Origin of the sequence: Agarivorans sp. QJM3NY_33, from assembly GCF_050870865.2 — a bacterium.
Lineage (GTDB): Bacteria > Pseudomonadota > Gammaproteobacteria > Enterobacterales > Celerinatantimonadaceae > Agarivorans.
On the sequence record NZ_CP194039.2, the window covers coordinates 4,239,424 to 4,297,094 of the forward strand.

General features: G+C 46.7%; 46 protein-coding genes, 1 tRNA gene and 3 rRNA genes (2 of these 50 only partly in view). 9 read left to right on the forward strand and 41 right to left on the reverse strand.

The features are described from left to right. From tldD to ACRRSY_RS19170, 32 genes are all read right to left on the reverse strand, one after another. On the reverse strand, positions 1-758 hold the 5' portion of the coding sequence (tldD, locus tag ACRRSY_RS19015; protein WP_432455998.1) for a metalloprotease TldD. 688 nt of this gene lie to the left of the window's left edge; the window shows 758 of its 1,446 coding nt (coding positions 1-758); the start codon lies at positions 756-758; the stop codon falls past the left edge of the window. A 5-nt stretch (positions 759-763) separates the two neighbouring features. After that, entirely contained in the window at positions 764-1,588 is an 825-nt protein-coding gene (locus tag ACRRSY_RS19020; protein WP_432460145.1) for a carbon-nitrogen hydrolase family protein, read from the reverse strand. Next, the gene (locus ACRRSY_RS19025) at positions 1,588-5,451 is read right to left on the reverse strand and encodes a YhdP family protein (protein ID WP_432463810.1); all 3,864 of its coding nucleotides are present in this window, start codon (positions 5,449-5,451) and stop codon (positions 1,588-1,590) included. The genes ACRRSY_RS19020 and ACRRSY_RS19025 overlap by 1 nt, the downstream gene beginning before the upstream one ends. Positions 5,452-5,455: 4 nt before the next feature. Continuing rightward, positions 5,456-6,925, reverse strand: coding sequence for a ribonuclease G (rng, locus tag ACRRSY_RS19030; RefSeq protein ID WP_432455995.1), 1,470 nt, complete (start codon positions 6,923-6,925; stop codon positions 5,456-5,458). 6 nt (positions 6,926-6,931) lie between these two features. Next, complete coding sequence (locus ACRRSY_RS19035; RefSeq protein ID WP_432463811.1) at positions 6,932-7,522, reverse strand: Maf family protein; 591 nt, start codon at positions 7,520-7,522, stop codon at positions 6,932-6,934. Next, on the reverse strand, positions 7,507-7,992 hold the full coding sequence (gene mreD, locus ACRRSY_RS19040) for a rod shape-determining protein MreD (protein WP_432455993.1): 486 nt from the start codon (positions 7,990-7,992) through the stop codon (positions 7,507-7,509). The genes ACRRSY_RS19035 and mreD overlap by 16 nt, the downstream gene beginning before the upstream one ends. A 28-nt stretch (positions 7,993-8,020) precedes the next feature. After that, positions 8,021-8,836 (reverse strand): rod shape-determining protein MreC, encoded by an 816-nt coding sequence (gene mreC, locus ACRRSY_RS19045; RefSeq protein WP_432455992.1) that lies wholly within the window; start codon positions 8,834-8,836, stop codon positions 8,021-8,023. Between the two features lie 80 nt (positions 8,837-8,916). Continuing rightward, the gene (locus ACRRSY_RS19050; protein ID WP_432455991.1) at positions 8,917-9,960 is read right to left on the reverse strand and encodes a rod shape-determining protein; all 1,044 of its coding nucleotides are present in this window, start codon (positions 9,958-9,960) and stop codon (positions 8,917-8,919) included. Positions 9,961-10,556: 596 nt separating this feature from the next. Next, a complete protein-coding gene (locus ACRRSY_RS19055; protein ID WP_432463812.1) occupies positions 10,557-14,090 on the reverse strand; it encodes a DUF6701 domain-containing protein in 3,534 nt (1,177 codons plus the stop codon). Beyond that, positions 14,087-14,554, reverse strand: a complete 468-nt coding sequence (locus ACRRSY_RS19060; protein WP_432463813.1) for a hypothetical protein — start codon at positions 14,552-14,554, stop codon at positions 14,087-14,089. Before ACRRSY_RS19060 ends, ACRRSY_RS19055 begins: the two co-directional genes overlap by 4 nt. Continuing rightward, positions 14,526-15,338, reverse strand: a complete 813-nt coding sequence (locus ACRRSY_RS19065) for a PulJ/GspJ family protein (protein WP_432463814.1) — start codon at positions 15,336-15,338, stop codon at positions 14,526-14,528. Before ACRRSY_RS19065 ends, ACRRSY_RS19060 begins: the two co-directional genes overlap by 29 nt. Further along, entirely contained in the window at positions 15,338-15,886 is a 549-nt protein-coding gene (locus tag ACRRSY_RS19070; protein ID WP_432463815.1) for a type IV pilus modification PilV family protein, read from the reverse strand. The genes ACRRSY_RS19065 and ACRRSY_RS19070 overlap by 1 nt, the downstream gene beginning before the upstream one ends. After that, positions 15,876-16,376 (reverse strand): pilus assembly FimT family protein, encoded by a 501-nt coding sequence (locus tag ACRRSY_RS19075; RefSeq protein ID WP_432460152.1) that lies wholly within the window; start codon positions 16,374-16,376, stop codon positions 15,876-15,878. Before ACRRSY_RS19075 ends, ACRRSY_RS19070 begins: the two co-directional genes overlap by 11 nt. A 41-nt stretch (positions 16,377-16,417) precedes the next feature. Beyond that, positions 16,418-16,897 (reverse strand): prepilin-type N-terminal cleavage/methylation domain-containing protein, encoded by a 480-nt coding sequence (locus ACRRSY_RS19080; protein WP_432460153.1) that lies wholly within the window; start codon positions 16,895-16,897, stop codon positions 16,418-16,420. A gap of 35 nt (positions 16,898-16,932) precedes the next feature. After that, positions 16,933-17,610, reverse strand: a complete 678-nt coding sequence (locus tag ACRRSY_RS19085) for a pilus assembly FimT family protein (RefSeq protein WP_432460154.1) — start codon at positions 17,608-17,610, stop codon at positions 16,933-16,935. Then, positions 17,607-18,071, reverse strand: a complete 465-nt coding sequence (locus ACRRSY_RS19090; RefSeq protein WP_432455983.1) for a hypothetical protein — start codon at positions 18,069-18,071, stop codon at positions 17,607-17,609. Before ACRRSY_RS19090 ends, ACRRSY_RS19085 begins: the two co-directional genes overlap by 4 nt. A 19-nt stretch (positions 18,072-18,090) precedes the next feature. Beyond that, the gene (locus ACRRSY_RS19095; RefSeq protein WP_432463816.1) at positions 18,091-19,320 is read right to left on the reverse strand and encodes a type II secretion system F family protein; all 1,230 of its coding nucleotides are present in this window, start codon (positions 19,318-19,320) and stop codon (positions 18,091-18,093) included. Further along, positions 19,320-21,068: a GspE/PulE family protein gene (locus tag ACRRSY_RS19100; protein WP_432460156.1), complete on the reverse strand. Its 1,749-nt coding sequence runs from the start codon at positions 21,066-21,068 to the stop codon at positions 19,320-19,322. Before ACRRSY_RS19100 ends, ACRRSY_RS19095 begins: the two co-directional genes overlap by 1 nt. A 2-nt stretch (positions 21,069-21,070) precedes the next feature. Next, positions 21,071-22,270, reverse strand: a complete 1,200-nt coding sequence (locus ACRRSY_RS19105; RefSeq protein ID WP_432463817.1) for a tetratricopeptide repeat protein — start codon at positions 22,268-22,270, stop codon at positions 21,071-21,073. Continuing rightward, the gene (locus tag ACRRSY_RS19110; protein WP_432460159.1) at positions 22,267-23,172 is read right to left on the reverse strand and encodes an ExeA family protein; all 906 of its coding nucleotides are present in this window, start codon (positions 23,170-23,172) and stop codon (positions 22,267-22,269) included. Before ACRRSY_RS19110 ends, ACRRSY_RS19105 begins: the two co-directional genes overlap by 4 nt. A gap of 9 nt (positions 23,173-23,181) precedes the next feature. Next, the gene (gene mshL / locus ACRRSY_RS19115) at positions 23,182-24,876 is read right to left on the reverse strand and encodes a pilus (MSHA type) biogenesis protein MshL (RefSeq protein WP_432463818.1); all 1,695 of its coding nucleotides are present in this window, start codon (positions 24,874-24,876) and stop codon (positions 23,182-23,184) included. A 3-nt stretch (positions 24,877-24,879) separates the two neighbouring features. Further along, positions 24,880-25,218, reverse strand: a complete 339-nt coding sequence (locus ACRRSY_RS19120; RefSeq protein ID WP_432463819.1) for a hypothetical protein — start codon at positions 25,216-25,218, stop codon at positions 24,880-24,882. Further along, complete coding sequence (locus ACRRSY_RS19125; protein WP_432463820.1) at positions 25,211-25,864, reverse strand: hypothetical protein; 654 nt, start codon at positions 25,862-25,864, stop codon at positions 25,211-25,213. Before ACRRSY_RS19125 ends, ACRRSY_RS19120 begins: the two co-directional genes overlap by 8 nt. After that, positions 25,857-26,468 (reverse strand): PilN domain-containing protein, encoded by a 612-nt coding sequence (locus tag ACRRSY_RS19130; RefSeq protein WP_432463821.1) that lies wholly within the window; start codon positions 26,466-26,468, stop codon positions 25,857-25,859. Before ACRRSY_RS19130 ends, ACRRSY_RS19125 begins: the two co-directional genes overlap by 8 nt. After that, complete coding sequence (locus ACRRSY_RS19135) at positions 26,465-27,292, reverse strand: hypothetical protein (protein WP_432460162.1); 828 nt, start codon at positions 27,290-27,292, stop codon at positions 26,465-26,467. The genes ACRRSY_RS19130 and ACRRSY_RS19135 overlap by 4 nt, the downstream gene beginning before the upstream one ends. 404 nt (positions 27,293-27,696) lie before the next feature. Further along, on the reverse strand, positions 27,697-29,589 hold the full coding sequence (locus ACRRSY_RS19140) for an EAL domain-containing protein (RefSeq protein WP_432460163.1): 1,893 nt from the start codon (positions 29,587-29,589) through the stop codon (positions 27,697-27,699). A gap of 343 nt (positions 29,590-29,932) precedes the next feature. After that, a complete protein-coding gene (gene ilvN, locus ACRRSY_RS19145; protein ID WP_432455972.1) occupies positions 29,933-30,427 on the reverse strand; it encodes an acetolactate synthase small subunit in 495 nt (164 codons plus the stop codon). After that, a complete protein-coding gene (locus ACRRSY_RS19150) occupies positions 30,427-32,145 on the reverse strand; it encodes an acetolactate synthase 3 large subunit (protein ID WP_432455971.1) in 1,719 nt (572 codons plus the stop codon). The genes ilvN and ACRRSY_RS19150 overlap by 1 nt, the downstream gene beginning before the upstream one ends. 281 nt (positions 32,146-32,426) lie before the next feature. Beyond that, positions 32,427-32,582: a hypothetical protein gene (locus ACRRSY_RS19155; protein WP_432455970.1), complete on the reverse strand. Its 156-nt coding sequence runs from the start codon at positions 32,580-32,582 to the stop codon at positions 32,427-32,429. Between the two features lie 18 nt (positions 32,583-32,600). Next, positions 32,601-33,707: an MJ1255/VC2487 family glycosyltransferase gene (locus ACRRSY_RS19160; RefSeq protein WP_432463822.1), complete on the reverse strand. Its 1,107-nt coding sequence runs from the start codon at positions 33,705-33,707 to the stop codon at positions 32,601-32,603. Between the two features lie 18 nt (positions 33,708-33,725). After that, complete coding sequence (locus ACRRSY_RS19165) at positions 33,726-34,214, reverse strand: phosphatase PAP2 family protein (RefSeq protein ID WP_432455968.1); 489 nt, start codon at positions 34,212-34,214, stop codon at positions 33,726-33,728. A 264-nt stretch (positions 34,215-34,478) separates the two neighbouring features. Continuing rightward, on the reverse strand, positions 34,479-35,126 hold the full coding sequence (locus tag ACRRSY_RS19170) for a short chain dehydrogenase (protein ID WP_432455967.1): 648 nt from the start codon (positions 35,124-35,126) through the stop codon (positions 34,479-34,481). A 184-nt stretch (positions 35,127-35,310) separates the two neighbouring features. On the opposite strand from ACRRSY_RS19170, the gene leuA reads away from it, so the two are divergent. Continuing rightward, a complete protein-coding gene (leuA, locus tag ACRRSY_RS19175; protein ID WP_432463823.1) occupies positions 35,311-36,885 on the forward strand; it encodes a 2-isopropylmalate synthase in 1,575 nt (524 codons plus the stop codon). 22 nt (positions 36,886-36,907) lie between these two features. Beyond that, on the forward strand, positions 36,908-37,873 hold the full coding sequence (locus ACRRSY_RS19180; RefSeq protein ID WP_432460166.1) for a hypothetical protein: 966 nt from the start codon (positions 36,908-36,910) through the stop codon (positions 37,871-37,873). On the opposite strand, the gene ACRRSY_RS19185 is transcribed toward ACRRSY_RS19180, so the two are convergent. From ACRRSY_RS19185 to ACRRSY_RS19210, 6 genes are all read right to left on the reverse strand, one after another. Further along, entirely contained in the window at positions 37,857-38,129 is a 273-nt protein-coding gene (locus tag ACRRSY_RS19185) for a PilZ domain-containing protein (protein ID WP_432455964.1), read from the reverse strand. The two genes, ACRRSY_RS19180 and ACRRSY_RS19185, sit on opposite strands and share 17 nt — an antisense overlap. An 11-nt stretch (positions 38,130-38,140) precedes the next feature. Then, positions 38,141-39,526 carry a PhoH family protein gene (locus tag ACRRSY_RS19190; RefSeq protein WP_432463824.1) on the reverse strand — a complete coding sequence of 462 codons (1,386 nt, stop codon included), beginning with the start codon at positions 39,524-39,526 and terminating at the stop codon, positions 38,141-38,143. A gap of 335 nt (positions 39,527-39,861) precedes the next feature. After that, a 5S ribosomal RNA gene (gene rrf, locus ACRRSY_RS19195) occupies positions 39,862-39,977 on the reverse strand. Positions 39,978-40,088: 111 nt separating this feature from the next. Then, positions 40,089-42,976 (reverse strand): 23S ribosomal RNA (locus tag ACRRSY_RS19200). Positions 42,977-43,218: 242 nt separating this feature from the next. Further along, positions 43,219-43,294, reverse strand: a tRNA-Glu gene (locus ACRRSY_RS19205). Positions 43,295-43,399: 105 nt separating this feature from the next. Next, positions 43,400-44,942: ribosomal RNA gene (locus ACRRSY_RS19210) — 16S ribosomal RNA — on the reverse strand. Together the 16S, 23S and 5S rRNA genes with 1 tRNA gene alongside form the textbook arrangement of a ribosomal RNA operon. Positions 44,943-45,540: 598 nt before the next feature. Between ACRRSY_RS19210 and rapA the strand changes: the two genes are divergently transcribed. The 4 genes from rapA to ACRRSY_RS19230 all read left to right on the forward strand — a co-directional run bounded on the left by rapA (position 45,541) and on the right by ACRRSY_RS19230 (position 51,026). Further along, entirely contained in the window at positions 45,541-48,459 is a 2,919-nt protein-coding gene (rapA, locus tag ACRRSY_RS19215; protein ID WP_432455961.1) for an RNA polymerase-associated protein RapA, read from the forward strand. Positions 48,460-48,530: 71 nt separating this feature from the next. Beyond that, the gene (locus ACRRSY_RS19220) at positions 48,531-49,181 is read left to right on the forward strand and encodes a pseudouridine synthase (protein WP_432455960.1); all 651 of its coding nucleotides are present in this window, start codon (positions 48,531-48,533) and stop codon (positions 49,179-49,181) included. Between the two features lie 64 nt (positions 49,182-49,245). Next, complete coding sequence (locus ACRRSY_RS19225) at positions 49,246-50,013, forward strand: DUF3530 family protein (RefSeq protein ID WP_432460173.1); 768 nt, start codon at positions 49,246-49,248, stop codon at positions 50,011-50,013. A gap of 65 nt (positions 50,014-50,078) precedes the next feature. After that, positions 50,079-51,026, forward strand: a complete 948-nt coding sequence (locus ACRRSY_RS19230) for a D-2-hydroxyacid dehydrogenase (protein WP_432463825.1) — start codon at positions 50,079-50,081, stop codon at positions 51,024-51,026. Between the two features lie 6 nt (positions 51,027-51,032). On the opposite strand, the gene djlA is transcribed toward ACRRSY_RS19230, so the two are convergent. Genes djlA through ACRRSY_RS19245 form a run of 3 tightly spaced genes read right to left on the reverse strand, consistent with a single transcriptional unit; the run spans position 51,033 to position 53,509 of the window. Continuing rightward, positions 51,033-51,839 carry a co-chaperone DjlA gene (djlA, locus tag ACRRSY_RS19235; RefSeq protein WP_432460174.1) on the reverse strand — a complete coding sequence of 269 codons (807 nt, stop codon included), beginning with the start codon at positions 51,837-51,839 and terminating at the stop codon, positions 51,033-51,035. A gap of 9 nt (positions 51,840-51,848) precedes the next feature. Further along, on the reverse strand, positions 51,849-52,523 hold the full coding sequence (gene murU / locus ACRRSY_RS19240; protein ID WP_432463826.1) for an N-acetylmuramate alpha-1-phosphate uridylyltransferase MurU: 675 nt from the start codon (positions 52,521-52,523) through the stop codon (positions 51,849-51,851). Beyond that, positions 52,520-53,509, reverse strand: coding sequence for an aminoglycoside phosphotransferase family protein (locus ACRRSY_RS19245; RefSeq protein WP_432455955.1), 990 nt, complete (start codon positions 53,507-53,509; stop codon positions 52,520-52,522). Before ACRRSY_RS19245 ends, murU begins: the two co-directional genes overlap by 4 nt. 148 nt (positions 53,510-53,657) lie before the next feature. Here ACRRSY_RS19245 and lptD point away from each other — a divergent pair, with 148 nt between their 5' ends. The 3 genes from lptD to pdxA all read left to right on the forward strand — a co-directional run. Continuing rightward, positions 53,658-55,931: an LPS assembly protein LptD gene (gene lptD, locus ACRRSY_RS19250; RefSeq protein ID WP_432460177.1), complete on the forward strand. Its 2,274-nt coding sequence runs from the start codon at positions 53,658-53,660 to the stop codon at positions 55,929-55,931. A gap of 61 nt (positions 55,932-55,992) precedes the next feature. Then, positions 55,993-57,270, forward strand: coding sequence for a peptidylprolyl isomerase SurA (surA, locus tag ACRRSY_RS19255; RefSeq protein WP_432455953.1), 1,278 nt, complete (start codon positions 55,993-55,995; stop codon positions 57,268-57,270). Further along, positions 57,267-57,671, forward strand: partial view of a 4-hydroxythreonine-4-phosphate dehydrogenase PdxA gene (pdxA, locus tag ACRRSY_RS19260; RefSeq protein ID WP_432455952.1) — the 5' portion only. Its footprint extends 594 nt past the window's final position; 405 of the gene's 999 nt are visible here — the first part of the coding sequence; its start codon is at positions 57,267-57,269; its stop codon lies off the right edge, out of view. The genes surA and pdxA overlap by 4 nt, the downstream gene beginning before the upstream one ends.

Genomic DNA, 57,671 nt, shown 5'->3' on the forward strand with positions numbered 1-57,671 from the left:
CCGAGAACTACTGGCATCAGTCCGGCTGGGGCATCCACCGCTTCTAAATTCACTAAAGCTTGGCGTACCGCTTCTTTCACATAAACCATCGCCCGTTCACAGCCATCAACTTCTTCAAGGAAATAACTATAATTCTGACGTCCACCACCGCCCGCAGATCCGCGTTCACGGCGCTGTTTACGTTCGACTAAGACACTACAATTGAAACGAATTAATGGCCGAATATCCGCAGCTAAGGTACCGTCACTAGCTGCGATTAATACTTCTTCGTAGACCCCACTCAAGCTCACGATCACTTGGTTAACCGCAGGATCTAAGCTACGAGCATACTTGTCGGCGCGTTCTAATAAGGCAATCTTCTGTTGATTAGATAAACTAACCAAGGGGTTATTGGCTTGATAATACTGTTCCGCTGCGACCCGTTTAAAAGGCTTTAAGTTGCCCCTTGAGGCTGGCGAGCTGATCCCTCTGGCCGCCTGACAAGTCTGCATTAAAGCATTGGGATTAATCACATCCGAGTAGGCGAAACCGGTCTGCTCTCCACTGATCGCACGAACCCCAACCCCTTGTTCAATGTTATAGCTGCCTTCTTTCACGATGCCATCTTCTAAAACCCAAGACTCATGTCGACTATGTTGAAAGTACAAATCGGCATAATCTATTTGGTTCTTCGCCACTTCAGCCAGCGCTAAGCTCAACTCTTGTTCGCCAATGCCACTTGGCAAGAGTAAGGATTGACTGACTTTTTCAAACGACATAGTGATTATTTTCTCCACCCTAAATGTAATTGCCCGTGCAACGACACTGGCATACTGCTTCTCACTTGTTGAATTAACTGCGGATTAAATTCGGCTCGCGCCATAGACTCTCCGCTCGCTTGTATATCTAAACAACGTCCCCAAGGGTCAACTACCATCGAATGGCCCCACGTTTGACGCTGGTTATGGTGGGTGCCAGCTTGATTAGCCGCCACCAAATAAAATTGATTTTCGATCGCTCGGGCCTGTAATAAAGGTCCCCAATGCGCCTCTCCCGTCACTGCGGTGAATGCAGCTGGTAGTAATACAATATCACAGCCCTGTTCGCGCAACAGCTGAAATAAATAAGGGAAACGCAAATCAAAACAAATCGCCATCCCAACTCGATATTCACCAATATCAAACCACGCCAAATTCTGACCCGCGATAAAATAATCTGACTCTCGATAAGCCCCCACATTGTCGGCGACATCAACATCAAATAAATGCAACTTGTGGTAATGCTGAAGTAATTTGCCGTGAGGGGAAAAAGCCAAAGATGAGGTATAGCAACGGGTGTCATCTTCGGCCAGCGTTGGCATACTGCCTGCCACCAAATATATTCCATAGCGCTTAGCTTGCTCGGCGAGCCATTGTTGGATCGGTCCATCGCCTAAAGCTTCCGCCAGCTGCATATATCCCTGCTCCCCTGCCCCATAAGCCGCAAAATTTTCCGGCAAAAGCACCAAATCTCCGCTTTGTGGTTTAGCCTGAGCGAGCAAGCGCTCTGCCTGTTGTAGGTTGTCAGCTAAGTTGGCACTCGAATTCATTTGTAAGGCAAGTAAATTCATTAACGTGCGTTCTCCTTTCTAAACTCATCGGGGACTTCAATTTTTTGTTTCACGCGTTCTAATTCAATTAATTCAGGCTGGCGAATATTACCTTTAAGAGCAAAATCAATTTGAGTCACCACTTCCACCACCGGCTCAAGTAACTTCGATAGCGCAAGTACTGCAACCCCCGTCACAGGGGTAACCAAAAAAGCGGCTAAAACGGGTAAGCTAGAAGTCACTTTAGGTGAATAACTTACTAAATAATCAACTTTACCATCCCCAAAATCAACTTTTCCTTTACCACGCATGGTACCGGCGACCCCGTCTAAATAAAAATCTTGGTTATCAGCTACCCCATGTTTTAAATTGATCGAGCCACTCATTGAATCAAAGTGCAGGCCCTTCTCAAACACGTCACTAAAATCAAGTTTCAAACGTCGTCGAATCGTATCGAGACTAGCTAAAGTCAATAAGCGAGTACCTTTATCGCTCATTTCGGTGAGGGCACCACTACCTGTTTTCATCGATAGTTTGCCATCTAGAGACCCTTTTTGAGGCCGATAAAGTGCATCTTGCCAGCTAAGGTCAAAGCTAAAGTTTGCCGGCGTTCTTTTGAGTGGGCTGGTTATGCCCATCGTTTCAATCATCTGCTCCATGCTGTCACTATTCAAAGTTCCAGCCACTCCCGCTTGTTCTCCGTGTTCGCTTTCGGTCCAAAACAACGCAGAAGTGAGCTGACTATGTCCCCAATCAATCCATAAGCGACCATTTTCCAGACGATGATCCACTATTGGCATATCCAGCTTAAGCTTACCCAGACGATAATCTGCAAATTGGCAAGCATCACATTCAAGCACAAAAGGCGGTAATCGTTGCAATAACGAAACCGGCTCAGGGGCGAACAATGATTCCGAATCCGCCGACTCAGAGGCGCGGTTGTCAGGCTCAAGACTAAACTTCAAATTCGGTAATATGGCTTTTTCAATCTTGACCTGTACTGGCATTTCGAGACTGGGCTGAGAGGGCGCAGCAATACTTGCCAACAATTGATCCGAACTAATTTGCAACTGAGTTTTACTCAAAGGAAGATAGGCAAAATCAAAATTATCGAGATCTTGTTCCAATAAATGAGCTTGCTGAACCTTGCCGCGAATAAACATGAGGGGCGGGCGCTCAAAACTCACGTTGCGAAAGTCACTCAGTTTTTCTTGCGGAACAAAATTAGCTTGTTGTTTCATCCACTTCAACCAAGGTTGCAGTTCAAGTTCAGCAAAATCAAAAGACATCGCTAAACCATTGCCCTGCCAAAGCAGATCATTATTGGCGCCCAGATTCAGTAGACCATGAGTGATTTTTTTCTGCTCATTTTGATAACTTAATGTCAGCTCTGCGGAGACCAACTGATTGCTTTCCAAACGAATATCACTGGCTTGATTATTACCACTCACACTTAAGGCTGTTGGCCAGAGCTGCGTTTTAGTTTTCCCCAAGGGCGCGGGAAGCCGTGATGCTAAACCCAGTAATTCAGAGCGAAAATCACCACGATAGTCAAATAAGCCTTGCGGCTTCAACTGAATATTTAGATCACCCTGCCAGGCTAAGTCACCTGTCGCATACTCGCTTAAAGGTAAACCAAAAGCGCGCTCTGCTGCGTTGATTTTCCAACGCCCAGCGAGATCGAAATCAAGCTGATAATGAGCCGCTTGTGCCTCAGTCTTTAATTTTACATCCAGCGGCATGCCACGCCAAATCGCACTGAGTTTATTACTATGCAACTTCTCATTTTGAAAAGACAGCCGTCCTTTGAGTTGGTTAAGCTTCATCCCAGTCGGAATAATGGCCAAATTATTACCCAAAAAGTCAACATGACCATTCACTTCTACTTCGCCGCCAGATAAGGGGATATGAAGATACACCTGCCCCGCAACATCACCATTGCTTAACGGCAATTGCTGCAAGCTACTACTTAAGGCTGTGACCGGAGATTGCATCAAATAGTCAGCCACGGCCTTTGCGGGCGCCTTGATATCACCAGTGATAAATAACTCTGAATCATGGTGAAATTCAGGAATACTCGCAGTAATCCGTTGTGCTGGTACCGCTCCCAAGAGCGCTTGGTTGCTTTCCATAAACAAGCCATCATTTTGAAACAGTAGATCAAGCTGCAGCTTCTCTAGGTTTGGCCAATGAGGGTCAAATTTAAAACGGGCATCTTTCAGTGGAACAAAAGCTTGAAAGATACCATCGTGTTGCTGATAGGGGTAATGATTGAGTTGTCCGTACCACAACACCTGACTATGCTTGGCTTGGCCCGCTAATAAGGCTGGTTTAAGGTAATCGAACACCTTACCCGGCATAATTTTGGGATAATAACGATAGGCTTTTGCCGCATCTTTAACTTCTGCGTTGGCGATTAGGCTGAGTAATGGCCATTGACCCTGCTTTGGCCATTGCAAAGACCACTGGGCGAGCAGATCTAATTCAGGGGTTCGTAACTGAGTATAGGCACTACTTAAGCGAAGCGCTGAATCAGCAAAATCGATATTTACCACTGAATCAAAAGCCTCGATTTCAAAGGTTTCAGCAAATTGAACCGCCAGGCCAAACTTCCCCTGTTGCTTAAAATGCACTTGAGCCCTTTGTTCATCACCCGCTAAGTGAACATTTAACTGCTCAAAACTTGGAATAAAAGACTGCCCTTGAGCGCTTAAATCCGATAGTTGCGCCTGATATTGCCACTGCTTGCTAAGCGGTAAGTATTCAAGCTTCAATTGCTCCAGAGTACCCGCTTGTAGCAATTTCGACCATGCAATATCTTGCTTACCGGCAGCCAACCAATCTATCGCGCCAGACCAGGCTGCAAGATCCAAATGTTGGATCTGCCAAAGTTGCCGCTGTTGACTCACCACAGCCTGTAAGTCAAAGTCACTGTTGGGCTGACCATTCATGTTCAGTACCCACGGCAGTTTATCCACCCGCCATTGTTGACCCACTTGCAGCGCCTGTAACAAACCACCGTTAATGTGCAGCTGCTGTAATTCTTCTGCTCCCCAGAATACACTACTCGGCTGCCATTGCATGACCCAACGTTGCTGCTGTTTCGCACCAAAATCGCCCCATAACGAAAGATTTAAGTCACTGCTCAATTGGCTGGAAACTTTCCCTGAAAGTAGCGGGATGGTATTTACATTAAGATGTTCCGCTTCCGCGAAAAAATGCCCGCTCAACTGCTTTATTTGACTGGCATCACCGCTTAAGTCCACTCGAAATTTAACCCGTCCACTCTCCAAACCTTGACCGATCCGCACTTCTCCATCGCCCTGATGGAGGCCATTACTATTCAGCCAATCCAAATTCGCAATATCGAGTTTAAGTTGATGCTCAGGGAAGTTCAGTAGGATGATACTATTGGTGAGGCTAAAACGAGTTAACTGCTCCAAAAAGGTATCAGCAATCGCTTGATAAGAATGTGAGTAATCGATCGTTTCTTCTGATTCAGAAGGTGCTACATCCAGCTGAAAACTCAAGCCATCTAGCACCAAATCTTTAAACACCACCTTTCTCTGTTCCAGTGTTTGCCAAAGATCTAGTTCTAGCATTAAGGCATCAACGTGAAACTGAGTATCACGATCTTTACCGATGGCAATTTGGCTATTTTCAAATACCAACATCGGACGGAAATTATGTAAACGAGCATTAAGCTGACCAATACTCAGGCTAGCGTCCTGCCCTTTAATCAACCAAGCGGCAATGTCATCTTTATAATGGCTGGCAAATGCTAAAATGCCGCGAGCTAAACTTAAGCACACGGCAACAATAACTAATAATAGCGCTAAACCATGCCAACATTGACGAGCACTTCGGGAGAAAGCCTTCAACATAGATCTACATTAAGACCACATCGAATTGTTCTTGGCTATACATCGGTTCAGTTTGGATCTTCACTTGCTTGCCAATAAACACCTCTAGCTCCGCCAAACTATGGGACTCTTCACCCACTAACATCTCCGCAACTTGAGTCGACGCATACACGATGAAATTATCAGCATCATAAGCTCTGTTCACCCGTATCACCTCCCGTAAAACCTCATAACAAACCGTTTCTACTGTTTTCACAGTTCCACGACCACGACAGGTTGGACACTCGCCGCAAAGAATATGTTCAATACTTTCTCGAGTACGCTTACGCGTCATCTCCACCAAACCAAGCTGTGAAAAACCACTGATATTGGTTTTCGCACGATCTTTTGCTAAGGCGAGCTCTAGACTATGCAACACTCGGCGCTGGTGTTCCGTCTCAGACATATCGATGAAGTCGATGATCACAATACCACCTAAATTACGTAAACGTAATTGACGAGCAATTGATTGTGTCGCTTCGATATTGGTATTAAAAATTGTTTCTTCAAGATTTCGGTGGCCGACAAAAGCGCCGGTATTAATATCAATGGTGGTCATCGCTTCAGTTTGATCGATGATCAAATACCCACCCGACTTTAAATCAACTCGGCGTTTTAAGGCACGTTGGATTTCGTTTTCAATATCAAACAAATCAAAAATAGGTTGCTCACCGGCATAGTACTCTAGGATCTCGGTAAACTCGGGCACAAATTCAGCACAAAAAGAAATCAATTGTTCATAGGTTTCCCGAGAATCTACTCGGATCCGATCCAAGTGAGTGCCGACAAAATCACGAATAATACGCAGAGCTAAATTTAGCTCTGCGTACAACTGGCTTTTGCAGGCGGAGCTTTCTTTTCGTTGTAAAACTTTACGCCATACCCGCTTTAAGAAAGCAGCATCTCGCTCTAGCTCTTCTGCGCCAACCCCTTCGGCTGCAGTACGAATGATAAAACCACCCAGTTCGTCCACAAAATCGGCACAAATATCTTTCAGCCGTTCCCGTTCTTCCTCGCTCTCAATACGTTGTGAGACACCAACATGGCTGCTGCCCGGCATAAAAACTAAATAGCGTGAAGGCAGCGTAATATCGGTGGTTAAACGAGCCCCTTTAGTGCCTAAGGGATCTTTCACCACCTGCACCATAATATCTTGACCTTGGCGAACCAATTCGGCGATATTACCCACTTGGAAGTGTTCTTGCTCGGTAACATCCACACATTCGGTATGGGGCACAATATCCGATGCATGCAAGAAAGCCGCTTTATCTAAACCGATATCAACAAATGCAGCTTGCATTCCAGGTAGCACTCGGCTCACTCGCCCTTTATACATGTTGCCAACAATTCCACGACGCGCATCACGCTCAACATGCGTTTCTTGCAAGATCCCGCTATCGACTAAAGCAACACGGGTTTCAGTTGGAGTGACGTTAATCAATAATTCTGCTGACATAGTAACCTAGCAAGTTAAATAACAATGAAGTAAACGATCGGTTTCAACTAAGGGAAGCCCGACCACCGAGCTATAGCTGCCCTCAATCGCTTCAACAAATTTACCACCGATCCCTTGGATCGCATAACTCCCTGCTTTATCGCAGGGTTCGCCGCTAGCCCAATAGTCGCTCATTTGCTGCATAGAAATAGCACAGCACTTCACCTGAGTGGTGACCAATTCGGTATGGGGCTGATCTTGATAATACAAACACACAGCAGTCATCACTCGATGCTGCTTGGCACTTAACAACTGAAGCATTCGTTGACTATCGGCCTGATCTTTTGGTTTCCCTAAAATCTGCCCCTGACAAACTACGATTGTATCCGACCCCAGCACTGCGCTGTTCGCATCCGTTTGCTGACGATATATAACCGCCGCCTTTTGCTCCGCCAAACGCCTCACTAATTGCTCTGGCGTTTCATTTGCTAACACCGCTTCATCAATATCGGCCGCTTGCACACTAAAGGCCCAGCCCAACTGAGTGAGTAACTCGATTCTTCGGGGGGAGGCCGAAGCCAAAATCAGCGGGTAAGCTTGCTTCACGTTATTTTCCATTGGCGACGCAATTTACGTAACAATAAGAATATCCATGGCCAAGCAACCGCAGAAGTAATCACAGGATAGAAATACCCCTCAGGCAGATGTATATCCAGCACTAAATATTCGGCCCAAAATACCACCAACTTCGCAAGGGCAACCATCACAGCAACAACCAAGGCTTGTTGCCACACCGAAAAATTGCGTAAACGGGTAAAATTGGTCGCCGCAAGATAGGCGACGATCGACATCGCAAGCGCCCTAACACCCAAAGTTGAACCCAGCAGAATATCAAGGATAAATCCGACTAAAAACGCACTCCCCACATTACTGCGATGCGGTAAGGCAATGGTCCAATAAAACACCCCCAGCAATACCCAGTCGGGACGAAAAGCATCGGCGACCAAAGGCAAGGGAATAATCGCCAATATTAAGGCAATTAAATGACAACAGAGAATGGTCCCGCGACCATTAATTTTTTCTAACATGCAAAAGCCTTTGTTGCCGAACCCACTATCACGGCCAAATCAATAATAAATAACGTAAACGATCTAACTGAACCAAGGGCGTCGCAACCACATCAGCATAGGGCTTGCCCTCTTGATAAGCAAAACGACTAATCAGCGCAACCGGATAACCTTCAGGAAATACCCCCCCCAAACCAGATGTGACTAATACATCGCCTTCAACAATATCAGTACTACGCGGAATATGCGGTAACTGTAACCGACCCAGCTCTCCGGTGCCATTCGCCACCGCCCGGATGTCATTACGGGCAATCCGCACTGGAATGCCATGACTGGCATCGGTGATCAATAGTACTCGACTGGTGGTGGTGCCCACATGTAGTACCTGGCCAATCACTCCCACATCGTTAATCACCGGCTGACCTTCGAACACACCATCAAGTTGACCTTTGTCGATCACCACTTGATGAGAAAATGGATCCGAATCCACCGCCATAATTTCGGCCACCAGCTTGCGACTATCGTGACGCACAGGCGAGCCCAGCAAGGCGCGTAAACGAGCATTTTCCTTGGCTAAACTTTCCAACAATAACTGATCCGCCCGATTCAGCAACAGCTGTTCTTTTAAGATGTTATTCTGCTGTTTTAGCTGTTGACGAGTCTCCAACTGATCAGACATTGAATCCATCAACTGACCCGGCATATTGGCAATATATTGCAAAGGACTGACCAATGAATGCAAATAGATCCGCCAAGGCTGAAAGGCCAATAGTTTACTGTCGGCGAAGATAAGAAATAAAGACAAGGCAATCGCCAATAAAAGGCGAAGTTCTATAGATGGACCTGAGCCGAAGATGGGTTTCATCGGTCTTTACCTGAATAATTTTCTGAGTGATTTAGAAGAGAAATGGCGAGGCTAATCAAGCACTCGCCATTGCAGCGGATTTATTCGTAATGAAATAAATCGCCGCCATGCATATCGATCATTTCAATGGCCTTACCACCACCACGAGCAACACACGTGAGCGGATCATCAGCAACAACAACCGGAATACCGGTTTCTTCCATGAGTAAACGATCTAAATCACGCACCAAAGCACCGCCACCGGTCAATACCATGCCACGTTCAGAAATATCTGAAGCTAACTCCGGCGGGCTTTGCTCTAAGGCAACCATCACCGCACTCACAATGCCAGATAAAGGCTCTTGCAGGGCTTCTAAAATTTCATTGCTATTCAAGGTGAAACTTCTTGGCACACCTTCCGCTAAATTACGCCCGCGAACTTCTATTTCGCGCACCTCATCGCCAGGATAGGCAGAACCAATCACGTGTTTAATGCGTTCTGCAGTTGCTTCGCCAATCAAGCTGCCATAATTGCGGCGCACGTAATTAATAATCGCATCGTCGAACTTATCACCGCCGATCCGTACCGAAGATGAATAAACCACTCCATTCAATGAGATAATAGCCACTTCGGTGGTCCCGCCACCAATATCCACGACCATCGATCCGGTCGCTTCCGATACCGGTAAACCTGCACCAATCGCAGCGGCCATTGGCTCATCAATTAAATACACCTCTCGGGCACCTGCACCCATCGCCGATTCACGAATGGCGCGGCGCTCAACCTGAGTAGAACCACAAGGCACACACACCAAGACCCGTGGGCTTGGGCGTAAAAAGTTATTATCGTGAACCTGTTTGATGAAATGCTGCAACATTTTTTCGGTCACATAGAAATCGGCAATCACACCGTCTTTCATAGGACGGATCGCTAAAATATTACCGGGAGTACGCCCCAACATTTGCTTGGCGGCATGTCCTACAGCCGCTACACTTTTAGGGCTACCACCACGTTCTTGACGAATCGCGACAACTGAAGGCTCGTTAAGCACGATCCCCTGATCTTTAACATAAATAAGTGTATTAGCTGTTCCTAAGTCAATAGACAAATCGTTAGAAAACAAGCCTCGAAGCTTTTTAAACATAGCTAGGCAAATCCTGAGAAGAAATAGTATCGATGATAAGCGATTAAAACTTGGCTCACTTTACCAATGCAGGCCAAGATGAGCAAGCATACTCTGGTTTCAAACAAAGTATAGTGAGGACTATCACCGAAGATCAGACTTCACCACAGCGGTGTTGCACATTTTATAAACAAAACAGCAGGATCGATAAACTTTCAAGCAGATGAGTAAGGCCGTATATCAATTGAGCCCGATAGCTGCGACTCATCTGGTGATACTGATCGCTCGTTTGGCTAAGCCAAGCCAGTAAAGTGCAACCGCGAATCTGAATTGGCTGATGCCGTATCAATCCACTGAAGCCTCAAGCTTGAGCTCCAATCGCTCTACTTTTGTTATAAAACATGGCTTAAGTCTCGCCTCTTAACAGCCCTTACAACAAGCGACCACTCACTTTGAAACAAAAAAAACCGCAAAAAAATTAAGCGAAGCCTAGCAAATAAAAATAAGCCAAATCATAAGCTTGCACTAAGAAAATCCCAACAACTGCATCAAGCTGATTGACCAACGCGAGACACAAACCTTAAGTTCTGATGCTCACTGAACACGAAACGCTTTGTTTAATAGATCATCCGCCGCTCAATCACGCGCTCACTCTGGCGGAAGATCCCAAAACTCACTTCTCCTGCGCCGGCTTGATCATCATTATCATCGAAACGGCCGTCTCCATTCCAGTCATCGCGCAACCAAAGGTTAGCAGGATGATGATCAGGATTGAAGTCTAACCAATACTGCACGCTGCCGGTGTTATTTTGCCCCGGAGAAGCAAAGTCAAACCACAAAATGCCCTGATTTATCGCAGACGACCTGACCTTCACACGGCTGGCTCCTTCCCCCACAGCTGCAATTGTTTCTAAGTTCGGGGGCAGTGCCGCCGCTTCGGGCGCAACCTGTAGTATATTCTGACTCACATCGGTACAAGTATCCTCAGTATTGGCTTGATAACGGCCATTTAAGAAATATTGCACCTCACCAGTTGCCGCGATCGGCTGCAACTCAGAGCCATAAGCATTGTTCAAACGCAAACGCCCGTGGCGAAACTCCGGCGCTTGACCTAAGGAACAACTACCATCGTCATTACAGTTAAACTGCGCGCCATCTTGATCGATTAAAACCAGTCCAATCTCCATGTCGCGAATCGGCTCTTCGCCAACCACGCCTTCGCGCTTAGTTAAACCGGAACTTACGGGGGAAGAGAGCTCAAACCAGCCTTGCGACCAGCCTTGCGGCACCGGGTCGATGAGCCAGCGTTGATTCACCTGCTCATCACTCAAACCACCTAACTGCCAATGATCCTTGGGCTCCCCGCCCTGAGCCACCACCTGCACCCGATAATCGGTAGCTGAATCATAATTCTTAACCAAGTCTCCACCAGTATTATAGGCGCCAATCTTCCAGCTTAACTGTTGTTGCGGTTGACCCAAATAAGTAAAACTGCCACAGCCCGCGCGAATATCTGAGGAGTCAAGGCCATAATATGCCGGATAAAAGCGGCCTACATCAACGCTGCCTTGCGGCGTAAATACCTCGCCATTGGCCGCGGTCAGTGGAAAAGTATAATCGAGATAAGAGACAAGCTGCGCCTTTAAGGCGATACTCCCCACCTCATTCCAGGCTAAACCCTCATAAGTCGCCCGCCCATTTTCCCAAGTCACATCAGCTACCGTTAGCTCACCATCAAACACCTCTATAGGGCCACTCCCATCGGGATCGAGTGGAGTATTTAATTGATGACTGACTTTCACCGCCTGACTCGACTCGGGCTTAAAATTAGCCGTGGTACAATCTGTAAGCGGGCCATCGCAATTGCCCTTCAGCGCCACCAGTTCAGCCTCAAAGGGCGCGCCGGCGGCAACAAAGCCATCCCCGCTTGAGGCCGTCCCCTGCGGGTTCTCCTTCCCGCTTGGGGAGCGAACATCGCTCCAAACAAAACGCTCTGGCAGCCAATCCAGGTTGACACTGGCACGTAAGGTCTGCAGACCCTCATCATCTATACTGTCATTTTTATCCCGAAAATTTACCGCAATCTTGCCAGCATCGGGATAAACCAAGGCGATGTTCTCGCTTTGACCAGCGGTAAACTGAACCTTCACATCGCTCGCCTCACCCTCTGCTGCGCCCACTAAAGTCCCCTTCACACTCAAGCCCTGCGAGCCCTGACTGGGGTTTAGGTAGTCACTCCAAAAAGATAGCGATTTCTCGCCCGCATAATTGACGATCTGCGCACAGCCCGGGCCATCTTGATTTTTACCCACGGCGGTTAAGCGCAAACGCGCATCAGTATTCGCAATATGCGGGTTCTCCCCATAGCTGCCGCTTAGTTCAGTTTTGAAACCGTAGGCTTTAAAATCAACATTCTGACTATCAAAAATACTGCCATCCTGAGCTTTCAGACTGGTCTGCCCCTCAAGGGCGTGAAAGATACTCAACTGCACTTGACCTTGATCATCGGCTGCAAAAGTATACTGAGCCGCACCATTCATACTCGGGCTTAAGCTGCCATAACCGTTGTTGGCCTGATTGAGGATTGCCCATTCGCCATTACCGCTACTGCTGCTTAAATCCACCGAGCCGAGAAAGCTTTGATCAACCGCACCATCCAGCAGCGCGGTTAAAGTAACGGTATGCGCTTCACAACTTAAGCCGATAGAGGCCACTTCCAGTTTTAGCGCCGCCTCCCCCACCGGCGGGTCACCAATACAGGTTTGAAATTGACTCGCAGGAATAATAGTTAAGCGATGCTCACTAGGTTTTTGCCAATACAGATAATAATACTCATTACCTGTATGTTCATGATATCGAAACTCAACTTTATGCCAACCTTTTGCCAAGTTCAGAGAGACTCGATTTTGCGGTTGTTCAGATTTACTATGTAGACCATAGTAGCCAGTGACCACTTGCTCATCAATCAGCAGCTCAACTGCATCATCCCCATCCACCGCAAACTGGTAAGTCCCTGATTCTGGGGCATTCAAATAACCGCTGATAATTCCCAGGTAGTAATCTTGTTGTGAACTGTGAGGATTCACATCTCGGCCGCCACCATTAATCCGAGTTAAAATAGAGCTGCCTAAATAGTGTTTCTCTACCGCTTGTTGCTTAACAAGCTTCTGGTACTGCTTAGCATTTTCGGGCGAACGCTGTTTTCGCTCACTATTCCAAGGGCGACTATCATAAGTAGAAAAATTCAATCCCGCAGGACAAACTGGCGGTGGGGTATATGTGCCTTCACACATCGGCGAAAAATCGACTTCGCCAGCATTTGCAGCACCGTAAACTTTGCTGCCTTGGGCGAAGTCTATACTTTTGTGTCGAGAGAATAAGGCTCCGCTGACTTCGGCTTGGTAACCTAGGCGAATATTTTTTCGAGCATAAGCAACAAATGCAGCTTTGGTCTCCTGAGCTAATTCAATTCTGTCTCGCGTATAAATCGCCAATCGTAGTGGATTGCCATTGAAATTAAGTTGCGATTGATAGCCAGTAATAAAGTGTTCTTTAACAAAGATTTTAACGGTACCGCTGTTGCCCAGCACTTCGAGCTTTGCATTACCCCCGAGATCAAAATTTCCATCGATCCAATAGCTTCCTGGTGAAAGGCGCAAAATACTCTGGTAATCCAGAGCAATATTTTTGATGAAATACTCATCGCGTTGGCTTGAAAAAGTAATGACACTTCGCGTGCCGCCTCGAATATCGCCAAAATTATCGGTGTTGTAGGCCCCGCCACCAAGCGTGATGCTCTCTTGATAACCAACATTGACTGACTGGCCTTGATTCTTTTTCTTAACGGCAACATTAGTCCCGTCATTAGCTAACTCACCGCTTACCCGGCAATCTCGGTTGGCGTCAGGACAGGTATATGTGAAAGAACCCTCGTTATCTATATCCGCAACATCCAACTGACCTTGATTGGAACCAAATATTTGCGCTTCATAACCGATGGAAAGTACCGAATTTGGCGCTGAAGACGCGATTGGCCCTGAGAACACTTCACCACATTCCACCGCCCAAACACTGTATGACACCAATAAGCTTAAGGCCAAACCAGAAGCACCATCAAACAACAAACGAACAACCTGCTTTAAATAGTTCATAAGGAACTCCGGGTCTGTACCCTTTGGCTGCGTTGTACCGCCACCCCACCTGCGCCACAGCTGGCGGTGGCGCTCAAATCAAAAAAGCGCGTATCAGATAACCCCACCGCCGAGACCGCCAGGCGATTACAGCGAAGCTGCACACGACAGTTGGCAAAACCTTCACCGGTCAACGTGGGATTTGAGTTCACGTCGGCACAATCAGCAGGATTAGGCAGATTAAGCGGAAATAACTCGGACAAGGCCTGCTCCAAGCCCGATGCCGCGGCCAGGTTGGCCCGGGTGCCCAAGACCTCCCAGGCGGCATTGCGCGAAGTATCTTGGATCATGCTGCTTAAGCCCGCCCCCAGCAGCGCCATCACCACAATCACAAACAAAGCCACCAGCAAAGCGCTACCGCGCTGGCGGTCGCACCGACTGGGTAAGCGATACAAACTACGGTTGGTTGAGCACCACAATGTCATGATTAAATTCCACTACTTCATTATTTTCAACAAAGGCCAGCCGCAGATTCACTAAACCGTTTCGGGTTAAGCTGGGCTCAACAACCCGAAACGGCTGAACCGAGCTTGGCATCTGTAGTTTACTCGCCATCAACACCCCATTGGTAGCACTCGCTGGCTGGTAACGGATTAAATTGCTGCCTTCGACACAGTAGCGCACCGGCTCACTAAGAATAAACAAACGCTGCGCTGGAGAACCACTGGCAAAACTCACCGGATTGGCAAAATTGAGCGTACTCAGCCCTGACCCCGCATCTGCGCTCATGCTATTTAGACAAAACACTTTGCCGGTCTCTAAATCACAGCTAACATCGAGCAACTGACCCGCGCCATTTAAAACTTCATTGCTACTTAATACATAAACACTAGCCCAAGCATTGCCCTGCGCCGTGACCACCGGCTGGCTTGGGGAAGTGACCACACTGGCAGAAACTGCACTATTCGGGGCAATGGGCAGGTCAATATAGGTATGACTGGAAAGCGTTGGCACAAAACTCAGGCAATAATCAGCTTGATTATTCTTATTGGGATCCAAGCGAGCACTATTGGGCAAGCTATTATGTAACTCCCGACTCAAGCGCTGCAGGGCAAAACGAGCCTCGCCGAGCAATACCTGGCGGTCGGCCCCTTGGCGATAAATTAAGCTACCGGTACGAATAAAATCACTGCTGGCGATGGCTAAAATCGCCAGCAGTACCATGGTGAGCACTAATTCGATGAGGGTGAAACCGCTCGGGCGCTTCATCAGTAATTCCACCGATAGGCACTAAAAGCATAGTCTACCGAATTAGGTGCTCTCACCCACAGGTCAATCCGTTTCGCCTGATTTTGCCCATGCTCCGAACTATCAATCGCCACTCGATAACTATAATGACGATACACATCGGCTAAATCGACGCCCAGACTATCGTCGATGGTGATATACCGACCATCGGTCACATAATCATCCACATCGTTATACTGCGCACGGCTCTCGCCATCGGGACCATAATTTGCGCTAGTCGTACAAATTTGAGAAGCGGTTGGTGCAGACGCTTCGCCGCAACGCCAGAGGCCTCCGCCAGTATGATCAGAGCGCTGATCAAAGGATTTGGTCAAGATCTCATTCATCAGACTGGATCCCAACTCAGCGGCGCGGATCTGATAAACCGGATCGATGCTACGCCGCGCCAAGGGCGCCATAAAAGAGCTAATCACCACCAGTGCTATCGCCATGACCACCATGCCAACCACCAGCTCAATCAGGGTAAACCCGCGCACCACCGCACGGCTCACAACATGCTTATTCGGCATGAATGTAACCCTCCGCCTCAATCACAATGGCTTGGCTTTGCTCTCCCTGAATAGTAATGCGGCAAGGCAGGCGACGACACAGGCTGGAGTCGGCGAGAATAACTCGCCCCATGCCATTAAATACCAGCTTTCCCTGACTCACCGTGAGTCGCTCGGAGAATTCGACCGTGGTCGGACCGATGGGCTGGTCACGGCAACGACCACTCGTATCAATTTCACCAGAATAATAGGAGTGGGCATCAATTTGCAGGAAGAAGCAGCGCTGATGGTTATTATTCTCATCCGGATAGCTATTCATCGCCTGAGTTTGCACCAACTGCAAACGACTCACCAGTTGCTCGCGTAAACTCAGTTCATCAACACCACTACGTAAAAACTTTGGGGCCACCGTCACCGCCAAAATAGCGATTAAGATGAGAGTAATCACCAGTTCAACCAGAGTGAAACCGGTATAACGGCAATGAGGTCTTAGCGGGATATGCAAGTGCACCCAAAATTAATAAAGGCTAGCCGAAGCTAGCCCTTAACTCATTAACAGCCATCTGTTGTCGATGTTACATCTGGAGCATCACCAGAGTTTACGGCAGGCGTATAAATCACTTGGCAAGACTTGCCCGTTGGCGGAGTATAATCTGCGGGGACAAAGGTTACTGCGGTATTCACTGCTGGTGTTGAAGGCGTAACAGTCCAATCAGCCAAGGTAACATCTAACCATAAATTTATTTGAGTACTACCAAATGCAGTGCCATCAGGGTAGCCAAAACGGACGGCTACCGCAGGATCTGTCAAGGTTACCGCTGATGATTTCTCTTGTCCTGCAATAGCAGCCTTACTGTATACCAGATTTGCCCCTCCCTTGAGTGCAGCTTCCAAACCTTTGACTGTAGAGGTTCTCGCATCATCAGTGAGATTCAGAAATTTTGGTGCGGCGGTCACCGCCAAGATCCCCAAAATAATAATCACAATCACCAATTCGATGAGCGTAAAGCCTTGTTGTTTCATTGTTTTCATTTCTATATCCTTAGAAAATTATTGATTTAAAATCGTTAGTTAGGAATATTGGTAAATACCCGCCCCGCGGCAGGCTGATAGCTAAAATTATTGGATGATGTTTCATCACTTCCTGGGTTTAAATAACTGCCATCGCTACTTTTTGCCAAGGAATTCACCTGATAAAAGATACAACGGCTGGCTTCTGCTGCACCGGTCACGGTGGCATAATACTTATAGTAATCGCCTTGGGTCGCCACTTCGCTAAAATTGGCGGTAGCTCTTGCTGGATTCTGTAAGATTGCCTCCCATACCTTAATACATTTGCTGCCCGAAATCGTCCCCGGGTCCACTGCCTCGTTGTCACTACTCATTGGATAGCCGGGAGCCACACTGCCATTACTAATTTGCGCCGCTGTTGGCGTGGTTAAATACAGTTGCTGGGCGTCATAAATCACTTTATTTTTACCGTTTTCACTGGGACGGCCTTCGGCTTCCCACTGCGCTCGAGCTAAGGAGACCCCTGTCGCAAAACCACCAGCAACGCCCTCTAAACTTGCGATTTTGGCCTCATCGGTAACATCTAAAAATCGGGGTAAAGCGGTCGCCGCCAAAATGCCGAGGATCACAATCACAATCACCAATTCAATAAGCGAGAAACCACTTTGCTGAGTCCGCAGCGCGCCTGCTGTTGAATATTTCGTCACCTGCCATCCACTCCCATCAATCATCATCGATTTGTCACCAAGCCCTGGCTTGCGTGGTAAATAATTTCACCTTGCGGCGCCAAATGGTAATAACAGCGCTGCTGCTGATACTTGGCCTTGGCTTGCGCTTCAAGACTGAATTCAAAACCAATCATATACCGCCACAATTGCAAACACTGTGCAGTTGAACTCACTTGTGGCCAACCAGCATCATTCATCTCCAGCCTAAAACTATCGACGTCAGCCGCTTGCGGATGCTCTAAAGCTTGCTGATATAAATTTAAGCTTAGCTGCTTGGGTCGCGACTGGGCCAACCACAAACCATGAAACACTCCTAACTGAGACTTCCAAGTTTGCGTATACTCTTCTACAAGCTGTTGTTCTGCATGGTTTATTGTCCTCATTAGGCTGGCTAAAAGCAACCATACAAGCAACAAAACAATGGATAGACTCACTAGCCAACGAAAACGAGCCGAGTGAGAAGACATTTTGCGGTTCTCCCGCTGTCTAGCCACCCCTGACAGCTCGCATCATATCCCACATTGGGGTAAAGATCCCCAGCGCTAAAATCAACACCATCACCGCAACAATACAGATTAAAATAGGTTCGATCCGCGCGGTCAAACTCTTCAAATCATAGTCCACTTCACGTTCGTAAAAATCAGCGGCTTCGGCGAGTAGTTCATCCACTTGACCAGTCTCTTCTCCCACCGAGATCATTTGCAGTACCAATGGCGTAAATAAACCACTCGCGGTGGCGTTACGCAGTAAGCTTTCGCCCCGTTCAATCCCACGCCGCATGTCAACAATCCGCTCAGCCATGAAGGCATTATCAACCGCCGCCGCCACCAGCGATAAGGCTTGGTTAAGCGGAACACCGGCGCCAAGCATCATCGAAAAACTACGCGAGAAACGGGCTAACAATGAACGCTCGATCACCGAGCCCACCACCGGTAAACGCAAGCGGGTTTTATCCCAACGCAGCCGCCCCGCTGGCGTGGCTAAATACCCACGAACCGCAAAAATTGCAGCCACCACTGCCACCAATAACCAGGGCCAATAGTTCACAAAAAAGTTCGAGGTGCCAATTAATATTCGGGTTGCCAAAGGCAGCTCGGCATTAAAACGACCAAAAATTTCGGCAAACTTAGGGATCACAAAAATATTAAGGATCACCATTGCAATCACAATTGCTAAGATCACAAAGGTTGGATAACGCATTGCCGTTTTAATCCGTTTACGGGTATCCATCTCCAACTCAAGATATTGGGATAGCTGCAAAAATGCTTGCTCCAACTGACCGGTATTCTCGCCAACATGCACAATACTAACAAACAACTGCGAGAAGACTTTAGGATACTCCGCCATCGCCGTCGATAGCGTTCGTCCACTACTGAGCGAATCGTAAACGCCAGCCAGTGCTAGTTGTAAACTCTTGCTATGCGCGCTCTCGGCTAAGCCATTAATCGCTCGCATAATTGGGATCCCAGCCTTGGTCAGCGAATACATCTGCCGTGTAAATACCACCAGCTCATCTAATTTGATCCGCCCTTGCCATAGGCCACTTAAATCGAGCGTGCTCAAGCCCTGACCCTTGGCTTTTATTTCGGCAATTTTTATCGGCGTCAATCCTCGGCGAAGCAAACTTTCTGCCGCTGAATTTTGCGAACTCGCCTCTAGCTCGCCACCGATTAAGCGACCACTACTATCACGAACTTGATAGTGGAAAATAGCCATTAGTGGGCCTCATCCAAATGGCCCACGACCGAACCGTAGAGATCAATTTCTTCCACTAAACGTAACACCTCTTCAACCGAGGTAATGCTTTGCTTCGCATAATCTAGCGCCGCCAAAGAGAGCGGACGGTAGGAAGCAGCGGCTTTGGCCACTTTGGAAAATTCGTCAGGGTTTTCCCGTCGTAAACATTCCATCATTGCTTCGTTTAATTCCAGTAATTCAAATACCCCAACACGACCTTTATAACCAGTGTAATTACAACTTTGACAACCGCGCCCATGATAAAATTTGCTCTCTGACAAGTTGTCATTGCTCAAATGTTCTAACCAAACCTTCTGTTCCGAAGTTAATGGCTGCGGGTGTTTACAGTTTTCGCATAAACGGCGCACCAAACGTTGAGCAATCACCGCTCGCAAGGAACTCGCTACCAAATATCCAGCCGCACCCATATCAATTAAGCGTAGCGCACTGGTAATGGCATCGTTGGTATGTAAGGTGGTTAAAACCAAGTGACCGGTTAAGGCGCCACGCAGGCCTATTTCTACGGTTTCTTGGTCACGCATCTCCCCGACTAATAAGATATCGGGATCTTGACGTAAAGTGGTCCGCAGAATGCTCGAAAAATCGAGGCCGATCTTAGTGTTCACCTGCACCTGGTTAATCCGAGGCAATCGATATTCCACCGGATCTTCCACGGTGATAATTTTAGCGCCGGGTTGATTTAATTCGGTTAAGGCTCCGTATAGAGTGGTGGTTTTACCACTCCCGGTTGGCCCCGTCACCACAATCATGCCATGTGGGCGATGCAGCTGACGACGAACTCGCTCCATGATGTCTGTGGGCATGCCCGTTTGTTCTAACGAAAGGATCCCTGTGGACTGATCCAGCAAACGCATCACCACCGATTCTCCGGCTTGAATTGGCATCGTAGATACCCGCACATCGATGGAATGACCCCGAACCTTAATATTAAATCGGCCATCCTGAGGGAGACGTTTTTCCGAAATGTCCAGGCCCGACATCAGCTTCAAACGTAGTACTAAGGCAGAGGCTATTTGTACTTCGTTGAGCACGCTTTCTTGTAAAACGCCATCAACCCGTTGCCGGATCCGCAATACTTTTTCGTCAGGTTCGATATGAATATCAGAGGCCCCGACCTGCACCGCATCTTCAAATAACGACTGCAGCAATTTAACCACCGTGGTTTCGTTGCTCTCATCATTGGCGGTAACCAAACCAATATTGAACTCATCGCTACTGGCATATTCTTCTTTTAATTCTTGAGCAAAACCTTCAATTTCACGGGTTCGACGATAAAAGCGATCAAAAGCCTCTAGTACTTGAGACTCTCGAACCACTACATATTCAAGCTGATGCGGAGACAATAAACCCGCCAGGGTATCGGTCGCCGAGAGATCAGCCGGATCGGAAATGGCCACGGTTAATACATCAGCATCTTTATGGATCACCAATGCTCTTAAACGTCGAGCATGTACTTCACTCAGCAATACCGCAGCATTGGCATCCACCGCAATTTGTCCTAAATCAACAAAGGGGATCCCTAACTGGCGCGCTAAAAATTCTAACAGCTGAATTTCGCTAATCACACCCAACTCAATCAGCGCTGCGCCCAATTTTTGTCCGGTTTGTTTTTGTTTGGCTAAGGCCTGACTTAGTTGTACATCGCTAATCACCAGTTCATTAACTAACAAGTCGCCTAAGCGCATACGTAATTTTGGTTGCGCCATCGTTATTGCTCCAACTGCCGAATACGGCTGGTGACAAAATCACCGGTTTGACTAGAAAGTTGCCCCATTTGTTCGGCTTGATGATAAGCCGCCAACGCTTCTTTATAATGACCCAGTTTATCGTTGGCAATCGCGTAACCCAGCCACCAACGCGCGCGAGAAGGTTGTTGTTTTAGTAACAAGCGATAACTATCAAAGGCTAACTCGGTTTTATTTAAGCGCTGCGCCAAACTCGCTAACATGGCGTAATAATCAACGTTCCCTGCCACCTCTGGCCGCTGCGCATCAAGGTAGAACAAAGCCTGCTGCCAATTCTGTTGTTGAACAAAGATCCGCGCCAACATCAAACGAAATCCACTATGTTGCGGACTCAGTTGAATCCCCGCTTCAAGTAAGCCAACCGCACGACTAACATCGCCACGACCAAACTGTAAGGCAGCCAATTGTTCGCGAACCGAATGCGCACGAGGATCTAATTGCAAGGCCTTACTAAACTCACTGCGTGCTTGCTCTAAACGTTTGTTATCCAAGGCCTCCATAGCGCGTCGGGTGTATAAGTCAACGCGCTGCTCCAAGCTTAAGGTAATGGGGGTGATTTGCAAACTGGCCGTTGTCGATGCCGTGTCTAACGGCTTCGCTTGAACTTGTGTCTTGTGCGGATCATCAAGCGCAGCAACCGAGCGCGGCGCAAACTTTTCGACTGACTTGCGGGGGATGGCAGCGGATGTTTCTTGGCCGACCTCAGTGGCGACGGACCGACTCTGCTCTGCGGGCTGAACCACGGCGCTTGTTTTCACCGAAGCAGCCTTGATCATCGGCTTTGATGGCATCGCTTCACCAGGCGTGACTAGCAATGAAGGCGTCTCGGCGGCAATACTCGGACCCTTTTCAACGATGGGCAAAGTGACAGCCATTGCGCTAGCAACTGTTTGTAAATTTTGTTCTTCTACTGATGGCGTTACAGACGACTGAGGCCCTGAACTATCTGCTTGAGTCAGCACCTTTACATCACTATCAATATGAATGCTCTGAAAATAACGCAGTGCTAACCAGGCAGCAACGGAGAGAGCGAGCAAGACCACCGCCATCAGTAAGTAGGCTCGTAGACTACGCCCCGAATCGTCCACCAAAGGTGACATACTCTGCGGATTGGTCTGCTGTCGTTTATCTAAATCTTTCAGCATTTGATTAATCACACTCATTGCCTGAGCCCCCACCAGAAAGCAGCGGCAATACCAAGTCCAAGAGTGATGACCAAGCCCATCACCCCCAAACTATTGCGCCTAAAGCTTGCATCCTCGGTATCATCAATCGCCTGCTTCACCATTGCCACACTCACTTGCTGAGCACCTTGCCCATAACACAACATCAATACTTTATGGGCGAGGATATTGATCAATCTGGGGATCCCGCGACTGGCGTCGGTTAACATGTTTAAGGAAGCCGCGGTGAATAATGGCCCTCCGCGATAACCACTCAAATGCAGGCGATGTTGAATATAACTGGCCACTTCATCTTTTTGCAACGCTCGTAAACGATATGAAAAAGTGATCCGTTGCCTTAATTGACGTAATTTGGGGCTCGCTAAACGCTCGTCTAGCTCCGGCTGTCCAAATAAAACCACATGTAATAACTTACGCTGTTCGGTCTCTAAATTACCGAGTAAACGGATCACTTCGAGCGCCTCATCGCTGAGTGCTTGGGCCTCATCAATAAGCAATACAACCGGCCGATCTTGGCTGGCGAACTCTATGAGTCGATGATTCAGCAGTTCCAACAACTGATGAGCTGAACGCTCAGTTTCAAGCATCAGACCCAGTTCACTGGCTAAAGCGGCATGGATTTGTTCAGCGGATAAACTGGGGTTAGGCAAATAAGCAAATTGATATTGCTCGGCCATCTCGTTAAGCAGCTTACGGCACAATAAGGTTTTACCGGTGCCGACTTCACCACTCACTTTAATAAAACCTTCCCCCGAAGCAAGTGCCGTTTCTAAGACCTGAATCGCTTCATGGTGGGGCAACAGCGCTTGATACAGGCCGGTGTTTGGCGTTAAACCAAATGGCGCTTGAGAAAGGCCAAAATACTTAAGATATACCGCCACTAAATCCGCCTAATTATCTTCTGGGTACCATGTATTGAGCAGCTTTTGAGACTTCTTCAGCTCATTCTGCCAAGTTTGTTGTTGCACCACCGTAGGCTGGATTAAAATAATCAGTTCAGTTTTAGAGGTTGCCTTAGAGCGGTTGGTAAATAACTCGCCGAGGCCAGGAATAGAACCAATAAACGGAACCTTGGAGACTAATTCTTGCTGCTTACTACGCATCAAACCACCAATCACCACCACATCTCCAGAATGAGCCTTAATCACCGTGTCCGTCTCGCGAATATCACTTTGTGCCAAGGGTAAGTCCAAACTCCCCATTTCGCTGCCAAAGTTAATCTCTTTACGCTGCTCAACCACATCGGTTACCGAGGGGTGAACATGTAACAGTACTTGACCATTATCATCAATTTGTGGTGTCACATCTAAGGCCACGCCAGAAAAGAAGGGGGTCAGCTCTACGGTCGGAGTGGTTACCGTTGAAGTACCACTAATCGTGGTACTGGAGACATCAGTCACAAAATATTCGTCGGTCCCGACTTTAATCACCGCCTTTTGATTGTTCGAGGCCGTAATTCGTGGACTGGAAAGCACATTCACATCACCTTGAGTTTGCAGCAAGTTGACCACTGACTGGAAGTTACCTTCAGTAATCGTGAGCGCCCCTCCCCCCCCAAGAACACTGCTAATCGCATTACCCGGTAGCTGTGACACACTGTTAAATAAAACCTCGGTCGAGCCGATTAAATCACCAGCGTTGGTCCAATCAATGCCCTGTTGGTAACCATCACTTAAGGTCACTTCGATAATTTTTGCTTCGAGGATGACTTGGCGTTGTAAGTTAGTTTCTGACTGATTCAAGAAAGCCTTAATGGTACGTATTTCATCAGGAAAAGCCCGAACCGTGACTAAGCCGGCTTGGGGGCTCACCACGACCATTCTGCCATCCTCCGCATAGGCTGAAGCGCCATCATTACGGCTATTCAAGCCAATCATGCCGCGTAATGAGTCTTCCAACTCTGACCAAAAGCGCGTTTCAGTTGAAGATTCAATGCGAGTTCCATCAAAACTATCGCTACGACTCGAATTGCTATTTGAACTATTTGAACTATTCGAATTGCTATTTGAAGAATTGTTCGAATCACCGCTACTAGAGCCATTGTTACTATCTTGATTAGCCGTAATCCCTCCAGAGCTAATCCGAGTTCGCGTATAGCCATAGCGCTCGAGCATCAAATAATTTAGCGGTATGGTTTCAATACGCATCCCCGCAGGGTAAACATGTAACACTTTACCGCGTCGTTGAATATCATAACCATACATATCGGCGACAACATCAATGGTCTCTTTGAGCGTCACCTCTTTCAGCTGAAGGCTTATTTTTCCTTCAACTCCGGGATGTATCGCCACACTTAACGGGGACCCCTGAACTAAGGCAGGAAAAAATGCCTTGGCTTCGACATCACGCGCATTCACATCAAAGCGGTGCTCTGTCTGCAATAAATCATCTTGTTGTAAAGCTAACTCAGGCATCAGTTCCGCCTGAACAGCATCGGGCAAATCTAAAGCAGGTTTAGGCATATCACTTTGCTGCTGAGCTTCCGTGATCGCTTGCTTCGCTTCGCTGGGATTGGGGCGAGGAGTTGTTTGACAAGCATTTAATAGAACTGCCGCCAAGCCTACAAAAATCCATTTCATATACATCTATTACTGCCCCTGTACCACGGAATCTTTCACTGAAACTGTATCGAGTTGAATTCGATATGATTGATTTGATTTCACTAAAACGACATAACCTTGGGCAACGCGAACTAAGCTAAACCCATCAATCTTCTGATTTAATGCCACAAAACGCTGATTCAGAACCGCACCGGTTTGAGAACCGCCCACAATCACCGCCTGCAAACTCGGTAACACTAATGTCGCCTTCACGATTGTCTGACCCAGCTCACGAGGTGGCGCAGTTGGATCACTTAAGCTGTTCGCCCAAGCGACACCTTGTATCATTGTCGCTATCATCACAATAGCCATCATTTGCTTAAGCACTAATAAAGTCCTTATGACTACTTAAGGTGTAAATATCGATAGTAATATTGGCCCGCGGATAAGCATCAACCTGATACTCAATTAATTGCCACAAGAATCGTTGCGGTAAGGCTTCTACTTTTTGTAAATATTTTAATAGAGGAAAGTAGCCCCCCGTAAGTTTAAGCCGGATCCCATGACGATAAAAATTCAAGCTATTATCACCCTCTTCCTCGCGAGTTAATACCGGTTCTGGTGCGATGGAATCTAGCGACAACAGTTGCAAGCCTTCACTATGTTGCAGTAATTGTTCTAAAACTTCGGCCATTTTCCCAACTGGAATTAAACCCGCTTGCTGAATAGCCAACTGACGGTCAATCTGGCCAGACTGCGCTCTTAGCTGAGCGACTTGACGCTGAAGCTCTGCATTGGGATCTTCAGCGAGTTTACGCTGACTATAATCGATCTGTATTTGGTTTTCTTTTAACTCGGCACTCAGTCGAATAAACGCAGTCTTAGCCTTAGCTTGCTGCAAGCTCATTGGTTCTAACCAGAAATAATAAGCCGGAAAACTCAATACCACGAAACCCGAGATAAGGATTAAGGCTCGCTCTCGTAAACTTAAGCTGGCAAAGCGCTGTTGCCATTGCTGCCAACGCTCAGTCATGCGCCCCCCTCAAGTCAGGCTGAAGTTCGGCGGAAGCACTCAAACTAAACTGTAATTGCTGTTGCTCATCGCGCTGAATAGTTAAAGCCGAAAATTGTCGTTTAGCCAGTTCCGGATAATCCTGAAACTGCTTTAACCACTTCGGCACGGCATCACTAGTTGCTGACTGACCGCTTAATGCCATGGTGTCACCTTGAATATAAATGTGACTCAACCAAACCTGATTATCATGGATCGAGGCAAGCGCTCGCAGCGTCGCTGAAAATCCTTTATTGGTATCAGTCTGATTTTTTAAACGCTGTTGCAGCAAACGCTTCAATTTTAATTGTTGCTGTTGTAAGGCAGAGTCGCGCTGTAAGTCTGGGTTTAGCGAGCGAGCTTCGAGCGCCTGTTTTAATGAGCTCAATTCCTGACTTTGTAAGGTCACTAATTGTCGCTGCTGGCTCGCCTTATCAATCGCGATTTGAGTTTGCGTTTGCAGCCAAAAACCATACGCTATCAGCACAATCCCAAGCACGAACCAAAGCAGTATGCTTTGTCTTAATGACACTCGCTCCTTTTGTGGGTGAAACTCCTCGGTATAGAAGTTAATTCTGGTTTTCACGACAATACCCCAGCATCAAGTCCGCCAAGCACTGGTAAACGATAGTAATGTTCGCTCTCGCCAATGGCATCCAGAGACAATAAATTCACTTTGGGCCCCAGGTTATGTTGCAATTGAACGGCAATTTCGTCACAGAAACGGCTCGGGATCGCTAATTGAATCAAACTCACTTCAGGCAGTTTGAGAGTCGCACTGATGTAGTCAATGGAACGCTGCAATTCAAGGCTTAAACTATCAAAAAAGTTTTGCGTAAACTCTATCTCCTGCATTCGACCTAAACTAGAAAATGCTCGCAGCTGGCGACTAAAGCAGATCTGACCTTGACGCACCACGCTTAATTCAAGATCACGCCCCTTGGCTTGCCACAGCAACATTTGACAACGTTCATTGGCTTCCAACAAGTTCGCGGTTGCAATGCTTTCGATGGTGATCCCTTGAAGCTTCAGTCCTTGTTCTTTAGCTAAAGCAACTAATTGGCGAATAATCGGTTTACTCACACAAACCACATTCAGCTTTTCTGCAGTCATCGGTGCAACTGGTATTTGGTAGTAATCGACCACTAATTCTTGAACTGGTTCCGCCACCATATCCTTAATGGTCCAAGGAACTGCATCCGCCAGCTCCTCTTGCGCGACATTAGGCTTTTCGACTTGAAACTGCTGATAGTGCTGATTGCCCAAAACAAATACAATTTGATGCTCGTTGCCAATGCCAGCCTCTTTACATAAAGATGCAAAAACTTCAGGCCACTGCTCTATGGAAGTCACCGCCTTCTCAAAAATCTGCTGCTGTTGATTGGCTACCACCACCAGATCAGATCGCATATAGGCGCTGCTACAAAGTTTGCTTTTTTTGCTTCGCCAAAATGCTAAGTCCATCGTATATTCCCATCGCCCGCTTGCGCTTCTATGTCTCAATTTAGTCTAAACTTTTCTTTTATTTTTGAAAGCATTGGCTAACAAATATGTGCTAGTTCTCCAGATAATAAGCCCTTAAGTCCGGTTTCTCTTTCAAGATGTTTACCGAGGATTTAGCAAACCTTGATACAAGACAGAGCTTGGGTAATATTAGCATTCAACTTTAGCAGAACATAAGATCTGGAATATAAAGCCCAAACCTAGCCAGAAAACTAAACGAAGCGTAGTTTATGGCTATTTTATTCCCAGAAACGATTCAATGATATTCACTTCGCTCGGCACTTCAAACTTAACTCAGGGCTTAAAATGAATTAAATCGCTTCCGGTTTGGAAAATAAAAAGCCCTGCACGCAATGAATACCTAGACGTTGTAATACTCGCCACTCTTCGTTGCGTTCAACCCCAACAGCGATCACTTTCACCCGACCCGCACAACTGGCGATAATAGAGCTTACCGCTAATTGATTGACCTGACGAATTTGAATATCACGCACTAAGCTGGTATGTAACTTTAAATACTCCAGTGTAAGCTCACCAAGGTACTGGGTACTAACGACTTGCTGACCAGCCCGCTCTACAGCGAGTTTAATGCCCTTTTTATTGAGCGCTTTGAGCCTAAGCATCTGGGTATCATTTAACTGAGAGAGTTGAATTTCGGTGAACTCTAAAATCAGCTTTTGACACTCTCTAGCTGGGCGGTCAAAAATCCATTGCAATAATTCGCGCATCACCGACTGTTTGATAACCGTTGCAATATTTAGATTCACACTAATCGGATCACTTGAGAACCTCACTTGTTGCATCGCAAAACTGAGCGCATGATGGTCAAACTCGGCCTGTAAACCACTTTTCTCTGCCCAAGGTAAAAATACACCGGCATTAATCACTTCCCCTTGATAATCGGTGATCCTCGACAACAGCTCTTGATAACACACATCACCGTCTTCATCATATACCGCCTGATGATAGTAATGCAGACCATCATTACTCAGGACATGCTGTAACAAGGTTCGCCAGCGAACCGAGCCCTTTCCTGTTTGAGTTGAATTCAACTTACGAGAGATGACATGCCAAGCATTATGACGTTGCATCTGTGCCACACGCAAAGCGTCTTCGGCTTGTTCAATGACCTGTTGTGCACCATCCCCATATTGATAACCAGCAATACCGATATAGAAAAAGTCATCGGCATTAACCACTTCTGGCAACGCAATCCGCTCCAACAATTTTAAAATGCCAGCAGCAGTATCTTCCGCTTCATCCAAAGTCGACAGCGGTAATAACAAAGCAAAGGCATCACCACTATAACGAGCCAAATTCACTTCGATATTGCGTTGCGTATATTGTTTTAAAACCTGGGCGCTTTGCTGCAAAATAGCGTCACCTTCACTACGCGCGTACTGGTAATTTACATCGTCCATACCGCGCAAATAAATCAGCAGCACTGCACCCGTGTGGGCATCAGCGTCGGTAATTTCGGCTTCCAATTGATTATAAAAATGAGTGCGATTAGAGAGTTGGGTGAGTTCATCAACAAAGGCATTATTACGAATAATACAATCAAAACGACTCCGCTCTTGACGCGCCTCTATCAACTCGGTAATTAATTGTTCCAATGCCTTGCTGGCTGCATTCGGCCACTCTTTTGCACTGCCAACTTGCGCATCTCGCAAGCGCCCAGCCAAGATGCGATTACCTCGAGTCTGTAATAACTCTGCGCCATGCATGATATTTTTCAACCAACGAAATACCACAACCAAGCCCAGGGCAACAATCACTAAACCGCCACCAATCCCAAGCATGGCCTCCGGCTCATAAGTCAATTGCTTAAACGGTCGTTCCACCCAGATTTGTACGCTGAAGTCAGGGTGAGCCACTAAAGGATAGCGGTAAGAAATTAAGCGATTACTGTTCCCCGTATAATTTAGTTCACGAAAGGTATAGAGCACACCACCACGATTAGACACTTCTAAAGCCTGAATATTATGCGCTCTTAACCAACTGGGTAACCACTGCGCAAATTCCGGAGTATCGGGTTGTACACTTAACTGACCATCAATCACTTCTACAACGGAGTGCAATTGCTGTTGTTGTTGATTGAAGGCTAACTGACGAAAGGTTAATCCACCACCAAGTAATACCAACAATACTGCAACCACGACGCAGCTAATGGTAAAAATAATAATCCGATTGGAGAATTTCATGCTTGGTGTTCCTCACCATCTAGGCCGTCGATTTACCATCCCTTAACATCAACAAGGCCTGTTGGTCTCTGGAGGTCAGTAATTTTTGTTCAAGTCACTGCTTTTTAAGCATGAAGAAAAGTTTGCCACAGCGTAAACCAAATCAATACTTATCAATTTCCTTTCAATAAGAAAACAGTCGCGCCTTCGGACGGAACTCGTCGCCCATCAATGCAACATTTACGGTGATCCGTATCGATAGAACACATCAGCTTCTAGAGTATATCAGTTATTCATCAAGGAGTTGTCTGTACAAATAAAAAAGACCAGCCAAGGCTGGTCTTCAACCTAGAATTTAAGCAAGCTATGGGCGTAGCATACGCTCACCACGGCTAATACCACATACGCCACTTCGCACCACTTCTAAGATTTCGGTGGATTGAGACAGGGTCTTCAAGCAAGCGTCTAACTTGGCACTGTCACCACTAAGCTGCATGACATACAGACTCGGAGTCACATCGACAATTTGCCCGCGGAAAATATCACAAGTTCGCATCACCTCTTCTCGCAGACTACCTGCGGCTCGAACCTTAACCAACATGATCTCGCGTTCCACATGGTCCGCTTCGGTAAGGACCGATACCTTAAGCACATCAACTAACTTGTTTAGCTGCTTGGTAATTTGCTCAATTGTATTGTCATCACCAAAGCTACAAATACTCATTCGTGACAGAGTGGGATCTTCGGTGGTAGATACCGTAAGTGAATCGATATTAAAACCGCGCTGTGAGAATAAACCAGTTACTCGAGATAAAGCACCGGCTTCATTTTCTAATAAAACTGAAATAATTCGGCGCATTATGTTCTCTCCGTTTTACTTAACCACATATCTTTCATCGCTTCGGTTTTAATTTGCATCGGATAAACATGTTCTTCTGGATCAACTAAAATATCCATGAATACCACCCGATCTTTCATCGAAAAGGCTTTTTCCATTGCAGCATCTAGCTCATCAGGATGGTTCACTTGGATCCCTACATGACCATAAGCCTCGGCCAACTTCACAAAATCAGGCACCGAGTCCATGTAAGAGTGAGATTGGCGACCATCGTAGAACATTTTCTGCCACTGCTTCACCATACCTAAAGAGCGGTTATTAAGAGATACAATTACAACCGGCACATTGTACTGCAAGCAAGTCGACAACTCTTGAATGTTCATTTGAATCGAACCATCTCCCGTCACACAGGCGACGGTGGCGTCAGGGAAGGCAAATTTAACCCCCATTGCCGCAGGAAAGCCAAAGCCCATCGTTCCCAAACCGCCGGAGTTGATCCAACGACGCGGTTTATCAAAAGGATAATAGAGCGCAGCAAACATTTGATGCTGACCAACATCGGAGGCGACATAAGCCTCTCCTTTGGTTACTCGGTACATCGATTCAATCACTTGCTGTGGTTTAATCAAGCTATCGCTTTTTGCATAAGTTAAACATTCACGAGCACGCCACTGTTCAACTTTTACCCACCACTGTTCAATCGCATCCGCATCATTTTTTGCGCCCGTTTCTTCGATCAAATCAAGCATTTGATTGAGTACCGCATCTACCGAACCAACGATTGGAATATCAGCATGCACTGTCTTCGAAATTGAAGTGGGATCAATGTCGATATGCAAAATAGTGGCATTAGGACAAAACTTAGCGACATTGTTGGTCACTCGGTCATCAAAGCGAGCGCCGACGGCAAAAATTACATCGGCATGATGCATGACCATATTCGCTTCATAGGTGCCATGCATCCCCAACATACCCAAAAAGCGAGGATCAGTTGAAGGAAACGCACCTAAACCCATCAATGTTGAAGTGACAGGCACATTCAGCAAATCGACCAGTTTACCGATCTGTTCACCAGCATCGGCAGTAATCGCACCACCACCAATATACAAGACCGGTTGTACGGCCTGATACAGAGCCTTAACGGCTTTCTTAATTTGTCCTTTATGGCCAGTCAGCGTCGGATTATAAGAGCGCATACTCACTGACTTAGGGTATTCATAAGGAAATTTAAGTAATGGATTTTGCACATCTTTTGGCAAATCAATCACCACCGGACCAGGACGCCCTGTGGCAGCGATGTAATAGGCTTTCTTAATTGCCGCTGGAATATCTTCAGCTTTTTTGACTAAAAAGCTATGTTTGACCACTGGTCGAGAGACACCGATCATGTCAGTCTCTTGGAACGCGTCTTGGCCGATCAAAGTGGTTGGCACCTGACCCGATAAAATCACCAACGGAATTGAATCCATGTAGGCTGTGGCAATACCTGTAATCGTATTCGTCGCGCCAGGGCCAGAAGTCACAAGCACGGTACCAACTTCTCCAGTTGCACGTGCGTAACCATCGGCCATATGGACCGCGGCCTGCTCGTGTCTAACCAAAATATGCTCAATATCACTGCTATCGAAGAGTGCGTCGTAAACATCTAGTACTGAGCCGCCAGGGTAACCAAAAATATGTTTAATACCCTGATCTTGCAAACAGCGGACGACCATTTCGGCGCCGGATAACTTCTCCATGTTCAAGCCTCCAGGCTTTATTTATTGTCATTGTGGGATAACTTCATTGTGTTGCGGAAAATGGGACATAAAATCCAGCCTTCCAAGGCTAGCACTGTAACGTTTCTTGCCCCCTAGCGTCTACGCTTTTGTCTGCTCTTTCTGCGGTTTTCGGTGGCAAATCATATAAATTCTTCATCCCTTACTAGGCAACAATAAGTTGATTAACCTAAAATAAAAACAAAAAACCAGACAGTAATCTAATACCATCTGGCCTCTCAGTACGTAAGATAAGTTGTTTTTCAATTTATAGCATCATGCTCTTCCGTTAACCATATTTTTTGCTCGGGATCCGTATCCTCACTCAAAGAAATACTGACCCCCATATCATATAATTCTTGAATGGTCATATTATTGGCTAATTCCATGACTTCGCCGTCTTCATTAATGAAACGCATCTCTCTCTCCTCGTAGCACTAACCCCATACTTTTATTTTAGACAATGTATTCTCGCTTGCGGTTTTATCTTGGATAATATTTGTCATCATCTGTTGGCTGCTCGCAGGATAACTCACTTGCCGCCACATGGCGCTAGCCATTGATGACAGTTCAAGCCACTCTCCAGACTGAATATATTCCGCTAAAATGGCCGCAACATTGGGATAATGGACAGGCTCAGCTTGCTCCTGCTGCAACCAAGCATCCAATTGATAAGGGTCTAAGCTATCGGTTACCTGAGCCAAATTTAGGCTTTGTAGAGTATAAGCATTACTCTGCTGCTCAAACTGGCCGATCAGTGGTTTCACTAATAGTTTTTTACCTGCAGCCATTGCTTCAGATGGCAACTCAAACCCTGCATTACAAAATACCCCGGCGCAGGCACTCAAATGAGAGAGAAAAGTCTGCCTAGCGATGGGTTGAAATTGAATATTCTCATCTTCACCTACATGGCTGATATCTGGATGAAAACAAACAAACTGATAAGTACTAAAACGACGCAGTAATAGTTTGATCTGTGCTAAAGATTCAAAGGGTAAATACACCAGTATCTTGCCATGATTACTAATATTGCTTAAAGGCTCGACTAAAGGCGGAATAATAGGCTGCTGGTTATCACACCAATGTACACCAAGGTTATACTCACAAGGTGCAAAGTAGCGGATCAACAATTGATTCCAATAGCTCATTTGTTTACAGGGTACATCGTATAAAAACGCAGCTTGATGAGAGATCGATAAACTCTTCAAGCCTTGTTGCTTCGCAGCCCAAGCACTGACTGGTTCAAAATCATTGATCAGTAGATCATAAGCAGATAAATCTAAGCCCGTGACATCCTTTCTAAATTGCTTGAGCGATAAGTTTTTTAAGGTCTCCCAACGATCAATCTTACCGCCATGGTGATAAAAACTAATCCCTTTCACGGCGCGATAATCACCAAACTCTGGTACTTCTGGCAATGCTCCTACTCGTCCAGACATCAGCACATCGAGCTTAATACCACGCTGCTTCAACGCAGCACAAAGTAGCCTAGCGCGTGTAATATGACCATTACCAGTACCCTGGACACCATAAAGAATTCGCATCGTTGTCATCACCTAATTCTAATTTATGCTACTTACAATCAGCAGACCCAAACCAGCGCCAGCAACCACATCACTAATAAAATGAACGCCAAGCAATACCCGGGAACAGGCGATTAAACTCGCCCAGGTAAATGCAAACATCCCCCATGTAGGGAACACCTGAGCGATACAACTCGCCATCACAAAAGCACCAGCACTATGCCCTGAGGGAAAACTGAAACGATCGGAAGGGCGAATAAACACTGGCAGCGCTTGCGGGCGGTCACGACGAAACACTTGCTTAAGCAATAAATAACACAACAACTCCAAGGCGTAAGCGGGTAGAGATAAACTGATGAATGCTTCGGCGTGGGAGGTGAAAGCAATCACGCCTGCAAATAAGGCGTAGTAATAACCATCTCCGGAATGTGACACAATTTTAGCCAAACTAGCGACTTGCCGATTAAAGCGATGCCCTAAACAGCTAGCTGATATGGCGTAATCCCACTGGTGTAATCGTTGTAACATAGCAAGCTCCATCCATGAGTTTTAACTCCAGACTGAAGATATTGCTTTACCGGGAAATGAACATAGTTTGACAAAACGATGACAAGAGACCTTCAGTTGACAATAAGCACAATAAAATAGGCGTTCTCTCGGTAGTAACGCGAACAACAAGTTTCTACTGGGGCCATGCTTACAGCAAGAAACGAAAAACGAAGCGATCATTTAGCTGAATAACCCGGCTCGCCCATCCAACCAGTCCGATTGATTCGAATCAACAACCAACGATTAATACAGCGCCTCACCTTGGAAGATCTGCTTTTGCTGCGGTGCTGTATCATTCGCATGACGCAACATACAACGGGCAAGGCTGTTGGCAGAAGTGCCTCGCCACGCCCTAAATGGAGAATACTGAGCACGAAATAGCGGTTGTAACACCGCAACCAGTTGTTCCGAAGTTCTTGGTTCCCGACGTTGACCCAGTAAAGGCCCTGGGCGAAAAATCATTAGCCGTTTAAACAACAAATGCGTGAGCGCTTGTTCTAGTTCGCCTTTGATTCTTAGATAATGAAAAACAGATGCAGGATTCGCCATGCGACTGGAAATTAACAAACAATCTTCAATACCATTGCGCTTCGCCGCAATCGAAAAATCTAGCGGTAACTCGTAATCAATCTGTCGCATTGCCGCTCGGCTCCCTGCTTGACGCAAAGTCGTTCCTAAGCAGATAAACAAGCTATGCCCTTTAATCTGTGATTGCCAGATGGGCAGTTGGGTAAAATCAACTACATGTAGGTCTAGCTTCGACGAATTTAGATCCATCGACCGGCGACTAAATACCTTCACCTTTGCCCATTGCGGATCAGCGAGTAACTGTTTAACCAGCGCCAATCCGACGAGGCCCGTGGCACCGATCACGATAGCAGTTTTATTCAAATTGTTACTCCATACTCAATGCTGCTCAAAGAGATTAATTGAATTAGATGTTAGCCAGTAAGATGTGGGCTTGCTAAAATAGCAAAACAAGATTGCATGGCCAGCTAAGCGAAAAAAATAATAAACCGTAATAACGGTCCATGCTGTTACGCAAACACCACTAATCATAGACAAGGATTAATGAATGTCAGACCTAGTCAAAATTTTTGATACGACGCTACGTGATGGCGAACAGGCGCTCGCCGCCAGTTTAACCGTGAAAGAAAAGCTACAAATTGCTTTTGCCTTAGAGCGTTTAGGTGTCGACATCATGGAAGTCGGCTTTCCTATATCCTCACCCGGTGATTTTGAATCAGTGCAAACCATTGCGCGCGAAATCAAAAATTCCACGGTATGTGCTCTGTCTCGCGCCCTCCCCAAAGACATTGATGTCGCAGCAGAAGCGTTAAAAGTCGCCGAAGCCTTCCGCATCCACACCTTTATTTCGACTTCAACCGTACACGTCGAAAGCAAACTCAAGCGTAGCTTCGATGACGTATTGGCGATGGCTGTATCCGCAGTCAAGCATGCGCGAAACTATACCAATGATGTTGAGTTCTCCTGCGAAGACGCGGGACGAACCCCGATCGATAATTTATGTCGCATGGTCGAGGCGGCAATTAAAGCCGGTGCCACGACGGTCAATATTCCTGATACCGTGGGCTACACCGTCCCCAGTGAGTTCGGCGGAATCATCAGCAAGCTATTTAACCGAGTCCCCAATATCGACCAAGCCATAATTTCTGTTCACTGCCATGACGATTTAGGGCTCTCGGTAGCCAACTCCATTAGCGCCATTCAACAGGGGGCACGACAAATCGAATGTACCCTAAATGGAATAGGTGAACGAGCAGGTAACTGTTCTCTAGAAGAAGTGGCCATGATCATTAATACCCGAAAAGATCAATTGGACGGCCTTCGCACCAATATTAAGTCACAAGAAATTTACCGTGCAAGCCAACTGGTAAGCCACTTATGCAATATGCCAGTGCAAGCTAATAAGGCCATTGTTGGTAGTAATGCCTTCTCGCACTCTTCTGGGATCCACCAAGATGGTATGTTGAAGAACGAAAATACCTACGAGATCATGACCCCTGAAAGCATCGGCTTAAATAAAAATAGTCTTAACCTGACCTCTCGCTCTGGTCGCCATGTGATAAAACACCGAATGCAAGAATTAGGATATAACGAAACCGACTACGATCTCGACGAACTCTACGAGAGCTTCTTAGGCTTGGCCGACCGCAAAGGTCAAGTATTTGATTATGATCTTGAAGCTCTCGTCTTTTTTAATAACTTACAAGATGATACCGAGTTCTATCGGTTGGACTACCTAAGCGCTCAAAGCGGCTCAGATGTAGTCTCAACTGCAACAGTGAAACTGGTCGCAGGTGAACACACATTCCTAGAGGCATCCACTGGAAACGGCCCCATTGATGCCGCATATCGTTGCTTACGAAAAATTACCGGTTACGATATAAAAATAGATGACTACACCATCGAAGCGGCGGGAGGCGGTACCACCACTGCAGCCAAAACAGATATAAAAGATGCTTTAGGGAAGGCTGATATTGTTGCGAACTATCAAGGACGTAAATATCATGGCATGGGACTCGCGACCGACATTGTCGAAGCCTCAGCCAAAGCTTTTGTGCATGTTTTGAACCACATTCATCGTGCCGAGCAAGTCGCGAAACAAAAGCAGTCTAGACTAGGCTAATAAAAACCACACTGGAGAAGCAATGCACAAAACTTGGCTATGGCTATTGATCTTCTCCAGTATTTTGACGCCCTTGAGTCAAGCCAAACAATTGCTCTTCGAACGTAAGCAAAGCCATTATCAATATTTATGGCAAGATCACCAAGGCCAAAAACAACAACTACAGTTCGAACTGCTCGGCTACCCGATTCAACTGACTAAATTCATCCAATACCGACCCAAACAGGCACAGCAATATATTTTAAATAAACTCAAACCAGAGTTGGATAAGCTCGATCCTAAGCAGGCAAGGGTTAGCATAAGTAGCAGTCATAACCAGTTCAGTTTTCAAATACAAGGCTATGACCAAGTCTTCATTGACCAGCTAGTGGCGCAGATCAACAGCCACAGTGACAAGTTCTATCAAGACTATCTACAGCAGCAATATTTTATTGAACAAACCATCAGTGATAGTAGCACTGCAATCATGCCTGATCACAATCGATTCGCGAAAGAGAGTGCGAAGTATCTAACAAGTTGGCTCAACAGTAGTCTCAATGCCATCAACAAAGACCCAGTTCCGCTGAGAGAGATAACTAATTACTTACTGAGTTTTGTTCAATCGATCCCCTACAATCAACTCCGTTCGAAAGATAATCTACGCGGAGCTGGTTATCTCACTCCCATTCAAGTGCTGCGGAATAATCAAGGAGACTGTGATAGCAAAACCACGCTACTCGCCAGCGCGTTGAAATATTTATATCCGCGCTTGGGGGTCGCTATTATCTATGTACCGAACCATGCCTTGCTCGCCTTAGGTATTCCCCCACGAGCAAACGATGAAACGGTAAACGTTGCGGGAAAAACCATGGTTTTAGCCGAACCAACAGGCCCAGCCTTGTATCCACTCGGTAAAGTTGCCGACAGCAGTGCGCAAGCCATACGCTCGGGGATCTACAGCTACCAGCGCATGGATTGGGTGCCGCCAAAATTTAAGAGAGAGAAGTAAACTCTATCGCATAATCAGCACTACTATTAGCACGAACCACTTTTCCTTTGGCGGAAAATGGTGCCACACCTTGGCCACTCAGAGCAACTTCCACCTCATCACCAAGTTGCAGTGTGAGGTCTTTGACACTAATCCCCATACCCGTTGCACTTAAGTCTTTACACAGGCCAGCATAACTATGCTGACCCACCCAAATCTTGAGCTCTGCATTAATCAACATACGATGAAATGCGCGCTTCTCCGCTTCTCCGATCATTGCCTTACCTTCTATAGTTTTTCTTCAGCAAACGAGGCTAAACGGCTCCTCACTACACCATTTAAGTAAACGTTCGCGCTCCCTTCAAAATCTTTAAAACGCTCTACGATATAGGTTAAACCGGACGTAACTGCCGATAAATAATTACTATCGATTTGCGCCAGATTACCACAGCATACCAATTTGGTGCCCTCACCGCAGCGGGTAATAATCGTTTTCAGCTGGGAAGCTGTCAAATTTTGACACTCATCCAAAAAAACAAAGGAATTTTGAATGCTGCGTCCGCGCATAAAGTTCACCGACTTGAACTGAATATTAGCCTTTTCCATAATATAACTCATCGAACCTGACATCGATTCATCATGCTTATGTAACACTTCCAGAGTATCCGTGATAGCGGCTAGCCATGGTGCCATTTTCTCCTCTTCAGTACCCGGTAAGAAGCCAATAGACTCGGCGATTTCAGGTGTATTACGAGTCACGATAATCTTATCGTAAATGCCTTTCTCAACAACCATTTCCAAGGCTGCTGCCATTGCCAGTAGAGTTTTACCACAACCAGCTGGCCCAGTCAGAATAACCAAATCTATCGTCGGATCGAGTAGCGCATCAAAAGCCATTCCCTGATATATATTCTTAGGATGAACTCCCCAGGCGTGTTTGCCCATTAAGCGTTCATAGCCCAAATCAAGCAACTCAGTCTTATCTTCGGTCTTACTCATAACCCGCGCTGCGAAGCTTTTCGTATCATCGATCAAGTATTGATTCACATAGCAAGGCCCAACAATTTCTGTATCAATCACATGATGAGTATCACGTCCTTCAGAGCTACTATCACAATCCTTCACTCGTCCCCAGAAACTACCTTCAAATTCAACGAAGCCTTTAGCTAACAAACGAATATCATCAATTAATTGATCCGTACGATAATCTTCAACATGTTCGAGCCCAGCCCCTTTGGCTTTAAGCCGCATATTAATATCTTTGGTGACCAATACAACTTGGCGAGACGCATGTTTTTGTTGCAAATAGATCGCCGCATTAATAATCCGGTTATCCGGCTCATCAGCGGTAAAGTTACGCTGTTCTTTTTCTAAGGTATGATCCGCAAAAATAGAGATCTTACCATTGACTTGATTATCAGCATCATTTTTAAGTTCTACACCATGAATAATCTGTTCTGGAGTAGCTGAAGCGAACACATCTTCCAAGGCCCGGATCGCCACCCGAGCATCACGAGCAACATCTTTTTGGCGATCTTTGATCCGGTCCAACTCTTCTAACACCGTCATCGGGATGACAACGTCATGTTCTTGAAATGAATATATTGCGAGGGGTTCGTGCAGCAGCACATTGGTATCGAGGATGAACAGTTTACTTGAGGAATCATTTTCCATATTTGCCCTCCATAGGCTCATAGGCGATCTAACAATCGTGCAAACCTTCAATCTCAAGTTAAAACATCTTTATCCGCTTTACAAACATTTCGGCATGACAAAAACCTGATCGTTCAAATATCAAACAAATATGGAAAATCCGCTAGCTCTCCATGCATCCCCTCCCCATTTCACATTCAGCATCGGCCTGTCCGCGCTCAATCCCAGACATAAAAAAAGCCTATCCGTGAGGATAGGCTTTCTCTAAATAGGCGCCTAGCAATATCCAGCCCACTTTCACATGGCAATTTCAGACATAAAAAAACCCAGCACATAGCTGGGTTTTTAAAATAGGTGCCTGGCAGTGACCTACTTTCACATGGGGAGACCCCACACTATCATCGGCGCAGTTGCGTTTCACTTCTGAGTTCGGCATGGGTTCAGGTGGTTCCACAACGCTATTGCCACCAGGCAAAAACTTGTTGTCTTTAACATTCGAAAAAACTGATATATCCCACGAGTATAACAAGCACTCTTGGTTTCTAAAATAAAGTATCTATAAGCAACACCCTTTAGGTGTTGTATGGTTAAGCCTCACGGGTAATTAGTACAAGTTAGCTCAATGCCTCACAGCACTTACACACCTTGCCTATCAACGTTGTAGTCTCCAACGGCCCTTCAGAGGACTTAAAGTCCTAGTGAGAATTAATCTCAAGGCCTGCTTCCCGCTTAGATGCTTTCAGCGGTTATCAGTTCCGAACGTAGCTACTGGGCAATGCTATTGGCATAACAACCCAAACACCAGCGGTTCGTCCACTCCGGTCCTCTCGTACTAGGAGCAGCTCCCTTCAATTCTCAAACGCCCACGGCAGATAGGGACCGAACTGTCTCACGACGTTCTAAACCCAGCTCGCGTACCACTTTAAATGGCGAACAGCCATACCCTTGGGACCGACTTCAGCCCCAGGATGTGATGAGCCGACATCGAGGTGCCAAACACCGCCGTCGATATGAACTCTTGGGCGGTATCAGCCTGTTATCCCCGGAGTACCTTTTATCCGTTGAGCGATGGCCCTTCCATACAGAACCACCGGATCACTATGACCTACTTTCGTACCTGCTCGACGTGTCTGTCTCGCAGTTAAGCTGGCTTATGCCATTGCACTAACCGTACGATGTCCGACCGTACTTAGCCAACCTTCGTGCTCCTCCGTTACTCTTTGGGAGGAGACCGCCCCAGTCAAACTACCCACCAGACACTGTCCGCATCCCGGATAACGGGACAACGTTAGAACATCAACACTACAAGGGTGGTATTTCAAGGTCGGCTCCACATCATCTAGCGACAACGCTTCAAAGCCTCCCACCTATCCTACACATGTAGGGTCAATGTTCAGTGTCAAGCTGTAGTAAAGGTTCACGGGGTCTTTCCGTCTAGCCGCGGGTACACCGCATCTTCACGGCAATTTCAATTTCACTGAGTCTCGGGTGGAGACAGCTTGGCCATCATTACGCCATTCGTGCAGGTCGGAACTTACCCGACAAGGAATTTCGCTACCTTAGGACCGTTATAGTTACGGCCGCCGTTTACCGGGGCTTCGATCAATAGCTTCGCTTGCGCTAACCACATCAATTAACCTTCCGGCACCGGGCAGGCGTCACACCGTATACGTCATCTTTCGATTTAGCACAGTGCTGTGTTTTTAATAAACAGTTGCAGCCAACTGGTATCTGCGACTGCCGTCAGCTTAGGGAGCAAGTCCCATCACCAACAGCAGCGTACCTTCTCCCGAAGTTACGGTACCATTTTGCCTAGTTCCTTCACCCGAGTTCTCTCAAGCGCCTTGGTATTCTCTACCCAACCACCTGTGTCGGTTTGGGGTACGGTTTCGTATAATCTGAAGCTTAGAGACTTTTCCTGGAAGCAGGGCATCAACCACTTCATCACCTTAGTGACTCGTCATCAATCCTCAGCCTTAGACACCCGGATTTTCCTAAGTGTCCAGCCTACAACCTTAAACGCGGACAACCAAACGCCGCGCTGGCCTAGCCTTCTCCGTCCTCCCATCGCAATTATACGAAGTACAGGAATATTAACCTGTTTCCCATCGACTACACTTTTCAGTCTCGCCTTAGGGGCCGACTCACCCTGCTCTGATTAACATTGAACAGGAAACCTTGGTCTTTCGGCGAGGGGGCTTTTCACCCCCTTTATCGTTACTCATGTCAACATTCGCACTTCTGATACCTCCAGCAATCCTTACGAATCACCTTCAACGGCTTACAGAACGCTCCTCTACCGCACTTGCAAAGCAAGTACCCGTAGCTTCGGTGCATAGCTTAGCCCCGTTACATCTTCCGCGCAGGCCGACTCGACCAGTGAGCTATTACGCTTTCTTTAAATGATGGCTGCTTCTAAGCCAACATCCTGGCTGTCTAAGCCTTCCCACATCGTTTCCCACTTAGCTATGACTTTGGGACCTTAGCTGACGGTCTGGGTTGTTTCCCTTTTCACGACGGACGTTAGCACCCGCCGTGTGTCTCCCGGATAGTACTTAGTGGTATTCGGAGTTTGCAAAGGGTTGGTAAGTCGGGATGACCCCCTAGCCTTAACAGTGCTCTACCCCCACTAGTATTCGTCCGAGGCGCTACCTAAATAGCTTTCGAGGAGAACCAGCTATCTCCCGGTTTGATTGGCCTTTCACCCCCAGCCACAAGTCATCCGCTAATTTTTCAACATTAGTCGGTTCGGTCCTCCAATTGGTGTTACCCAATCTTCAACCTGCCCATGGCTAGATCACCGGGTTTCGGGTCTAATCCCAGCAACTATGCGCGCAGTTAACACTCGGTTTCCCTACGGCTCCGCTATTCGCTTAACCTTGCTACTGAAATTAAGTCGTTGACCCATTATACAAAAGGTACGCAGTCACCCCACAAAGAGGCTCCCACTGCTTGTACGTATACGGTTTCAGGTTCTATTTCACTCCCCTCACAGGGGTTCTTTTCGCCTTTCCCTCACGGTACTGGTTCACTATCGGTCAGTCAGGAGTATTTAGCCTTGGAGGATGGTCCCCCCATATTCAGACAACATATCACGTGTGCCGTCCTACTCGTTTTCACTTCAAATCACCTTTCGTGTACGGGGCTATCACCCGCTACGGCCAAACTTTCCAGCTTGTTCCACTAAATTATAAGAAGCTTAAGGGCTAATCCGGGTTCGCTCGCCGCTACTACCAGAATCTCGGTTGATTTCTTTTCCTCCGGGTACTTAGATGTTTCAGTTCCCCGGGTTCGCCTCGCAACGCTATGTATTCACGTTACGATACTGCATAAAATGCAGTGGGTTTCCCCATTCGGAAATCCATGTCTATTACGTCTTTTATCGACTCAACATGGCTTATCGCAGATTAACACGTCCTTCATCGCCTCTGACTGCCAAGGCATCCACCGTATACGCTTAGTCACTTAACCATACAACACCTAAATGTTGTCGCTTAAATCACTTGAATGGTCAGGCTGTATAAATCCTGCCACTCGAGTACGATCACCTTATTTTTTTGAATACCAAAAACACTTGTTATTTCACTCGTATTTTTGAGATATTTTTTATCAGCTTTTCCAAATTGTTAAAGAGCATTCGGCTTCTTAGAAACCAAAGCTAAGCACTGTATCAACATAATGCTTAGCTTTATTTTCTTAAACCAAGAGAGAAATGGTATCCCGTACGAGATTTGAACTCGTGTTACCGCCGTGAAAGGGCGGTGTCCTAGGCCTCTAGACGAACGGGACACTGCGTTAGCTGTTCTCGTTGGTTCTAAACCACACTAGAACTTCTCTCTTTATCTTCTATCAAGCAATCTGTGTGAACACGTCACAAAACATAAACGTTCATAATAAGGAGGTGATCCAGCCCCAGGTTCCCCTAGGGCTACCTTGTTACGACTTCACCCCAGTCATGAACCACAAAGTGGTGAGCGTCCTCCCGAAGGTTAAACTACCCACTTCTTTTGCAGCCCACTCCCATGGTGTGACGGGCGGTGTGTACAAGGCCCGGGAACGTATTCACCGTGGCATTCTGATCCACGATTACTAGCGATTCCGACTTCACGGAGTCGAGTTGCAGACTCCGATCCGGACTACGACATGCTTTCTGGGGTCCGCTTGCTCTCGCGAGTTCGCATCCCTCTGTACATGCCATTGTAGCACGTGTGTAGCCCTGCCCGTAAGGGCCATGATGACTTGACGTCGTCCCCACCTTCCTCCGGTTTATCACCGGCAGTCTCCCTAGAGTTCCCACCATCACGTGCTGGCAAATAAGGATAAGGGTTGCGCTCGTTGCGGGACTTAACCCAACATCTCACGACACGAGCTGACGACAGCCATGCAGCACCTGTATCTAAGTTCCCGAAGGCACCAATCCATCTCTGGAAAGTTCTTAGTATGTCAAGGGCAGGTAAGGTTCTTCGCGTTGCATCGAATTAAACCACATGCTCCACCGCTTGTGCGGGCCCCCGTCAATTCATTTGAGTTTTAACCTTGCGGCCGTACTCCCCAGGCGGTCTACTTAATGCGTTAGCTGCGTTACCCACGGGTTAAACCCACAGACAACTAGTAGACATCGTTTACGGCGTGGACTACCAGGGTATCTAATCCTGTTTGCTCCCCACGCTTTCGTACATGAGCGTCAGTTTTTGTCCAGGTGGCCGCCTTCGCCACTGGTATTCCTTCAGATCTCTACGCATTTCACCGCTACACCTGAAATTCTACCACCCTCTACAAAACTCTAGCTTCCCAGTTCCAAATGCCATTCCCAGGTTGAGCCCGGGGATTTCACATCTGGCTTAAAAAGCCGCCTGCGTACGCTTTACGCCCAGTAATTCCGATTAACGCTCGGACCCTCCGTATTACCGCGGCTGCTGGCACGGAGTTAGCCGGTCCTTCTTCTGTCGCTAACGTCAAACAATATACGTATTAAGCATATTGCCTTCCTCACAACTGAAAGTGCTTTACAACCCGAAGGCCTTCTTCACACACGCGGCATGGCTGCATCAGGCTTTCGCCCATTGTGCAATATTCCCCACTGCTGCCTCCCGTAGGAGTCTGGGCCGTGTCTCAGTCCCAGTGTGGCTGATCATCCTCTCAAACCAGCTAGGGATCGTCGCCTTGGTGAGCCATTACCCCACCAACTAGCTAATCCCACTTGGGCTAATCTCTACGCGAAAGGCTCCGAAGAGTCCCCTCCTTTGGTCCGAAGACATTATGCGGTATTAGCAGTCGTTTCCAACTGTTGTCCCCCACGTAAAGGCATATTCCCAAGCATTACTCACCCGTCCGCCGCTCGTCATCTTCTAGCAAGCTAGAAATGTTACCGCTCGACTTGCATGTGTTAAGCCTGCCGCCAGCGTTCAATCTGAGCCATGATCAAACTCTTCAATCAAAGTTTTTTCGCTCAAAGTAAATACTGAAATTATTACTGTTAAAACAGTGTGTCACTCCAGTTCACTTAAGCTAATTTTTTTCGCTTAGTGCTCTGTGAGTGCTCACACAGATTGCTTGATAAATTGTTAAAGAGCGTTGCTTCTTGCGAAGCGAGGTGCGCATTCTACGCCATCCTCGGTGACTGTCAACCGCTTTTTTCAATCTTTTCCGAAGAACTTTTCTAAGGAAAGTTTGAAGCGTTTAACCGCCGCTGATAAAGCCTCAGGCCTTACCAACCCTGACCGCTTGCTGCTGCGCTATTGCGTGCTGCCCGCCGTGTCAGTGGAGTCGCATTATAGGGATCCGCGCTTACGGTGCAAGCCTTTTTTGAAGAAAATCACAGTTTTTTGTTTAACTGCTCAAAGCAGCAACAAATTGTGCTCTTTTTAAGCAATTCGCACACCTCAGGGATAATAACTATAGTTAAGTTTTAAGTATTTGCCCCTTTAATCTGTGCTTTCTTTTATATGGAACAGCAGATTAGTTTCATTCTTGGGTTTACTTCACGAATGTATTGGATACCATAGCCGCCCTTTTTCCTTTGGAGTCTCTTGCTGATGTCATTTTCTATCGGCCAACGCTGGATCAGTGATTCAGAATCTGAGTTAGGTTTAGGAACCGTTGTTGCAATCGAGGGCAGAATGGTCACTTTGCTCTTTCCTGCAACCGGTGAAAACCGATTCTATGCAATGGCCGAAGCGCCTATCACTCGAGTTATATTTAATACGGGTGATGAGATCACCAGCACCGATGATTGGTCAATGACCATTACCCAAGTTGAAGAAGCAGATGAGTTGATTGTTTATCACGGTGTCCGCAATGATACCGAAGAACAAGTACAACTCCGCGAGATGTTTCTTAGCCATTTTTTAAAGTTTAATAAGCCGCAAGATCGTTTATTTGCAGGCCAGGTCGATCGCTTCGATAGCTTTGTGATCCGCTACCAAACTCAATTGAAGCGTTTTACTGAACAACAATCAGAGTTGAAAGGATTAATGGGCGGTAAAGTCAGTTTAATCCCCCATCAACTTTATATTGCTAGCGAAGTTGGTCGACGAATTTCTCCTCGTGTCCTGCTTTCAGACGAAGTCGGCTTAGGTAAAACCATTGAAGCTGGTTTGATCATCCACCAACAACTGATTGCAGGTTTAGCTAAACGCGTATTGATTGTCGTGCCCGATGCTTTGCAGTACCAATGGCTAATTGAAATGCTACGCCGTTTTAATATGCACTTTAGTTTATTTGACGAAGATCGTTGTGTAGAAGCCTATGCCGAAGCCGACAACCCTTTCGACACCGAACAATTGGTACTGTGTAGCTTAAATTTCTTACGTAGTCGTAAAAAACGCTTTGAACAGATATTAGCTACCGAATGGGATTTAATGATCGTCGATGAAGCCCATCACTTAAAGTGGGACGAACAATCACCGAGCCGTGAGTATCAAATCATTGAAGCCTTATCTCAGCAAATTGCTGGCGTATTATTACTCACAGCAACCCCCGACCAACTCGGACATCAAAGTCATTTTGCTCGCCTACGGCTACTCGACCCAGATCGCTTCTACGATTATCAAGCATTCATCGAAGAAGAGCAGCATTACCAGCCTGTTGCCACCGCTGCCCAGTCGCTACTCGAACAGTCGCCACTACTCGCCGAACAAGCCAATCATTTAACCGAACTACTCAGCGAAAATGATATTCAACCCTTATTGCTAATAATTAACGACCCGACATCGAGTTACGAACAACAGCAACAAGCACGTGAAGAATTATTACAACACCTACTCGATCGACACGGTACCGGCCGAGTTTTATTTAGAAACACCCGCAGTGCCATGCAAGGTTTTCCGCTACGCCAATTGAGCAGTTACGCCTTAACGCTACCGAGCCAGTATCAAACAGCCCTGAAAGTGCATCAAATGATGCAAAGCAAAGCATCCAATAATGTCATGCAATTAATGTTTCCAGAAGAACTGTACCAACAGTTTGAAGGAGAAGCGGAGGGTGAAGCCAGCTGGACTAAATTTGACCCGCGCATCGATTGGTTACTAGGATTTTTACTGGCACACAAGCAAAAGAAAATCTTGCTGATTTGCGCCAAGGCGGCCACCGCCCTAGCCATTGAAGATGCGGTACGCACCCGAGAAGGGATCCGAGCGACCGTTTTCCATGAAGATATGTCTTTACTGGAACGAGATAAAGCTGCCGCTTACTTCGCGCAAGAGGAGGCGGGAGCCCAACTAATGGTTTGTTCAGAAATTGGTTCTGAAGGCCGTAACTTTCAGTTTGCTCATCATATCGTGTTATTTGATTTACCAATTAACCCTGATTTACTCGAACAACGGATCGGTCGATTAGATCGAATTGGCCAAAAAAATGATATTCAGATCCATGTCCCTTATTTGGCGAAAACGCCTCAGCAAACGCTTTTACGTTGGTATCACGAAGGTTTAAATGCATTCGAGCAAACCTGCCCGGCTGGCGCCGCCATCTACGCCGAATTTGGCGAAAGCTTAAATGCCCTGCTGATACAAAACCAACCGGATGAAGCCGTTCTTGAGCAACTGATTGGTGACTGTGCCAAACGTTATCAAGCAATTAAACAAAAGCTCGATGCAGGACGAGATCGGCTATTGGAAATTCACTCTGGCGGCGGTAGTAAAGCCAACGATTTAGTCGAGAAGATCCAGGCTGCTGAACAAGATCCACACTTTGTCACCTTTAGCTTACGGCTGTTTGATACCGTTGGCATCAACCAAGACGATAAAGGCGAGAATGCTTTGGTCTTGCATGCCAGTGAACAGATGATCGTTCCCTCCATCCAAGGTTTACCTGAAGACGGTTGTACCATTACTTATGATAGAGACACAGCCTTAAGTCGCGATGAAATACAACTCATGTCGTGGGAGCATCCTTTATTGCAAAGCTGTATCGATACCATTTTGGGCGCCGACCTAGGTACCACATCAGTCGCCTTATTAAAGAATCGAGCACTACCGGTAGGTAGCTTATTTGTTGAAGGGATCTTCATTATTGAGACCAGCGCACCTGCGCAGTATCAAATCGAACGTTACTTGCCTGCCACGCCAGTGCGAATTTTGCTGGATAAAAATGGCGGTAATCTTTCAGAAAATGTGAGTTTTGATCAGTTTAATAGTCAGCTTTCGGCGGTAAATCGTCATTTGGCGGCCAAACTAGTCAGTGCATCACAAGCTCAGATCCATCCCTTATTGCACCAAGCCAACGAACTGGCTCAGCAACAGCTAGACCGTATTGTGGCGGATGCCAGCAAGACCATGCAACAAAGCTTAAATACTGAACTAGAACGACTCGAAGCATTAAGCGCCGTAAATCCCAGTATTCGTCAAGATGAACTGGATACGCTACGCGAGCTACGCGACACGGCTGATAATTACCTGCAAAAGGCGCAAGTAAAATTAGATGCTTTACGAGTGATTTTAGTGTCACATAACTAAGCATCATTTCACTGATTTATTCCAAACAAGGCCTCAGGTACACTGAGGCCTTATTTTTTAGAGCCCATGTCATGCCAAACTTTGTTTATCGTCCGCCAATGTCTCCTTATATCAGCATCGTCTATCAAGATGATTCGGTCGTAGTATTTAACAAAGCCAGTGGCTTATTGTCAGTACCAGGACGAATAGAAAAGGATAGTTTATGGCAACGAGCTCAGCGTGTATGGCCAGAACTCAAGATAGTTCACCGCCTCGATATGGCCACCTCGGGGCTAATTGTAATGGCCCTCGGTAAACCAGCACAAAGCCATTTAAGTCGACAATTTCAACAGCGTAAAACAGCGAAGACTTATTACGCAGAAATATTTGGCCACCCCCATACAACTCAGGGAGAAGTCAATCTGCCTTTACGTTGTGACTGGCCCAATCGCCCCAGACAAATGGTTGATCTTGAGCTGGGCAAAGCAGCCCTTACCAAATGGTTTCTATTGGAAAAACGCCAGCACACCTCTCTGGTGGAGTTACAACCTATTACTGGTCGAACTCATCAACTTCGGGTACACATGCAACAGATCGGCTGTCCAATAGTCGGTGATGGTTTTTATGCCAGTGCTAAGGCTATTGCACTTAGCGAACGCTTACATTTACATGCAGCGAAGCTTGGCTTTTTTCACCCCATCACTGAACATTGGCTAGAATTTGACTGTGAACCGCCTTTTTAACTAAAGCTTCAATGGTTTGCTTCCGATATAGGATCAACTCTGTTCAACCTTGGGCTGCAATCAAGTGCGGATCTACAAACTGTTTTGGTTAATCACTGTACTTAGCACCATGGCGTGGGCACAGCCTCAATCTCTGGATTTTTCGCAATGGCCTGTCAAGGGTGAGCTAAAATCACTCACCGTAGAACAACGCCAATTTGTAAGTCTATGGATAGAACAACAGACCCCACAACAGCGAGGAACGGCGATTTTGCTTCCCGACTGGGGGAACTCTCCCAGTAGCGAGGATATGATCGATAGCTTACGCCAAACGCTTCCCTCCTTAGGCTGGCAAACCGGCGCGATTCTTCCACCAGCCCCCCAAGCCAGTCTGATGCAAGACAGTGAACCGCAAGATCAACAAAACACTTACCAACAACAACTAAGCGAAGTCATCGAAGCCGCTCGACAAACCCAAGCTCAGCCATTTGGATTTCAACTGTTGATCGCGCAAGGGGTGATGGGCGCCTGGCTGGTCGAGTTGCTCGCCGAACAGCAATTAAGCCCACCCGATGGGCTTATCTTAATGAGCGCCTACTACCCCAACCAAGCCCTAAATCAAAGGCTTGCCAAACAGCTCGCGCGGCTGAGCATTCCGGTACTCGACATCTATGATCCAAATTATAATCAATGGCAATTCGAAGCTGCCCAGCAACGCTTGATTGCCAGCAATAAAAGTCAGAAATTAAACTACCGACAAACACAGCTACCGGTCTCTGCCGAAACCGCACCTAACCATGCCTTACTCACGAAAAGCATTTATGGCTGGTTGAACGCCTTAGGTTGGTACTAGCCAAGAGCTTAAACGCTGGTTAAACTGAACAACAGTTTCCCCATTCACAATATGTTGATTTATCGATGAATATTGTATTTTTAGACCGACAGACCCTAACTGACGATGTAAATTTAAGGCGTCCTCGCTTCCCCCATACTTGGCAAGACTATGCCAGTACCAATCCCGAGCAGCGATTAGCCCATGCGCAACATGCTGATATTTTGATAGTCAACAAAGTAAAACTCGATGCTGCTATTCTTAAGCAGCTTCCCCGCTTAAAATTGATTGCGGTGGCCGCAACTGGCACCAACAATGTAGATTTAGCTGCCGCAGCTCAACAACAGATCATCGTTTCAAATATTCAAGATTATGCCGCCCAGAGCATCGCCGAGCATAGTATTGGCTTGATGTTTAATTTACGTCGCAATATAACCGCCTACCATCAGGCCGTTCAACAGGGACGCTGGCAACAGTCACAGCAGTTCTGCTTTTTTGACTATCCCATTGATAATTTGGCAGGTCAAAAATTGGTGATTATTGGCGCAGGCAACTTAGGTCAAGCCACTGCTAAACTTGCGAAAAGTATCGGTATGGAAGTGATATTTGCCGAACGTAAAAATCAAGCTCCCCGAACCGGAAGGGTTGATTTTACGGACGCCTTGGCCTGCGCAGACGTGCTAAGTATCCACTGTCCACTCAGTTCCGAAACGGCAGATCTCATCACTCACACCGAATTAGCGTTAATGAAACCCAGCGCATTATTAATTAACACTGCTCGGGGCGGTATCGTGAACGAGGCCGCCTTACTCGAAGCTCTACGCTCCGGAGGCATTGCCGGCGCCGCTTGTGACGTTGTCAGTCAAGAGCCCCCTTCCAGCGACAACCCTTTATTACAAGCCCAGGCGTTAAGCAACTTTATCCTCACGCCACATGTAGGCTGGGCAAGTAGTCAAAGCATGCAAAGCCTGGCCGACCAACTGATTGACAACATAGAAGCCTTCTCCGCAGGTCAGCCTCGCAACCAAGTATAGAGTTATCTAAGCCACTTTCGCTTTGCGTTGTAGCTTAATCACTTCATAGGCACGTTGAATATCTTGAGTTCGCTGCTTAGCCAGCTCCATCATCTCCGGTGGCAGACCTTTTGCTACCAGCTTATCCGGGTGATGCTGGCTCATCAGTTTACGATAAGCGCGCTTCACTTGTTGCTCGCTGTCTTGGTCCGTGACCCCAAGAATTTGGTAGGCTTCGTCCAACTGTTTTGCACTTGATTGCGTCGATTGCTGTTGACCACCGCGACGATGGAAGTTGAGCTCGGCTTCCCAGCGAGAAATCATCGCGTCTAACTCTTGCGCAGAAAAACCTAAGGCATTTGCAACACGTTGCAACAATGCCCGTTCGCTGTCATCCACCACACCGTCGGCGAACACCCCCTGCAACTGAATTTCCATAAACATTTGCAATAAATCGCGACGCCCCTGTACCACTTTTACGAAGCGGGCTACCTGTTCTTCTAGCGGAAAACTGGCATCTTTGCCTTGCCGAAAAGCATCTTGAGCCTGACGGCGAGCCTCGCCTTGTAGACGCATTTGGTCCATCAAAAAATTGGCGACTTGAATTTCTTGCTGAGTCACCACACCTTTTGACTTAGCGATATGCCCCAACACAGCAAAAGTCGAAAACAAAAACTCTTGTTGTACCACTTGGCTATTCGCGCTAGAAAAAACGAAGCCTTGACCCATCGCCTTGTCAAAACGGTGACCCAACCACAAACCGAGTAAGGCGCCAAACCAACTGCCAAACATCAGACCAAAAAATACTCCTAGGAGTTTTCCCCAAAACCGCATAACTATTCTCTATTTACTTGTTAATTGCTGATCTAACTGCGCCAAACGTTGTGGCGTCCCCACATCAATCCACTGACCAAACTGCTGCTGCCCTGTCACTCGCTTAGCTGCTATTGCCGTCCTCAGTAAAGGAGCAAGCGCATGCCTCCCCGGAATCAGTGCCTCAAAAAAACGCTGACGATAAACCGCCACCCCACTAAAGGTCAATTCGGGGCGGTCCACCAAACGTATACCATCAATCGCAAAATCCCCCTTGGGATGATGCTCGGGATTCGCCACTAACAACAAATGTGCATCGGCATCACCAATCTGCAACGACGCAAGCCGCTGGTAATCCCAATCATTCCAAATATCACCGTTAATCACCAGAAAAGGATCTGCTTTTATTAAGGGCAAAGCCTGTAAGATCCCTCCTGCCGTTTCAAGCGCTTGAGGCTCATGACTATATAACAACTGAATCTTCCAGCGTTGGCCATCACCCAATGTTGCCTCAATTTGCTCCCCTAAATAGGCGGTATTGATAATGATCCGCTGAAAACCCACAGCCACTAGTTTTTCAATATGCCATTCAATTAAAGCTTTGCCCGCCACCTTTAACAAGGGCTTGGGACAAGCGTCGGTAAGTGGACGCATCCGCTCACCTCGCCCAGCCGCCAAAATCATTGCAGTATCTAAACCACTCATCGATGAAACCCCTTTGCGATGGGAGCCAACCATTGATTAAATGCTGAAAATTCAGAATAAGTAGCGCTCACCCGCTGGATGTAATCCAAAGTTTGCGGAATCGCTTCACGGTAGCCTTGTTTCCCATCACGGTGGGCTAAACGACAAAATATTCCAAGCGCCTTAAGATGGCGTTGTAAGCCCGTCAAATCAAACCAGCGTTGCCATTGCGCCATGCTAATATCTTGATTAATGCTTAGACGGGAGAAAAATGACTGACTCAAGTGTTGCACCATCTCTTCAGGCCAAGCGATGTAGCAATCTCTTAGCAACGACACCACGTCATAACTAAGTGGCCCCAAAACCATATCTTGAAAATCGATCATCACCATTTGCTGCTGATGAAGCATCAAATTTCGACAATGAAAATCACGATGCATCGCAACATAAGGCTGTTCTTGGATGGCGACGCTGAGCTCTTCACAAAGACTCTGCCACTGCGCAGCCGCTTGCCATTCAGTTCCACTAAGCTGTAATTCTTTCGCCACAAACCACTCGGCAAAAATATCCAACTCTCGCTGAATAAAAGTCTGGTCAAAATATTCCAAAGAAGGCAGCTCAGAAGGTTTAAGTGCTTGTAATTGAACGATCAGGTCTAAGGCTTGTCTATAGTATTTGTCGGCACTATCAAGACTTAAGCAATCTTCTAACATGGTGGTGCCGAGATCTTCAATCGCCATAAAACCTTGCTTAAGATCTGCGGCTAGGATCTTAGGAACGGGGAGCTGGTGACGGCTTAGTGCCGACGCTAAATCAACAAATTGTTGGTTTTTTTCGGTAAGAGGAGGCGCATCAACCGCAATGGCGGTAGTGCTTAGATCATAATCAAAACGAAAATAGCGGCGAAAGCTTGCATCACCACTGATCATCGTTAACTGAGGAAGTCCCATGGATAAACTATTAGACAACCATTGTTGTAAAGCTGATTCGCGCACTATATTACTCATATTTCTATATTAAATGACGGCCTTTAAATAGCCGCCCACCGATAAATCCAGTATTATAAGCCGCTAACTTTAACCACAGAATTCATAAAGCACAACGTTGATACTCTCGCTTGGAATTTTAATACGTCAGGGAATGGTCCAAATTCATATGTTGTTAATTAAACGGAATCTGCCACGACTAGGATTGGCAATCTTCTTGCTAAGCCCTAACGCCAAGGCAGAAACCCCGTTAGCGCTGGCTCAGTGCCGAGCTTACATACCGGAACGTACTCAGTCAGGTCCCGTCGACCCCACTGCACCATACGTGATAGCGGCCGACTCACTACATGCAAAGCAAGGTGATAAGGCAAGTTTTACCGGTAACGTTGAATTTTCTCAAGGCCCCAGAGTACTCAAAGCTGATAACACAGTACTCGATGAGCAAGCTCAAACACTGAAGGCCGATGGTAAAATTGAGTTTCAAGATAACTTGGTCAGCGTCAAAAGTGATAGCTTCGATGCAAATTTAAAAAATCATCAGGCGAAACTAAATTCAGCTGAATATCAGTTGTTCGAGCAGCAAGGTCATGGTGAAGCGCATAATTTAATCATCAACGATGAGCAAAACTTATCCTTGGAAAACGCCAGCTACACCGCCTGTCCTCCCGGAGATGTGAGCTGGGAGATCCACGCCGAAAAAATAGATATCGACACCGAAAATCAATGGGCGACAACCAAAAACGCAACGGTAAGATTAATGAACGTCCCCGTTCTTTACTTACCTTACTTCTCCTACCCAATTGGTGGCCAGCGTCATAGCGGCTTTTTATTTCCAAGCATATCAACCTCCACCACCAATGGTATGGATATTTCCACGCCCTATTATTGGAACATTGCACCTAATTTTGATGCCACCATAACTCCGCGAGTCATGTCGCGCAGAGGCCTGCAGTTACAATCCGAGTTTCGTTACTTACTTGGCCAGCAAACCGGTATCGTCAACGCTGAGTATATCGCCAACGACCGAGAGTTTGACGACTCGCGTTATTTGTTGCACTGGGATCATCAAGGTCAATGGCGACGCAACTGGCGTTTCAACACTGACTATACCCAGATTAGTGATGACAACTACTTTAACGACTTAGGCGATATTTTAGGTAAGAATAATGAGAATCAACTGCTACAAACTGGGGATGTGGGCTACCACACCCAAAACTGGTACGGCAAACTACGGGTACAAGATTTTCAAGTCTTAGGGGATACCGAGCAGCCGCACACCTTGCTCCCTCAACTGAGTTTTAGTGGCGATTGGGATCTCGACTGGCAAACATTGCAATTTGGTTTTGATAGTGAACTAAGTAATTTTTCGCATAGTGATGCTAGCATGTACACCGCCAAGCGACTCCATCTAGAGCCTCATTTGCGCCTGCCTTACGTGGTACCCGAAGGTTTTTTCCAAGCCGATCTCGCCTTAATGCATACCTATTATCAACAAGATAAAGGTAGTAATCCGGACAACAACTACTTGGGTGAAGACATTCGTCGTACCCTACCTAAATTAAGCGTCAAAGCAGGCCTCAATTTTGACCGCAAAACCAGTTGGTACGGTGCGAACTATACTCAAACTCTTGAGCCAGTGGTGAAGTACTTATATATCCCCTATCGAGATCAAAGCGACATTGGTCTATATGACACCGCCAACCTACAACAAGACTATTATGGCCTGTTCCGAGATCAGCGCTATAGCGGGCTAGACCGGATCGCCGATGCCAACCAGTTAACCTTAGGGGTTCATTCTCGGTTCTTATCCGCTGAAAATAAGGAGACCTTACGCTTTAGTCTTGGACAAATCATCTATCTTGATCCAAGCCGCACAACGCTATTACCGGATAGCAAGTCATCCACCAATTCCAGTTCGGCCTTAGCATTTGAAATTGACGCGAATATTCAACAAGACTGGTATGGTCACACCGGCTTACAGATTAATACGCTCGAGGGTAAGCTTAATAAGGCCAATGCCGCTATCGAATGGCGCCCAGAAGTGCAAAAATTAGTTCAATTAAACTACCGCTACTCTCAAGCCGACGAGACAATGCTCAGTGACATAAACCAACTGGGTAGTAAAATTGCGTGGCCACTGCGAGACAATGTTTCTGCTGTTGCCAGCTATTATCGAGACATGAAGCTCGATCGAAGTATCGAGAGTTATCTAGGACTACAGTTTAATTCCTGCTGCTGGGGGATCCGTCTTACTTACCAACGCAGCTTACAAAGTAATTATGTCGACAATACATCAGGAATTGATCGCGTTGGCGTATTTGACAGCTCCTTCCGCTTAGACTTTGAAATAAAAGGATTAGGTGGCAATGATACTAGCAGTCAAGAAAAAATGTTAGATGGTGGCAACTTTAAATACGGGCGCCCCTTTTACCTCAACAATTAAAACCTTTAGCCCAAATATGATAGAGTAAACGGCGTTTTGCTCGTAGTAATATAGGAACCGAATGAAAAAATTAATTTTGCTTAGCACCTGCATGTTGATGCTCGTGGCTGGCTTAGTTCAGGCGAAAGAACAACTGCTCGATAAGGTTGTTGCTATCGTTAATAATGACGTGATTACTCAAACCCAAGTGGATGAGCTAAGCGCCAAAGTATTACGCAATGCAAAAACCAGCGGACAAACTCTGCCTCCACAAGCAGAATTGCATCAACAAGTGATGGACCGCTTAATTACCGAAAGCTTACAGCTGCAACTCGCAGACAGACTTGGTATCAAGATCAGTGATAGTCAATTAGAAAACACGATTGATAATATTATCCAAGGCGAGAAAAAGACCCGCGACGAGTTTCTACAACAACTCAGCAGTGACGGTGTCAGCTACCAGCAATTTCGCGAAGATATACGCAAAGAAATTATTCTTGGTGAAGTAGGCAGAAGCCAGGTACAACGACGTATCAGCGTCTCTCAACAAGAAATAGATGCCTTAATGAAACTAATTGCCGAGAAAGATAAAGGCAGTATCCGCTACCATGTTGGACACATCCAATTGCGACTTGGAAGTGATGAAGTCAAAACCCAACAGCTGGCGGAAACCATAGTCAAGCAATTAAAAGCTGGAGAAAATTTTAACCAACTAGCAATGACTTATTCTCAAGGTCCAAAAGCTTTAGAAGGCGGTGATTGGGGATGGATGACTCTAGAAGAGATGCCAACTCTGTTTGCAGGCGTGGTTAATAAACAACCTAAAGATACCGTGCTCGGCCCGATCCGTACCGAATCTGGACTACACATTGTGATGGTATTAGATACCGAAGGTCTACAAAAAGTAGAAACCTTAGAGGTAAATGCACGACACATTTTGATTAAGCCATCGATTATTCTAAGTGATAAAAAAGCCCAAAGTTTACTGGCTAAATTACGCCAACAACTAGTAAGCGGAGAAGCTAGTTTTGCCGAATTAGCCAAACAGTATTCAGAAGACCCTGGCTCTGCAGTCCGTGGCGGTGAACTCGGTTGGTCGGACCCAAATGTGTTTGTGCCGGCCTTCCGCGATACAGTCAACCACTTAGCCGTGGGTGAGATTAGCCAACCTTTTCGCTCAACCTTTGGTTGGCATTTATTAGAAGTGCTCGACAAACGCACCACCGATACCACCAATAAAGCCAGCGAAAACCGAGCTTATCAAATGATTTTCAACCGTAAATTCAACGAAGAAACGCAAGCTTGGCAAGATGAGCTTCGTGAAGAAGCCTACGTTGAAATTTTGGATGGTGATTCATGAGCGACGCAATAGCAAGAATTGCGATTACCCCTGGTGAGCCTGCGGGCATTGGCCCTGATTTAGTGCTCGCAATTAGTCAGCGTAGCTGGCCGATGGAGCTAGTCGTTATCGCCGATCCTCGTTTGCTCAAAGAGCGGGCGAAACAATTGGGCATCGAAGTAAGTTTATTGTCCTACCAACCAGAGCAAGCCCCCCAAGCACAGGCGGCTGGGACTTTAACCGTGGCACCCATCGCGATGAGTGTGCCTGCAATTGCCGGCGAACTCAACGAAGCCAATGGACACTATGTATTAAATACCCTTAAATTTGCTTGTGAAGGTAATATGAATAGCCAATTTGCAGCGGTTGTTACCGGCCCGGTGAACAAAGGCATCATTAACAAAGCAGGCGTTTCATTTAGC

Excerpts from the sequence above, each read along its gene's own strand:
- surA (WP_432455953.1), top strand. The coding sequence starts at position 55,993 with ATGAAAAAATTAATTTTGCTTAGCACCTGCATGTTGATGCTCGTGGCT.
- leuA (WP_432463823.1), top strand. The coding sequence starts at position 35,311 with ATGTCAGACCTAGTCAAAATTTTTGATACGACGCTACGTGATGGCGAA.
- mreD (WP_432455993.1), bottom strand. The coding sequence starts at position 7,992 with ATGTTAGAAAAAATTAATGGTCGCGGGACCATTCTCTGTTGTCATTTA.
- mreC (WP_432455992.1), bottom strand. The coding sequence starts at position 8,836 with ATGAAACCCATCTTCGGCTCAGGTCCATCTATAGAACTTCGCCTTTTA.
- ACRRSY_RS19245 (WP_432455955.1), bottom strand. The coding sequence starts at position 53,509 with ATGAGTAATATAGTGCGCGAATCAGCTTTACAACAATGGTTGTCTAAT.
- ACRRSY_RS19105 (WP_432463817.1), bottom strand. The coding sequence starts at position 22,270 with ATGAGTGTGATTAATCAAATGCTGAAAGATTTAGATAAACGACAGCAG.
- ACRRSY_RS19020 (WP_432460145.1), bottom strand. The coding sequence starts at position 1,588 with ATGAATTTACTTGCCTTACAAATGAATTCGAGTGCCAACTTAGCTGAC.
- ACRRSY_RS19085 (WP_432460154.1), bottom strand. The coding sequence starts at position 17,610 with ATGATGATTGATGGGAGTGGATGGCAGGTGACGAAATATTCAACAGCA.
- ACRRSY_RS19165 (WP_432455968.1), bottom strand. The coding sequence starts at position 34,214 with ATGTTACAACGATTACACCAGTGGGATTACGCCATATCAGCTAGCTGT.
- ACRRSY_RS19035 (WP_432463811.1), bottom strand. The coding sequence starts at position 7,522 with ATGGAAAATAACGTGAAGCAAGCTTACCCGCTGATTTTGGCTTCGGCC.
- ACRRSY_RS19155 (WP_432455970.1), bottom strand. The coding sequence starts at position 32,582 with ATGCGTTTCATTAATGAAGACGGCGAAGTCATGGAATTAGCCAATAAT.
- rapA (WP_432455961.1), top strand. The coding sequence starts at position 45,541 with ATGTCATTTTCTATCGGCCAACGCTGGATCAGTGATTCAGAATCTGAG.
- ACRRSY_RS19090 (WP_432455983.1), bottom strand. The coding sequence starts at position 18,071 with ATGTCTTCTCACTCGGCTCGTTTTCGTTGGCTAGTGAGTCTATCCATT.
- ilvN (WP_432455972.1), bottom strand. The coding sequence starts at position 30,427 with ATGCGCCGAATTATTTCAGTTTTATTAGAAAATGAAGCCGGTGCTTTA.
- ACRRSY_RS19135 (WP_432460162.1), bottom strand. The coding sequence starts at position 27,292 with ATGCGATCTGATCTGGTGGTGGTAGCCAATCAACAGCAGCAGATTTTT.
- ACRRSY_RS19160 (WP_432463822.1), bottom strand. The coding sequence starts at position 33,707 with ATGCGAATTCTTTATGGTGTCCAGGGTACTGGTAATGGTCATATTACA.
- ACRRSY_RS19025 (WP_432463810.1), bottom strand. The coding sequence starts at position 5,451 with ATGTTGAAGGCTTTCTCCCGAAGTGCTCGTCAATGTTGGCATGGTTTA.
- ACRRSY_RS19100 (WP_432460156.1), bottom strand. The coding sequence starts at position 21,068 with ATGGCGCAACCAAAATTACGTATGCGCTTAGGCGACTTGTTAGTTAAT.
- ACRRSY_RS19140 (WP_432460163.1), bottom strand. The coding sequence starts at position 29,589 with ATGAAATTCTCCAATCGGATTATTATTTTTACCATTAGCTGCGTCGTG.
- ACRRSY_RS19185 (WP_432455964.1), bottom strand. The coding sequence starts at position 38,129 with ATGATCGGAGAAGCGGAGAAGCGCGCATTTCATCGTATGTTGATTAAT.
- ACRRSY_RS19220 (WP_432455960.1), top strand. The coding sequence starts at position 48,531 with ATGCCAAACTTTGTTTATCGTCCGCCAATGTCTCCTTATATCAGCATC.
- ACRRSY_RS19125 (WP_432463820.1), bottom strand. The coding sequence starts at position 25,864 with ATGACTGAGCGTTGGCAGCAATGGCAACAGCGCTTTGCCAGCTTAAGT.
- ACRRSY_RS19070 (WP_432463815.1), bottom strand. The coding sequence starts at position 15,886 with ATGCCGAATAAGCATGTTGTGAGCCGTGCGGTGGTGCGCGGGTTTACC.
- lptD (WP_432460177.1), top strand. The coding sequence starts at position 53,658 with ATGTTGTTAATTAAACGGAATCTGCCACGACTAGGATTGGCAATCTTC.
- djlA (WP_432460174.1), bottom strand. The coding sequence starts at position 51,839 with ATGCGGTTTTGGGGAAAACTCCTAGGAGTATTTTTTGGTCTGATGTTT.
- ACRRSY_RS19095 (WP_432463816.1), bottom strand. The coding sequence starts at position 19,320 with ATGGCTATTTTCCACTATCAAGTTCGTGATAGTAGTGGTCGCTTAATC.
- ACRRSY_RS19080 (WP_432460153.1), bottom strand. The coding sequence starts at position 16,897 with ATGAAAACAATGAAACAACAAGGCTTTACGCTCATCGAATTGGTGATT.
- ACRRSY_RS19190 (WP_432463824.1), bottom strand. The coding sequence starts at position 39,526 with ATGGAAAATGATTCCTCAAGTAAACTGTTCATCCTCGATACCAATGTG.
- ACRRSY_RS19065 (WP_432463814.1), bottom strand. The coding sequence starts at position 15,338 with ATGAAGCGCCCGAGCGGTTTCACCCTCATCGAATTAGTGCTCACCATG.
- ACRRSY_RS19055 (WP_432463812.1), bottom strand. The coding sequence starts at position 14,090 with ATGAACTATTTAAAGCAGGTTGTTCGTTTGTTGTTTGATGGTGCTTCT.
- mshL (WP_432463818.1), bottom strand. The coding sequence starts at position 24,876 with ATGTATATGAAATGGATTTTTGTAGGCTTGGCGGCAGTTCTATTAAAT.
- murU (WP_432463826.1), bottom strand. The coding sequence starts at position 52,523 with ATGAGTGGTTTAGATACTGCAATGATTTTGGCGGCTGGGCGAGGTGAG.
- rng (WP_432455995.1), bottom strand. The coding sequence starts at position 6,925 with ATGTCAGCAGAATTATTGATTAACGTCACTCCAACTGAAACCCGTGTT.
- ACRRSY_RS19060 (WP_432463813.1), bottom strand. The coding sequence starts at position 14,554 with ATGACATTGTGGTGCTCAACCAACCGTAGTTTGTATCGCTTACCCAGT.
- ACRRSY_RS19230 (WP_432463825.1), top strand. The coding sequence starts at position 50,079 with ATGAATATTGTATTTTTAGACCGACAGACCCTAACTGACGATGTAAAT.
- ACRRSY_RS19180 (WP_432460166.1), top strand. The coding sequence starts at position 36,908 with ATGCACAAAACTTGGCTATGGCTATTGATCTTCTCCAGTATTTTGACG.
- ACRRSY_RS19150 (WP_432455971.1), bottom strand. The coding sequence starts at position 32,145 with ATGGAGAAGTTATCCGGCGCCGAAATGGTCGTCCGCTGTTTGCAAGAT.
- ACRRSY_RS19050 (WP_432455991.1), bottom strand. The coding sequence starts at position 9,960 with ATGTTTAAAAAGCTTCGAGGCTTGTTTTCTAACGATTTGTCTATTGAC.